Raw genomic sequence first — 57,671 nt, 5'->3', positions numbered from 1 at the left:
GTCACTACTTTTACAAATGAGGAAAATGGCGTAGCGAATGCAATTAGAAAATGGGCATTAAACAGCGAATACGCAGTGAAAAATTAAGGTTTGAAATAGGGTGGACATAGTATACAAACAGGAGTTATTCTACATGGAGGTTTCAGACAAAAACAGCATTCGCCCTTTGGAAATTAAATATCACTTAAAACGTAAAAACTAATTGAAACAAATAAAAAACCTGATATAATGAAAAATAATAAAGTGAACCTTTCCATCAGTGGGGGATTTCTTTCTCCCACTGATGGAAAGGTTCACAGGATGTGGATCACACAAACGTTGTCACAGGAAGTGGCGACCTTGATTCCTCAATATCTTGAGGTGGGGGTCTTACTGCCCGATAAGAGTGGGATAAAATAGTGTTGTAAGGTGAGAAGAAAGTATAATTGGCATTGATATCAGGATGCCTGACATAATAAAAATTATGGAACGTGGACAAAGGAATAGTATGCGGAAAGCTTACGTAAAAGAGAGTGAAGTTTATAAGCTGAAAGACTTCATAACGGAAAAGACGCAGAACCTGCCTTTTGAGTCCTATGTAAAGCATAGGCGTTATCTGGCGTTATCAGACAAAGTGGAATAATTATTTTAATTATTCAATGAAGGTGGTACCACGGAAAAAGCCCTTTTCGTCCTTTTTATAGGATGAAAAGGGTTTTTTTTATTGGTGAATCGCAACATGGTATTAAAGACAGATATCCGGGATTGTACAGCAATGTTCAAGGCGCCCTGCGCTTTTCTAATTAATAGGGGGATTTATTATGGAAAGTAAAAGAGTTGTTGTAAAAATAGGCAGCAGTTCGTTAACGAATACAAAAGGGGAAATTGATCAGCAAAAATTACATGATCATATTGCAAGTATTGCAGTACTTAAAAAAAATGGATATGAGGTCATTTTGGTTTCATCTGGTGCAGTGGCAGCTGGTTTTACCAAATTAGGCTATCCATCAAGACCTGTTACTTTAAAAGGAAAACAAGCAGCTGCAGCTGTTGGTCAAAGCTTATTAATACAAAGCTACATTGAGCTTTTTACACAACATCAAATTACACCTGCACAAATTTTATTAACTAGAAATGATTTTTCTAAACGTGAACGATATGGAAATGCTTATTCTACTCTTACGGAATTATTAGAACGAGGCATTCTTCCTATCATTAATGAAAATGATACAGTTTCCGTAGAGGAGTTGACATTTGGAGATAATGATATGTTGTCAGCACTTGTGAGCGGTCTTGTTCATGCAGAGCAATTAATTATATTAACAGATATAAATGGTTTGTATGACAGTAATCCAAAAGATAACCCAGATGCAAAAAGATACGATAAAATTACAGAAATAACAGAAGATTTAATGAAAGGTGCGGAAGGAGCGGGTTCAAAAGTTGGAACCGGCGGGATGAAATCAAAATTGGTTGCCGCTGAAACAGCTCTTTCATTAGGCGTGAAGGTGTTTATCGGAAATGGCAGTGGAGAAGAGAAACTTGTTTCTATAATGGAGGGCAATGGGGATGGTACGTATATTGGATCAGATGATTTAACAGCTCTTAACAATAATAGACAATGGATTGCATTGCATTCCACTGTTCAAGGCAGTTTGTATGTAGATAAAGGAGCAGAAAAAGCTTTAATGGAGAATGGAAGCAGTCTGCTTCCAGCAGGAGTTTATAAAATGGAAGGTAATTTTATAAAAGGCAATGTTGTCGAAGTAATTGGACAATATGGAGTAATCGGAAAAGGAGAAGTCCTTTATTCTTCAGAGGAGCTTCAACAAATTATCGGCAAAAAAAGTACGGAATATAAAGAAACGAATTTATTTTTAACAACAGAGGTTATCCATCGAAATAAATGGGTGAAAAATTAATAAAAAGGGGATTTAATCATGAGCGAAATACAAACAAAAGGAAAAGCTGCTAAGCAGGCAAGTCTACAAATGACAAGATTTTCTACACTAGAAAAAAATAAGGCTCTTCTGTTAATTAGTGAACAGCTAGTAATAGATCAAGATTATATAATAACTGAAAATAATCAAGATTTGAAAAGCGGGAAGGATATAGGACTTTCAGAATCTGTGTTGGATCGCATTATGCTGAATAAAAAAAGAATTAAGGATATGGCTCTAGCCATCAAGCAATTGATGAAATTAGACGATCCTGTAGGACATGTTTTAGAGGAAATCAACAAAGAAAACGGCTTGAAAATAGTGAAAAAAACTGTGCCAATCGGAGTAATGGGAATGATTTATGAAGCAAGGCCAAATGTAACGGTTGATGCTGCTACCTTATCCATTAAAACGGGAAATGCTGTTATTTTACGAGGAAGTTCTACTGCAGCTTATTCTAATCAAGCGATTGTGAAATCCATTCACAAAGCTTTAGAGAAATCTGAACTACCAATTGATGCTGTACAGCTGATTGAAGATACAAGCAGAGAAACAGCTAAGGAGCTGTTTCATTTAAAAGAATATTTAGATGTTCTGATCCCTCGCGGCGGAAAAAATTTAATAGATACAGTAGTAAAAGAAGCAACCGTTCCTGTAATTGAAACAGGTGCAGGCAACTGTCATATTTTCATCGATGAATCAGCAGCAGTTGAGATGAGTTTATCTATATGTATAAATGGAAAAACACAGCGTCCTTCTGTTTGCAATGCGATTGAAACGATTTTGATTCACGAAAAATGGTTCAAGCAATTTGGAAGCAAGCTTCTTGAAGCACTTTCCAATAAGGAAGTAGAGATTTATGGAGATGAGCAAGTTTGTTCTGTTTGGGAAAATGCTCAAATAGCAACAGAAGAAGATTGGTATACAGAATACTCTGCATTAAAAGTCAGTATAAAAGTCGTTAAGAATGTGGAAGAAGCAATCGTTCATATTAATAAGTATGGAACAAAACATTCCGAAGCTATTATTACAACAAAGGAAGAACATGCTGAATTGTTTTTGACACAAGTTGATGCAGCTGCTGTATACCATAATGCGAGCACTAGATTTACAGATGGCTTTGAATTTGGATATGGTGCAGAAATAGGCATCAGTACACAAAAATTGCATGCAAGAGGTCCAATGGGGCTAAAAGCTTTAACATCAAGCAAATATCTTATTTTTGGAAACGGTCAAGTGAGAAACTAACATACATTGTCGATCCTTGTTTGTTCCGAAGTTAATGCTCTTATTACATCGAAGATTGGAGTATAAAGATGGAATTTTTTGTTGTGTTATTGCCCATTTTTTTCATTTTTGGAGTTGGATTTGTTGGACAAAAGATTTTAACAATTGATACAAAGCCCATATCTACGATGAGTGTGTATTTAATGAGTCCGCTTTTAGCTTTTAGTGTGTTTGTGGAAACGGACTTTAATAATGCTTATTTAATGATGTCTATATTTGCACTCGTTCTAGTATTTGGGATTATTGCTATTATATACTTGGTTGGCTGGGCAAGAGGGTATACAAACAAAAAAATTTGCGGCATGGTCTTATCCTCTGCCTTTATGAATAATGGAAATTACGGAACGCCGCTTGTACTATTTGCATTTGGTGTTCCCGCTCTGCATTACGCTGTCATTTTAATGGTCATTCAGCAGATGATTATGGCAACAGTCGGCATTTATTTTGCAGCAAAAGGTTCTACCGAAGGCGGTTCCAGCAGAGGTACATTTAAAAAAGTAATTAGAGTACCTATAATGTATGGTGCATTGCTTGGAATAATATTTCGGTTTTTACATATTCCTATAAGTGGTACAATGTTGGATGCAATTAAACTTGTTGGAAATGCGGCTATTCCGACTGTCATGCTTGTGCTTGGTATGGAATTGGCCAAAATATCTTTAAAAAACATTCAAATACAACCACTTTCCTTTGCGCTCGTATTGCGATTGGTGATATCACCGCTTATTGCTTGGGGAATGACCATGGTGCTCCCAGTAGATGATTTAGTGAAACAATTAATGATTGTGTTGGCTGCGATGCCTTCTGCTGCCAATACAACAATGTATGCACTACAATATGGAACCGAGCCAGATTTTGTATCATCAGCTACTTTAGTTAGTACACTTGCTAGTTTAATCACATTGCCAATTGTTTTATCCCTCCTATAAGAAGAAGGAGCTGCAGTCCATTTAACAACGAGCTTTTCACCTGAGTAAAGCAAAGTTAAAGTGTGGCAGTTTTTTTATATTGGCAGTTTTCTAAAAGTTTGTTGTTTTTTAACATGATCAAAAACCTTTTAGAATGACGGAGCAGCCTGAATACACGTAGACTCTCAGCACGGATTAGCGAGACAGACGAGAAGAAAGCAGGAGTGAAACGACGAAGCGGCTCGAGGCTTGTCCGCGGAAAGCGAGTGAATTTCCTGACTATTCTAGATCAACACTGAAATTTAACAGAGCCATATGCTAAGAAATTTTTTTACTATGGAGATAAAAGTACGGATGATAAAATGCAATGGAAATATGTATCGCTCCATCATCAACATAAAAATAAACATCATTGGGAATATTGGGTTATTGATCCGAATAATAATCAAGCACTGCCAATGCCTAGAAAATATATCATGGAAATGATTTGTGATTGGCGTTCGTTTTCAAGGAAATGGGGAAGGAAAGTAAAAATTCTACTTTGGATCTTACAGATAGTTTAGTGTTACAACCTGAGGCTAAAAAAGAACTTTAGATTATCATGAGGAAAAAAGAAGTTCATACAAAAGAAATTAGCTGATTTTCTTTACAGAAATAAATTTACTGAAATGAAAATCCATTAAAATCAAAAAATCAGAACTTCCATGGAATGAAAGTTCTGATTAAAAGATTCCATCTTCCCGCTTCTTTAGATTTAAAGATATACATAATTAGTGGATGGCTGACTTGAATCTTCCACCATGAGCCTCTTGTGTATCCATTATCGTTATAAAGGCATTCGCATCGATTTCCTGGACAATGCTTTTAAATTTAGCTACTTCTAAGCGGGTAAAAACAACGTATAGAACCTCTTTGTCTTGATCCAAATAGCCGCCTTTTCCTTTTAATTTTGTTACACCTCTGCCTAAGCGGTCTGACAATGCTTCTGCGATTTCTTCATATTCATCTGAGATTACCATCGCAGCTTTTGTATCATCAAATCCTTGTATAACAGCATCAAGTGCTTTACTGGCAATATAATAAGTTAAAATCGAGTACATAGCTTGTTCCCATTGCAGAACAAACCCTGCCCATGCAAAAACAAAAACATTTAGAAACATAACGAATTCTCCAACAGAAAAAGGAATTTTTTTCGATAAAAGAATCCCTAATATTTCTGTTCCATCCAAAGCTCCAGAGTTGCGGATTACGAGCCCAACCCCAGCTCCTAATAATAATCCTCCAAATACTGTCGCAAGAAGCGGTTCAGTTGTTAATGCTTCAAAATGGTGAAGGCTTGACTCTACTATCCCAAGCACAATAATGGAGAAGAGGGAGGAAATACAGAAATTTTTCCCGATATACTTATATCCAGCAAATAAAAAAGGAAGATTGATAACCAATACTAAAATTCCGAAGCTAAAGTCTGTTATATAATTTATTATCAAAGAAATCCCGATGATTCCCCCATCAATAATGGTATTGGGCACCAAAAATAATTCAATGGCGACAGCAGCCAAGCTTGCTCCAACCATAAGCAGAATATACCGAATAATTAAATGTGTTTTTGATTCTTTTTTATGTACTTTTCCCATATGAAACACCTTTCCTTACTAAATTCAAGGAATAAAAAGTCAAAATATATGATTCATTTAGAATTCCTCGTATGAAAAAAAATATACAAAATAATAGCATATGGACAGAAAAGAATAATCACTTTAGTTAGAGTAAAATTGATATTAATGTAGAAAAGAGACTGAAATGATTAAAATGGGAGTGTGAAATGTAAGGTATAATTCGAGTATTCGAAGAATGTTTGAATAACCTAATTGATTTAATGCCCCTTGGTTTCTACGTATTTTAATAGGATGCTTTTATAAACAACTCCTCCTTCAGGCAGTACTTGTCCATAACATAAGTGTAACATAAAAGGTGAAAGCATTTCCTTTCTCAGGATTCGAGGTCCATATTTTTCTGTATACTCTTGCCATTTTAAAAGAAACAGAATACAATAAGTCTACAGTACATTAATATTCTAGGTAGGTGAGGAAATGTTTAATCGGGAGCTAGTAAAGGGCAGTACATCCTTAATTTTACTTCAATTATTAGCAGAAAAAGAAATGTATGGGTATGAGCTTGTGAAAGAAATGGAAAGCAGAAGTGATTATTCTTTACAAGTAAAAGAGGGCACACTATACCCAGCATTACATAAATTAGAAAAACAAGAATATGTGGAATCTTTTTGGCAGGAGTCAGGGAAGGGACCAGCGCGAAAATATTACCGCATCACGGAAACAGGCAAAGAAATTTTATTGCAGAAAACAAGTGAATGGAAAAATTTTGTGCAGACAATTGATAAAGTAATAGGGAGATAGGGAATATGATTGCTTCTAAGCAGGAGTATTTGCATTCGCTTCGAAAGAAGTTAAAAAATAATAAAGATCAGGATGAAATCGTATTAGAATATGATCATCATTTATCTGACCTTTTAGAAGAACTCTATTTGAAACATCAATTGGACGAAAAAGCAGCAATGATTCTTGTTTTGGATAGGTTTGGAACACCAGAAGAAATTGCACAATTATATACAGAGGAACTAGTAGTAACAGAAAACAAAACGAAATGGATTTTTTTCTTCGGAAATCTATTCTTTTTTACAGGGGGAATCTGTTTAACTATTTTTTATCATTTTCTTTCATTCCCTTCTATAAGAAGATTGTGGACTTTTCTAACAAGCATTCCATTTTATCTTATTTTATTGTATCTTTTCTTCTGGCTGCTTTTAGGTTACGAAGTTGGCAAGGAATTTGGTTTAGGTGGAAAAAAACTGCTGAAAAAAACCTTTTATATCTCTTTGGCGCCCAATCTTCTATTAATGATACTAGTTGTATTTCGAATTATTCCATTAACTGTATTTGATCCATTGTTAACGCCAAATTTTATACTATTATGTATTGGAGCTACCTTTTTCTTATATCCTATATCTATATTAGGATTTCGTTTTGGAACAATAAGATCTGTTTAAGTGGTTCTTGAGGTCTGCTAAGTAGAATTACTAAGTAGACTTGCGTTTTACTACCTAGAATAACTACTTATTTTTATCTATATAGAATTACTATGCAAAGGGGATAAAATAAAAAAATGAATAGAAAAAATTTAATGTATGTACTCATTTGTTTATTGTTGGCAGTTATTGCAGAAATTACATTGTTTAAAGGATCAATCGGAATCTCGCTTAGTATTTTTGTTGTATCCTTTTATGGTTTGTATTTTTATTATGTAAAAAAGAAAGAGCATACCCATAAGCTGTTAGGACTGTATTTATTTATCTGCATCTGGCTTTTGACCTTAAGTTATGTATTTATAGCAAATCCCGTTTTTTACGGTCTAAACTTTTTAATGATAGCAGCCTTGCTGATTGTTCATACATCATTGTTAACGAGTCCAGCATTTATTGATTGGAGCTCCAGTTTATTTATTGTATATTTAGGCAAAAAATTCACTCAATTTTTTCTATTCGGCAAAAAAATCGCTGCCTTTTTGCTGAAAAAATTAACAAAAAACGCTAAAAAGGGAACATACGCTAAAACAAAAAAAGTGGTGATTGGTTTAATTATTGCCGGGCCTATTTTAATCATCTTAATGATTTTACTCAGTGCATCCGATGAAAAGTTCGGCAATTTTATGATTAGAACGATTCAAAAGATGATGTCATTAAATACGAAGGAAATATGGATTTTCATACGAGTTGTATTTTTATTTGCTGTTTTTGTAATAGGAATAAAGACGGTTGGACGCAAGTCTGTCATCGTTCCAGTAAAAACTGGCAGTACAGGCGGAACCTGGGATCAGACCATAGTAATGACCATTATTGTGTCCATTAATGTATTATATGTCCTGTTTACGATTGTTCAATTCCGTTATTTTTTTAACGATGTCTTAATTAAGGACTATACGTTTGCTGCATATGCTAAAAAAGGCTTTTTTGAACTTATGTTTGTTACGGTCATTAACATTGTCATGATTATATGTGTAAATACATATACTGCTGTGAAAAAAAAGGTGTTAAAGATACTGCTTTCCATTATGGTTCTATTTAGTTTTGTTATGCTGCTGTCTTCCCACTTACGTTTGTCTTTATATGAAGAGGCGTATGGATATACGTATTTACGCTTATTTTCTCATTCGTTTTTACTATTATTGGCTATATTATTTTCGTTTTCGATCATAAAAATCTGGATGGAAAAGCTAAATCTAATCCGAATCTTTTTATTAACTTCCTTATTATATTATTGCAGTTTAAATGTGATAAATATAGATCAAGTGATTGTCAGGAAAAATATTCAACGATACGAAAAAACAGGTGATATTGATTTACAGTATATATCTTATTTATCTAATGCCTCTGTGCCGGAGTTAGTTGATTTGTATAAAAAAGAGAGCAATAATTTTCCTTTAAAGCAGCTGCTATTAGAAAAAAAAGAAAATCTACGGAAAAAACAAATATCTTGGCAGTCTTATAATATTGTAGAGGAAAAAGCAAAAAAGGCATTAGAAGAAGTGAAGGAATAAAGAAAACGAATGAGCTGAAAGCCTTGCTGACAGTTAAATGAATAAAAAATTACCTAATTATTTTTTGCCCGTATCTTTTTATGGAAGCAAAACGTTAAGATAATAGAAAGGAAAGGGAGGGATGATCATGAGCGTCCACCAATTTGCCAATGAAAATCAGGAAACAATGATTGCTATGAAGTATAAATTATTGCAAAAATATTGCAAATTTTTAGGGATGAATAAATGGGAAAGTGATGATATTGTTCAAGAAACATTTTTAAAAGCGTTGGAAAAGTATGATGAAAAAGCGATTACTAGTGCGCTTCTAAAAAGAATGGCTCATAATCAATGGATAGACACCATTCGAAAAAATAAAAAATGGGAACTTAATAATGAATTGGATAAGGAGATAAGCATTAAAAAAGAAATTGATAATTTAATGGTTCTTGCTGAACATCTTGCAATCCACCTTACGATTAAGCAAGGTATTGTTTATTTATTATCTGAGGGCTTTAATTACTCAATAAAGGAAGTAGCCGAAAGCTTGCATCTTACAGAAGGAGCGGTAAAATCCATTCTTTTTCGAGCAAGAAATAAAATAAAGCAATACGCTTTTCATCAAAATGAAATGGCGGATGAGGCAAAAAATGATATTTCCGCCCTGTTTTATCATGTATTAAAAAATGAAGATCCGAACCTTTTATGGAAGGCTATGAAGGCAAATCGTTTATGTTTGCAATCGTCCAATCTGGAAAAGAAACAGGCAAGTGTGCAAAGCTGGCATTCAGAATTTACAATGGCTGCATAAAGGGATTACAAAAGAAGGAGGAAGGAAAAATGAGTGCGATTCCTTATGTTATAGAGCAATCAAATGGCGGTGAACGCTCTTATGATATTTATTCAAGGCTATTAAAAGACCGGATTATTATGTTAGGGGATGAAATTAATGATCATGTCGCAAATAATATAGTGGCACAGTTATTATTTTTGGCGGCAGATGATCCGGATAAAGATATTTCGCTCTATATAAATAGTCCAGGTGGATCAACAACTGCTGGATTTGCGATATTCGATACAATGCAATATATTAAGCCGAATGTCCAAACGATATGCACAGGTTTGGCTGCTTCGTTTGGTGCATTGCTTTTGCTTGCAGGAGCAAAAGGAAAAAGATTTGCTTTGCCGAATAGCGAAATTATGATTCATCAGCCATTGGGAGGAGCTAGAGGCCAGGCAACAGAAATTGAAATAACAGCAAGGCGGATAATAAAACTGAAAGAACAAATAAACGGCATTATTGCAGAAAAAACCGGACAGAAAAAGGAAAAGGTAGTAGAAGATACAGAGCGTGATTTCTTTATGAGTGCAGAAGAAGCTAAAGAATATGGGATTATTGATGACATTATCCTGTCTAAATAACGAAGTAAAAACCCTCTTTTCCATATAAAAGAGGGTTTTTGACTATCTATATACACTTTGATTCTTGGTTGTTTGCATTAATCGAAATCACGAACATAAACTCCTCCAAAGGCTTTACGTCCTGAAATATAAACGTTTTCTGTTATTCTAGAGTAAAAAGTAGGAGGAATGTTAGAAAAATAGGTGGATGGTCTGTTATGATGTATAATAGAAAGGTGAAATTAGAGCATCATATAACAAAATAGTTATGTGAAAACAGAACGTAAATAGGTGACAAAATGAAATCAGTTGAAGTAATTGTACATTCCTTATATGAAAAAGGGATAAAAAATGGCAATCCACTATTGGATAAAGAAGCTCTTTTAAGTACATCAGGATTAGAAGAGGGTCAAATTATTGATGTGAAAAGCAAATCTAATCAATTTTTAGGCAGAGGATACTACGGAATACAAAATAAAGGAATAGGATGGATACTAACATCTGATCCTCATACAGAAATAAATGAACTGTTTTTCGAAAAGAAGTTGAAAGCAGCGATAAAAAGAAGAAGTGAGTTGGAGCAGCAGAACGAAACGACAGCTTATCGTCTATTTAATGGAGAGGGAGACGGAATAGGCGGATTTACAATCGATTGTTTTAATGATTACCTTCTTATTCAATGGTACAGCAAGGGAATATATACTTTTAAAGAAATGATCATACGAGCTCTTCAAAATTGTATATCTTTTGCAGCCATTTACGAAAAAAAGCGGTTTGATCAAAAAGGGAGCTATGTAGAAGATGACGATTTTGTTATCGGAAAAAGAGGCGACTTTCCGATTATTGTAAAAGAAAACGGAATAAATTATTCCGTTGACTTAAACGATGGAGCTATGGTCGGAATATTTTTGGATCAAAGAGATGTTCGTAAAGCGATTCGAGATAAATATGCTAAGGATAAGGATGTTCTTAATACTTTTTCTTATACTGGCGCTTTTTCCGTTGCTGCTGCAATGGGTGGAAGCAAATCTACAACAAGTGTAGATTTAGCCAATAGAAGCAGACCAAAAACAATAGAAAACTTTCAAATAAATGCGATTAATCTTGAGAACCAGCATATTATGGTGGAAGATGTTTTCCATTATTTTAAGTATGCGGTTAAGAAAAAGTTATTATTTGACATGGTTATATTAGATCCTCCAAGCTTTGCAAGGTCAAAAAAACATACCTTTCGTGCAGCAAAGGATTATTCAAATTTGTTAAAAGAAGCAATTAGCATAACAAAGAATAATGGAATCATCGTGGCATCAACCAACTGCAGTACGTTTGATATGAAAAAATTTAAAGGTTTCATTTTTGAAGCATTCGACAAAAAGGAAAATCGGTTTGAGATAGTAGAGGAATTCCAGCTACCGTTTGATTTTCGTTCGATTCAAAAGCTGAAAGAGAGCAATTATTTGAAAGTAGTTTTTCTAAAAAAACGAAATTAATCGGATATCATTATTTTATGCAAATAAAATTCATTGCTGCTGCAGGAATAAAGTTAATTCCAATAAAGACAAATAGCAGCTGCTACTAAATTGGTCTACAGTGATCTGGCAAGTAGGTATTTACTTCTCTAACATAACCTTGTAATCTAATATGTAAAGGACAAAATCTAACTACATAAGAGAATGGGGAAAATGATCATGGTTAAAGCAATATTTTTTGATTTAGATGATACATTATTATGGGACAAAAAAAGTGTAAAAGAAGCATTTGAGAAAACATGTCGCCTAGCAGAAGAGAAATATGGGATTCCTGTTTTTGATTTAGAAGAAGCGGTTCGAAAAGAAGCGCGTGCATTGTACGAGGGGTATGAAACGTATAGCTTTACGCAAATGATTGGAATTAATCCTTTCGAAGGGTTATGGGGAGAATTTTCAGATGATCATGATTCTTTTCGCAAAATGAAGGCGATTGTACCTTTTTATCGGAGAGACGCTTGGACAAAGGGACTAGCGGCAGTAGGCATTGACGATAAAGAATTTGGGGAAGAACTAGCAGAGGCATTTCCTAAGTTTAGAAAAGAGTCGCCATTTGTTTATGAAGAGACATTTGCTGTATTGGATAAATTGAAGGATCAATATAAACTTGTGTTAATCACAAATGGATCCCCTCATTTGCAAAATACAAAATTAACCATCACGCCTGAAATAGCTCCATATTTCGATGAAATCATTATTTCTGGAGGGTTTGGAAAAGGAAAACCTGATCCGTCTATTTTTGATTATGCATTATCTTTAGTTAATCTGGATAAAGAAGATGTCTTAATGGTGGGAGACAATTTAATGACAGATATCCTTGGGGCATCAAGGGCTGGGATTAAGTCAGTGTGGATTAATCGTGAAAACAGCACGCATTCTGATGTTGTGCCAACATATGAAATTACCAATCTTCACGAATTATTTGCCATTATCGATTCGAATCAAGCTGTTTCTAAATAAATATATCCCACTCTTAACGGGCAGTAAGACCCCCACTACAAGATGCCGAGAAATAAAGGAAGCGAGGTGGGGGATAACTGCCCGTAAAGGTCCGATAAGTGCAACTAACCATCAGTGGGGATGAGGACAAATCCCCACTGATGGAAGTTTACTTTATAATTCATTAGACAGGAAGAGATTATAATACATCTTTTTCCTGTCTTTTATATTTATCCCACTCTTAACGGGCAGTAAGGCCCCCACCTCAAGATGCCGAGAAATCGAGGAAGCAAGGTGGGGGATAACTGCCCGTAAAAGTCCGATAAGTGCAACTAACCATCAGTGGGGAGGAGAAAAAACCCCCACTGATGGAAGTTTACTTTATACAATTAATCGCTTAAGGATTCATCCTCAGCAGGCAATAAATGCCTATAGGGAACAGGAGATGCTAATATAACGGATGTATTAATTGTTCCAAATGGAATTAAACGATCAACAAGCTGCCTCATGCCATCAATCCCTGAAACAGCTGCTTTTATCGTATAGCTGATTGGTCCTGTAACGCGGTGGCATTCAATGATATCCGCTTCTGTTTTAATATATTCCTCGAAAAGCTGAGCTTCTTTTTTCAGCTCGCTTATTTGAATAAAAAGGAGTGTTCCTCTACCAAGCTTTGCAGGAGAAACTCGAGCGCTGAACTCTAAAATTATCCCTTTTTCCTGCAATCTTAATAATCTTTCAGAAACGCTTGGACGGCTTAATGCTAATTTCTTTGATAAGTCACTAACCGTAATTCTCCCATCTTCTTGTAATGTTTTTAATAATTGTATGTCTACCTTATCCATTTTAAGCTCCTTTGACAAAATGAAATAATAATAGCTGAATTTGATTCGAAAGTAAGGGGTAGTTGGGAAAACGCATGCTTTTTGCTAGGTAAAATCACTTCGATCTATTCTATCATTAATATAATAATAATACCACTTTATAATGGCTTTTACATCCTAATGCCCTCTATTATGCAAAAAACAAATTACATAGGTGGAAAATCAGCTCAGCAGCAGGAACGGAATGGCTACTTTTCAATAAAAGGAGATATTCATTATATATTGAAGAAAAAAGCATTGACACTGATAATCATTTTCATTTACAATAAAGAAAAATAACGATATAAATTTCTCGAAATAATATATTAACCTAACAAAAAGAAGAAGGTGTCAGAGGAAATGAAAAATAATTATGTTGTTACAACCTCATTTCAATATATGATTGAATGTACATGTCCGAGTCCAGATCATACATTTATTATTGATGTGCATAAAGGGGATATAATTACTGTAACAGAAGAGAAAAAATATGTAGATTCACTTGGCTGGCTGGCTTTAGTATTAATTAATGATTATCGGTTTTACATGTACATACAAGAACTGGAGGATTTCGTTTCAGAAGGGAAAATATTTTCTGTCATGGATTTAGATTTAAAAATAAATTATTTGCAATATAAAGTAAATGAAACTTTAGATAGTTTGGATAAAAACAATTTTTCTTTCTATGCAAAAGAACTTGCAAAATTAAAAGAAATACAAGAAAGTGCTGCTGTTTATTAAAATGTGGAATTTTCTGAATAGTTAGGAAAGAAATAAGGAACTGGGCTGAAACTATGCCTGGTTTTTTTATTGTATCGGAAAACGATCGATAATAGATTCGAATATTTGCAAACCCATTTATCGAGGAATACAATAAAGTATACCTTTCATCAGTTGGGGTTTTCTTCATCCCCAGCAGATGGAAAGCTTGCGTTCCACAGGATGTGGATCACACAAACGCTGCCAAAGGAAGTCGCGACTTAAGTTTGTGTACCTCTATCGGACCTTTACGGGCAAGTTATCCCCCACCTAGTCTCATTGATTTCTCAGCATCTTGATGTGTGGGGGGTTACTGCCCGTTAAGAGTGGGATAAATTCGTTAAGGAAAGAACAGCAGCAATTATTCAAGGGAGGACTTAATGATGAAGGTAAAGGTAAATAGACATGCTGAAAAAGTAATGAAGCAAATGCTAAGCAAGGCAAATGAAGGAGAAATGCTGCGTGTGTATATTACAGAACACCATGGAAAACATGCGCATTATGATTTAAAATTGGACAAGCAAACCGATCATGATGAAGTTGTTAAAACAGATAAAGAAGTAGATGTCTTGGTAGATACTCGTGATTCAGAATTTTTGGATGGGGTTTGGATTCAATATTTTCATGTTCCGCAGCCAGGTTTTGTTATTTATAATCCGCAAAAAGAATCTCATCATCATTAAAAAACCGTTCTGTTCTTTATAAATAAAGAACAGAACGGTTTGTAATTTTCCTTAAAATGGAATTTTAGATAAAATGTTATACATATATTACCTGATGAGAACGGTTTAATATGAAAATTAGATCAATAAAGTGAAACCTATCGCTACTATCTATTAATAAACAGGAATAATTGATGAATTTTTCTAAAAATAGTGATACGATAAAAAAGTATTAATAAGATTTGAAATAATATTTAGATTAAGGGATGGTAATCTAATGACAACAAGATTAAATGTAAATGAAAGCAGTCTTCCATTACGTAAAGATGTAAAACAGCTAGGATATATATTAGGTGAGGTTCTCGTTCACCATGGTGGACAAGAGCTATTAGAAAAAGTAGAAGCAATACGTAAAAAATCGATAGAGCTGCGCCAAAATTATAATGAAACAACATATAATGCACTAAAGGAAGAAATGGAAAAATTAGATAGACCAATGCGAAGACAAGTTATTCGCGCTTTTTCTAAATACTTTCATTTAGTGAATGTTGCAGAGCAAAATCATCGGATTAGACGTAGAAGAGATTATCAGCTACAAGACGAAATAGGCATACAGCCAGATTCCATTGAAAGTGCTATTCAAACATTTAAAAGTAAAAATTTATCAGAATCAGAAATCCAAAATGTACTGAACACCCTTTCTTTAGAATTAATTATTACGGCTCACCCAACTGAATCAACTAAACGATCTATATTAGAAATACAAAAACGAATTGCGCTTTTATTAAAGCAGCTGGATAATCCTTTATTAACAAAAAAGGAACATAAGAAAATCGAAGAAGATTTATTTAATGAAATTACGATTATGTGGCAAACGGATGAATTAAGGCTACATAAACCATCTGTAATGGATGAAGTGAGAAATGGTTTATATTATTTCGACCAAACTTTATTTGATGTGCTGCCAGAAATTCATCAAGAAGTGCAAGATGCCCTTCATGAAAATTATCCAAATTTTAATTGGGATGTACCAAACTTTTTATCCTTTGGATCATGGATTGGTGGAGATAGAGACGGAAATCCAAATGTTACGCCAGAAGTTACATGGCAAACACTTCATAAGCAAAATGAATTGGTAGTGAAAAAGTATACGGATGCAGTTGTGGAGCTAATGAAGCGTTTCAGTCATTCTACAAATAGAGTTACTGTTAGTCCAACATTAATGCAAACGATTGTAAAGGAAGAGCAACTATATTTATCAGAAGAGAAAAAATGGCCGGTAGATAAAGAAGTATACCGCAGAAAATTCGCTGTAATCATTGAAAGATTAAAACAAGTAGGAGTTTCGGAAAAAGGCTATCATACGGCAGATGAATTATTGCAGGATTTGCTTATTATTAAAGAGAGTGTAAAAAGCCATCAACCGAAAGATCATGAGCAAAAGCTGCTTCTGAAATTAATTCGTCAAGTTCAGCTGTTTGGATTCCATTTAGCAACATTAGATATACGCAACCATAGCGGTGAACATGAAAATGCTATTACCGAAATATTAAGAAAAGTTCGCATTGCTGATGATTACAGCAGCATGAATGAAGAAGATAAGATAAAAGTGCTGGAAGAGGTATTAAAAGATCCAAGACCAATTCTTTTATTAAATGAAGATTATTCAAAAGAAACACAAGAAATGATTAAAGTTTTTAACATGATTCGCGAAGCACATAAAAAATTCGGCAAACGTGCAATTACTGTTTATTTAATCAGTATGACTCAGTCACCGAGTGATATTTTAGAGGTTTTAGTGTTAGCAAAAGAAGCAGGCATTTATCGTTTGCATGCTGACGGGTCGGTAGAGAGCCATTTAAATGTTGCTCCACTGCTTGAAACAATTGACGATTTAGTTGCAGGTCCACAGATTATGGAAACATTATTTAATTTGCCTGTGTACAAAGATCATTTAAAACAGCATGGAAATCAACAGGAAATTATGTTGGGCTACTCGGATGGAAGCAAGGATGGAGGAACACTTACTGCCAACTGGAAGCTGTATAAAGCACAGCGCGAAATCCATGATATGGCAAGTGGCTATCACATTGGATTAAAGTTTTTCCATGGTCGAGGCGGTTCACTTGGTCGAGGCGGCGGTCCATTAAATAAAAGCATTTTATCCCAGCCACCGGAAACATTGGGAGACGGAGTGAAAATAACAGAGCAAGGAGAAGTATTATCTTCTAGATATTTATTGGAAGATATTGCTTTTAGAAGCCTTGAACAAGCCACTTCTACTCTATTAACAGCCTTTGCACATATTACGCAAAACGAAAATAAATATGATGATAAAAAAGCAAGATGGGAAACAACGATGGAAGAGATATCATCTATCGCACTGCAAAAATACCAATCTTTAGTTTTCCATGACCCGGATTTTTTGACATACTTTAAAGAAGCGACGCCATTAAATGAAATTGGCAATTTGAAAATTGGCTCTAGACCGATGGCAAGAAAAAATAAAACAAGCTTTGAAGACCTTCGAGCAATTCCATGGGTTTTTGCTTGGACGCAGAGCAGACAATTATTGCCTGCATGGTATGCAGCGGGAACAGGACTTTATGAATATGCTTCTGGTGGAGCAAAGAATGTAGAAGAACTTCAAGAAATGTATAAAAAATGGCCGTTTTTCCGATCAACAATTGATAATTTGCAAATGGCCCTAATGAAAGCAGATTTGCCTACAGCAAGAGAATACTCTTCTTTAGTAGAAGATGAAGCAATTGGTACAAGAATTTACGAAAACATTAAAGAAGAATATAACAAAACAAAAACAATCCTATTGCAAATTACAGAAGAAGAACAATTACTGGATCATACACCATCTATACAAGAATCAGTATATAGACGAAATCCATATGTAGATCCGTTGAACTTTTTCCAAGTAGAACTAATCAAGCAGCTTCGTGATCAAGAAAATCCTGATCCTGAATTAATGAATCAAGTGTTATTGACTATTAATGGAATTGCTGCAGGTTTACGCAATACAGGTTGATTTTCTGAAAATGAAAAGAAGAGAAAGGGGATTTAACCTTTCTCTTCTTTTGTATTTATTCAAAATAAACGCCATTATTTATAGTTTTGTAAAAATTCTTCCACTTGTTCAGGAGTCTTTGCATTCGCACTATGTAAATGACCTATTTTTTCGCCGTCTTTAAAAATTAATAAACTAGGAATCCCCATTACATCAAATTTTTCTGCGATGCTTGGAACCTCGTCTTTGTTTAAGCTATACCATTTTTTATCTGAATTCCCGGCGATAATTTCATCGATAAATAGATCCATTCTCGTACAGTCAGGACACCAAGTAGTAAAAAATTTAATAATATTCGTTTCTCCATTTTGAATAATTTGTTCGAATTCTTCAACTGTTTGTATTTCTTTCATTATGCATGCACCTCAAGAAAAAATTTATTTTATTGTTCTCTCCGCTGTTTGTAACAGAAAAGCTAACACGATTATTATACACAATGTAAACAGTTTTTTCTTGTTTTATGATTTTTTACATATTAACTGGCAGAAAGACTCTCACCTATAAGCTTTAGTGTACTAAGAAGCAAAGGTAGGTGATAGCTAACTGCGCATAAAAATCTGATAGTTCAACTAATCAACAAAAGGATTGAAAGAACCCCCCCCATAGTAGGAGTTTCATTTAATGTTAGCGTTAATATTGATATTTTGTTTGCTTTTATACTATGATATAAAAATGCTGTAAAAAATCTGCTTTGCAAATTTCGTTATATTAAACATTCCCTAGTCATATAATAAAAAGCAGTGACTGTAAGTAATGTGCAGTTAGAGGAGGATATAGATGAGCACAACAAAAATAAATATTTCGCCAGTAGAAAACAAGTACATAAAATTAATCCTTTCGATACAAGAAATGGATAAAAATAAACTTGAAGATTTAGGAGATTCATTTTTACTAAAAATAAATAAAAAAAGCAAAAGTGGAAATGAATTGAATTTCTCTATTTTTTTCAATAAAAAACTATTGAATAAACCTGTTAGAACATCTAATCCCATCGTTAGTTTAACGAAAAATAAAAATCTTGTCACAATGGAAATAAGCCTAATGTTGGAACTAAATGAGTTGAAACAAGAAGAAGATTTTTATTGGATAAAAAAGGAATATGCAACGACCCCACCTTTTGAACTATCGTATAAGATGAATGCTGCTTATTATGAAAAAAAGATAGGGCAGTTTCTTTCTGAAGTGAAAGCTGACAATCTGGATTGATGATCATGTCAATAGCAAAATAAAAACCCCTGGATGGGGTTTTTTCGTTATTACTTTATTAATCCTAATGATTTTAAACCATTATAGATACCCGAATCTGTTACAGATGATGTTTTATGTTTAGCATAGGAGAATAATTTTTCATTTGCATTTCCCATAGCAAATCCTTCGCCAACCGTACTTAACATTTCTTTATCATTTAAACCATCACCAAATGCAATTGCTTCTTCCTTTTTTATATGAAGTCGTTCTAAAATTTTAGAAACAGCCATTCCTTTATTTACTTTATCACTGATTACATCATATGCATCGCGGAACCCTTCAATATTCACTTGGGATAAATGAACATTTACAAAGTTTTCATATAATGCTATGTCTTCTTCTTTTAAATGGATAATGGTTATGCCTAAAATATTTTTGATATCATCTTCTGTAAAGGCTTTATTTTTTTGTAAATGAAATTTTTTTGCAAATCTTTCGGTAATGGGGCTGTCTGGATTTGATAATAAATTATGTGTACTTGTATATAATATTAATTCATTGTCTTTTCGTTGTGCTATTTCCAAAAATGTTTTTACAAGTTCTGGGCTCATTGGCTCTTTTAACACATCTTTTTCGTCATAAATAGCATAAGCACCATTATAGCCAATAAACGATTTGATTTGAAGTGCTTCGCCTATATCAGTTATTTCATGCAATGGCCTGCCAGTAGCCAAAAATATTTCTATTCCTTGTTCTTTCATTAATCGAACTGCTTCTTTTGTAGTTTCCTCAATGGTATCGTCGGGACGTAAAATCGTTCCATCTATATCAAGAAATAATATTTTATATGTACTCATTTTTTCCTCCATTTCCTTGATAAAAAGATAAAATCACTAATCATGATAATTTGGTGCACAACTATTGATTTTACCATAACAATACCAAATAAAAAAACGCTGGAGCGAAATCAACACGCCTGTTTTGAAAACAAATATGTTTATATCAATCCAGCTTTTTCCGTCATTGAGGAATAGCGATTCACATTTTCTTCTTACCAAAAATGCCACCACTGTTTTCTTTTTCCTGCATTTTCAGCAGAAGTTCGAAAACTTTGTACTAAATCTTGAAAAGATTGCTCTCGTTCACGAATATTTTGATGCAATTGTTCACGTTCCTGCTGCAATGTTTCCAATATATAATGGTTATTATGATGCAACTGTTCAACTGATTTATTTATTTCTTCATTGGATTTGGATAATTGCCCGATCATTGATTTTATTTCTGAAGAAGAAGAATGAGAAAAAGTCCACTGTTTAGAATAAGCTTTACGTTCTGCCTTTGAAAGTTTAGACAATCTGTAAATATTTGTACGAATATCCTCATAATTTGATTTATTCTGATCTGCATTTGTATGTAAGGTGTTGGTTAAATCCTCCAAATTTTCTTTTATTTTTTCATCGAGGCATTGAGTGATTGCGCTTGCAGTTTCAGCTTGGCTTGTTCTAATTTCCTTTTTAATATTTTCCATTACCTCATTACGGATGCCCTTTCGTATCTCTTCCTTCACATCTTCTAAAAATTCTTGCTTATACGATTCTAAAGAGGAAAGAAACACTTTCATATTATGTTCTGCAACTGCTTCCTTTTCTATTGGGTCTTTTGTTTTGGGCTGACTTTCAACTAGTTCCAAAAACTTCGATTCTACGCCTGCTTCTTTTTGATTTATTTCCTGCTTTGGCTGAAACATCATCGTAAGTCTTTCTTTAACAACTGTTTTAGGGATTTTATTTTTATATAAAGATTTTGCTTCTCCTAATAAATGTACTTCTTTTTCTGTATAATACCGTGCACCATTTTTTGTTCTTGGGATAAAAAGAACATCCTTCAAATCTTTTTCCCATTTTTTTATCGTATTGGGTGACGTAGTAAGTTTCTTCGATACTTCAAAAATGGAATAGCATTTCATATAAATCGCTCCTTTTTTATATAGTTGCCGTTGATTTCAACATTTTTCTAAGAAAAAAACCATTTTTAAAATGAAGGTATGTATATATATTACTTGCTTCATCCTTCTTTTCCTGCGACAAGACAAAAGCTATCAAAACTTCTAATGAGTAGACATAATTCCCCATTATTTACCATGCTGACTATTTTTTTATCATTAAATGGAAAGATAATTTCAGGGTAGATTCCTAAAAAATGCGGACAATAATGGTATTAAGAAGATTTTTGCATGTGACGGCTATTTTCCCAGTAAAGGAGGGGTTCATGATGAAAAAAAATATAATTATTCTCCTTTTAATGTCCCTTTTATTTCCGGTAGAACATGTTTGTGGGGAAGAAATGGAAAAATATCCCCAATTATCCTTGCGTATTCTAGAAACGACTGATTTACATTCACATATTCTTGATTTTGACTATGTTAACAAAAGAAGAACGATTGAATTTGGATTAAGCAGGACCGCTAGTCTAATTCAACAAGCAAGAAAAGATCAATTAAATACGTTATTATTCGATGTCGGGGATGTTATTAAAGGAAATGCACTAGCAGATTATGTTGCATCGAGCAATGTTCTTTATTACACCGATATTCATCCAGCATATAAAAGCATGAATCTGTTGAAGTACGACGCTGCAACGATCGGAAATCACGAATTTAACTACGGGATTGATTTTTTGCTAAAAAGTATTCAAGGTGCAGATTTTCCTTTTGTTAATGCAAATATTTATGTAGATGATCAAAATAATTATGATCAGGACGATATTCATTTTTTTTCTCCTTATATCATATTAAATAAAAATATAATGACGAATAATGGAAAAGAAATGCTCTTGAAGGTAGGAGTAATTGGATTAATTACACCTATTACGGCTCAATGGGATAAAGAGCATTTAGAAAATAAAGTCAAAATAAAAAATATGCAGGAAACAGCTGAAGAAATCGTTCCAAAAATGAAAAAAGAGGGTGCAGATATTATTATTGCGCTAGTGCATGCTGGACTGCATTCTGATAATGATTTAAAAGAAAAAAAAGGAAATAATGTGAAGGATGTCAGCAAGGTAAACGGAATAGATGTGATTCTTTATGGACATTCACACAGTTTATTTCCGAAAAAAGGAGAAAGAAGTTCGCTGCAGGTTCAGCATCATACCGGAAAAATTAATGGTAAACCGGCAGTACAGGCGGGGTTTTGGGGAAATCATTTAGGTATCATTGATTTAACACTAGAGAAAAAAGCAGGAAAATGGTCGATTTTGGAATCGAAGTCTACAGCAAAACCAATTATCCGTATTATAAAAGAAAAAAAAGTGCCGATTGTTTCACCATATCAGCCGATTGAGTACATGATGAGTCAATATCATCGTGATACGATAGATTTTTTGAAAAAGAATATAATGAAACAACCATAGATTGGGGAAATAAGTAAAATAGTTCGATATATTTGAAAAGCGAAGATATTCAATTATATAGTAAAGAAGAGGTAGAAATAGAAGGAGGACTAGAAATGGACAAAGCTTTACAAGAGATAAAATTTTCTGTCCTTGATTTGTCACCAATTACGGAAGGCAATACGGCAGCAGCAGCATTTAAAAATAGCTTAGATTTAGCACAGCATGCTGAAAAATGGGGGTATAAACGATATTGGGTTGCCGAACATCATAACATGCCTGGAATAGCCAGCAGTGCAACAGCTGTTTTAATTGGCTATATTGCCGGAGGAACAAATACAATTCGAGTAGGTTCTGGAGGAATTATGCTGCCAAACCATGCACCATTAATAATTGCAGAACAATTCGGTACACTCGAATCCATGTATCCAGGACGAATTGATTTAGGACTAGGACGGGCTCCTGGAAGTGATCAGATGACAGCATATGCACTTAGAAGAAGCAGCAAAAGGGATGGAAGTGATTTTCCGGAGCAGCTTGAAGAACTAAGAAATTATATACAGCCTTATGAACACACAATGCTTCCTGTAAGAGCAATACCTGGTGAAGGAATGGATATACCAATCTGGTTGTTGGGATCGAGCAGCTTTAGTGCTAGATTAGCTGGTGAATGTGGGCTTCCATTTGCCTTTGCCAGCCATTTCTCTCCAGATTATACATTGCCGGCATTAGAAGCATATAGAAATAATTTCCGTCCTTCAGTTGTTTTAGAAAAGCCATATATAATGGTGGGAGCCAATATAATTGTTGCGGAAACGGAAGAAAAGGCAACAATGTTGGCTACATCCTCTCAACAACAATTTTTAAGTTTAGTAAGGGGAAAACCGACAAAACTAAAAGCCCCTGTTTCAAATATGGATGAAATATGGAATGGGAATGAAAAGGCTATTGTCGAACAACAATTAAGAACATCTATTATTGGAACACCAAAAACAGTCGAAAAAAAATTAAGACAATTTATTGATGAAACAAATGCAGATGAAATAATTGTGAATTCTCAAATATTTCATCATTCTGAACGGCTGAAATCATATCAAATGTTAAGCGAACTCGTTAACAATTAATCGACAGTGCTATTTTTCTTATTTTCTTTTAACCTAATTTATATCTTAACGAAATAGTAAATAAAATAGTTTTGATCGTTAACTTACCTGAGAATATAATAGGAATAAATGGTAGATAGGTAGATTCAGTGAATACAGGGAGGCTATTATGCAAACAACTAAAAAGTTAATCAATGAAGTAGAAGTGGAAAACATATTAAGGAAAATGGTTAAAGATGCTTATGAACAAATAAAAGATGAACAGGTATTATTATGTATGGAATGCTGTGATGTAGATTTATTTGTAGCAGCAGACTCGCATCCTGAATTAGAAGAAGCGATTAAAAAGAATTTTGAGTTGGATATATACGGAGAAATAGCAGATCAAAAAAGCTATTCGGATTTATTAAAGGAATTAGATGAATATTTTGTACAACTCCATATAAAGTCAGGCTATTATGATTATTTTCCAGCAGGTTTCTATACTGTAAATGGGAGAGAGGAAGAATCAGAAACAGATATATTAGCACCAAAAGGGATTTTTTATGCTCCATTTGAAGATGCAGCCAAATAGTGTTGGAACAAAAGGGAAGTGAATGAACTTCCCTTTATTTATTGTTTAGGAAATTATAAACGAAATAGAGTGGTGGATAACTTAGCAGCTTGCTTGGTCCGCGTCGAGCTCCGACGTACAGGATGTACAAGTGCCGATGTTGCAACAGGCTCGCAGGATGCGGGTCAATCGACGTTGCAACAGGACGTTGCGTATTTAGTCGATTTTCCTCTTTTGCGTAGTTAATCGGCCAGTTTGTTCGGCGATGATCAAGGCGCTTGCGCTTTTGTTCTTGTATGTTCTAAGAGCAATACTCAAACAAACGTTTGATTCGGGCTGTCAACAAACACTCTATTTCTTCGCTGTTCGTCTTACTCGGATGCTCATTTGGGAGAGAGGATGAACGACTAAGTGCGCATGAAAGGAAAAAAGACTAAAACTGCCACATCCTCATGTCTCATCAATTCACTTGCATCTTTCAAGTTTGGAGAACTTCATTCTGAGCCGCTCTTTCAAAGCTTCATGCCTTGATTACAAACGTTTTCGATCAGTTTGAGAAGATAGTTGATTATCTTCCAAATTCGAAATTTGGGTCCATTTTAAAATGCCATCATCTTTATCAAACTCGATAATAACATCGGAAACTCCATTTTCTTCTAAAATTTGATCTTCGATGCGGTGGCGAATTTTATCCGCTTGTTCTACTGTTAATTTACTGTCTAATTCAATGCTCATTTCCACATGGAAATTTTCTCCTTCTTTATAAACGGTTAACTCTTGGATATCTCGAACATCAGGATCACTCATAGCAATCATGCCGATTTTTCCTTCCATTTCTGCATCCGCTTCCCCTATTGCACCAGCGGCGTTGTCTAAAAATACTCTGCCGACAACAATAAACATAAAAATACCAATAATGATGGAAGCAATTCCTTCTGCTTGATAAAATGGCGTGTAGTGGGCAATGACTACGGCAGCTATTGCGAGGAGACCGCCGCCTGTCGCCACAATATCTTCTAAAAAAACCAACTTGGTTGCAGGCTTTGCCCTTTTTAAATGAAGAAAGCTATTGGAAAAAATATTCCATCCCTTTATTTGCAATCCTTGTCCTTGAACGATTTCTTTCATGGCTTTAATTAGTACATAAAATTCTAGACAAACGGCAGCAGTTAAAACTAGTAAATTTAATAAGAATCCACTGCTTTCCGAAGGATGGAAAAGATGTTGAAATCCTTCACGTATTGTTTCGTAAGACATTATGCCAACAATCAGAACGGCTCCTAGAAGAACTAAGTTAACCAGTCTTCCAAAACCTCCGGGAAATCTTTTAGTCGGTTGTTTTTTACTCAGCGCGGAACCGATAAAAACAAAAAACTGATTAGCAGCGTCTCCTAAAGAATGCATCGTTTCGGCGAACATAGCAACATTACCTGTCACCATATAAGCAGCGCCTTTAATAATAGCAATCAATGTATTGATGATAGTAGCCAAAAGTGCAGATTTATTTCCATTTCGCAATAGTATAAAAAAATCTTTCATATTTGGACCTCGTTCCTAAATGATTTATCTATTATGTAGACTTACTTTATTGGCTATTATTTTATAGTTGCCTATACAATAAAATAATAAACATCCTTTAGGAAAGAAAAATGAAAAAAATAAAACCCATAGAGAAAAACTTTTTTCTATGGGTCCTTTATTCTTTTTTGTTTTTGTAAGTCTTGGAAGTATGTACTGAAATAAATATACGAGATTACGCTAAATCACTTTTTGAAATGGCGCTGTTCCAGTCAGGAAAATAATGTAAAGCATGTCTCATTAAATCAGGATGGCTTTGCTTCACTTTCTTTTTTGTCAAATTTTCTCCTTGTGATTTAAGTTGCTGAATGGCATTCATCACTTCATTTGCAGTCATATTCACTTCCATTGCCTTACCTCCTTGCTAATTTGTATCATTTTTGCCGGGAATGAAAAACAATATACATAGAATAATAAAATTTTATCTAATTTATTATTTAGTAAAGCGAAATAATTTAACTAATGTGTATTCGTATTGGTCATGTTTTTGCTGAAAAGCAATTCGAATATTTTACCGTTTGAAAGCATTGCTATATAATAATGCAAGGTGTTTAACTTGAACAATTTTTTCTCCTTCACATTAGAAGGGATGAATAATAAAATAAATGTGAAAGGATGAATAAAGTGGGAATTAAAAAAAACAAATTTTTGGCTGCCATGCTTTTTATTTTGATTAGCATGTTCCTTTTTCAAGGGAATGCATCCGCACATGCATACATAATTAAATCAAATCCTTCAGAGAGTGAAAGTTTAGATTCTGCGCCAACTGCAGTGACAATTGAATTTAATGAAAAAATCCAAACAGGATTTACGAATATAACCGTTCTTGATTCTTCAGGGAAACGAGTAGATAAAAAAAAGGCAGTAGTGGACAAAAAAACAGGAAAGATTGTTTCGGCAGCGTTGCAAAATGATCTGCCAGATGGAGTATACAGTATTGAGTGGAGGGTATTGTCAGCAGATGGACATTCGGTTTCCGGCATCATTCCATTTTGCATCGGTGAACTTCCTAAAGGGACTACACTTTCTAATAAACAATATACGATAGATAAAAGCACTACAATAGTAGTAGCTCTCAATAAAGTTCTTTTATATACAGGTTTTTGTTTATACATGGGAATTTTGCTTTTTTATACGATGTGGTTCCAAAATAAGCAATATGCTGATAAATTACGAGCTAGAACACAAAAAATAACCCTATTTGCTTTAGTATGCCTGATTTTGAGCATCGTTTCCTTTCTAATAATTCAAACCGAAACAAATGCAGGAATTTCTTTTTTCGAAAGCTTAAGGCCGATTTATTGGCTGGAAACATTAAAAAATACAAAAGAAGGTGCAATTTGGATTATACAGCTGCTCCTTTTGATTATTTTACTGTCAGCACAGCATATTATACATCATAAAGATTTATATAGGAAAAAGCGCTTTTGGCTTATTCCTGCTTTTGCATTTGCTGGCATTATGATAAGTAAAGCATTTATTGGCCATCCATCCAGTTCCCCATATAACATAATAGCCATTATGATGGACTTTTTGCATATGCTGGGAGCATCGATATGGTTGGGAGGGATAATGGCGATTGTCTTGCTCCTTCCTGATGGAGTATTTGCAAAACAAGGGGAAAAACATGATATGTATTGGAGGACGGTCCAAAATTTCTCTCATTGGGCTCTATTTTCTGTTGCAGCAGCTGCACTATCAGGAGCCATTAATGCATCTTTATTAATTCCTGATTTTCATTCATTGGTTGCAACAAGCTATGGGATTGTTTTATTAATTAAAATAGCGCTTGTCCTATTGATGATATGTTTTGGATCCTATCATTTAATCAGCAGAACATTATTATCCAGAGTAGACTACTTTAAAAAATCGATAAAAATCGAAATGAGTATTGGAGTGCTGGTTTTAGTATTAACAGGTTTTTTTACACAGCTGCAAACACCTATTCTTCTGATTGATAAAGCATTTTATGGAGAAGCAGAAGTAGTTTATAACGTCAATATGAGTCTTTCCATAACTCCAAAGAAAACAGATGTACAAAATGAATTTGAAGTGCTTGTATTTGATAATAACCATAAACCGGTTAATAAAATAGAGCAGATTACGATTAACTTAAAGCAAGAAGATCAAAATCATTCATTTTCATTAACAAAAACAAAAGATGGAAAATACACAGCAGAAAATCTTCAGTTGAATCAGCCTGGAAAATGGAAGGCTGTCGTGCATCTGTTGACGGAAGATTTAAACAGCTATGATATTCCGTTTTCTTTTCAAGTAAGATAGGATAATTGATTAAATCAATAACAGCCTTCCATAGAGACAGAAAGGAGCCTATGGAAGGAAATTTTTATTAGATTCACGTGAAATGCCTGCTTATTCTATGCTATAGTAACAAGAGGAAATAGCGGAAAAGGAATAAATATTTCTCGGGAAAGCGCAGATTTAGACATTTTAATCGTATATCCGTCGTTAATTGTCTGAATTAATAAAAAATAGTCGAAAATTTCAAATTATAACTGAATTAATAGATGAAAAAGGTGAAATGATCAGAGATAGCTTTCAATTTTACCTTTTTTCATGGGGAAATATAGATTGGCTGTGCCTGATAAAGAAAATACATATTTTTAGCGTAAATGCTTAAAATACAAAGGTAAACGAAAGGAGATGGGCGGGATGAACATACAAAAAGTCTCTCTTATTAGCATTATTCTTTTAAGTTTTTGCCTTTTATCAAGCTCCATACCAGCTTCTGCAACAAACAGCGGTTTCCCTTCCTATGTAAAATGGGGGAAAATTGCCATGACAAAAACGAAAGAAAAATATCCTGATAGTGAAATTATCGATTATCTGCATATAGGAAAAGAACAAAAAAACAATACTTCCATTGAGAAATTTAAATTAATCGTAAAAAATGAAAACAAAGAAATAGGGGTATTGGTCGATTTAACATTTGATACAAGAACAGAGCGTTTATTATCTGTCAATATGACGGAGGCTAAACCATAAGCAGGTCGTATAAATCGCTAACAGTTTGCGATTTTGTTTTAAAGGTAAAGATGCTCAAAGGAAATAAGCTCAATCAGAGAAAAGCTGTCGATTATTTTCGGCAGTTTTTTTTCATTTTTTCACAAGATAGTGGATGGATTGGCATTTAATGTTAAAATAATAGCAGGAAATAAGCTTGGTATGATTACTTACTATAGAACAATGAGGTGTAAAGAATTGAAAATAGGTGAAATTAAAAAGCTCGTGAGACATCCAGTCAAATCATTTGCAGGAGAGAGTGTATCTTCTTCGCAAATATTGAATTATGGATTATACGGAGATAGAAGCCATGGATTCATAGATAAAAGCAAAAATAAATATTTGACCATTACACAATACCCTAATATGGTTACATACCGCGCCAGATTTCTCGGAGAGGATAATTTGCAGGAATATCCACCTGTTGAGGTGATGAATGATAAAGGAGAAATATTTCAATGGGGGGATTTACAGCTGCTGCATGAGTTGGAAGAGCATACTAAAAGAGAGCTGGAAACAAAACAGCATACACCTGATAATGTGCCTGTACCTGCAATTGAGGTCGACCACATTTTATTGATAACAGAAAATTCCCTGCAGTCATTGGAAGAAATATGGGGAGAACCAATTGATGAACGAAGATTTAGAGGAAATATTGTCTTTGCGATACCTGATAACGCTCCTATTACTGAAGAAATGCTTATCGGCCAAACTATAAAAATAGGAAATGAAGTCGTGCTGCATGTAAATGATTTTTGTGAAAGATGCATGATTGTTACCGTAGATCCAAATACAGGGGAAAAACAGCCTTCCCTGTTAAAAAAAATCGTAAAAGAACGGAATAATCATTTTGGTCTTTATGCATCTGTTGTAAAGACGGGAAAAATCCATGTGGGGGATTCGATCGTTTTAGAAAATAATAGACAGCGATTCTAAAGATGGGAAGAGGAGAGATAGCATGTTTCCTAGTTTAGAGACTGATAGACTTGTATTAAGAGAAATAACGAATGAGGATGCAGAAAGTATTTTTGCTAGTTTTTCAAACAAACAAGTTATGAAATATTACGGACAAAATGCTATAGAAACAATTGAACAAGCAGAAAGCTTTGTTGAATTTTTTTCAAACAACTATATGGAAAAAAGAGGTATCCGTTGGGGAATAGAAAGAAAAGGCATTACAGGATTGATAGGAACAATTGGGTTTCATGCATGGGTGCCAAAACATCAACGAGCGGAAATAGGCTATGAACTGCATCCGGACTATTGGAGAAAAGGGTATGCCTTGGAAGCAGCAGCCAAAGTGATTTCCTTTGGTTTTGAAGCGATGGATATAAGCCGTATCGGTGCAGTAGTATTTTTAGAAAACGCAGCGTCCAATAATCTGCTGACAAAGATGGGGTTTCAACAGGAAGGTATTTTAAGAGATTACATGTATCAAAATGGTGTATCCCATGATACATATGTATATTCTATTCTTAAGAATAGAAGGTAAAATCAAACTGTATGATAACAGGATATATGATTAATATCGCTTCTATTCTGATGATGGGATTAAGTCCATTAATTTCAAAGTTTGGTTTGATTTCTATGACAGCTCCTTTTGTTAGCTTTGATTAATGCTTCTACGATCATTATAGCTAGTATTATGGGGATTGATGCGGGAAAAAAAGCTGCACATTATTTTAAAAAGAAGCTGCCATCCTGGCGATATGCAATTCTTGAGGTGTCATTCTTGTATAATAGTCTCGATCAAATCTCACCAGTTCAAATTGGCAAGGGGGGAAGTTATCAAAAATAGCGGAATAACAGCATTCAACTCAAAGAAGTGTTTAAATAATTTATGGTAATACGAGGAGATTAAAGCATGTCAAAAAAAGGACAATTAGAAGTTATTAATTTATTAGATTTAATAAAAGAGCAAAAGGAGTATACAAATTTTATCGTTAGTGAAATAAATAATCATGCATTACGCATTGCTGTAATAGATGGTGAATTTCACTGGCATAAGCATGAAGACTGTGATGAATTATTTTATGTGCTGGAAGGGGAGCTCTTTATCGACTTGGAAGGGGAAACAACCGTCTCTTTAAAACCAGGGGAAGTATTTACTGTTCCAGCAAATACGATGCATCGGACTCGTTCAAATGAAAGAACGGTAAATATATGTTTTGAAAAATCGACTAATGATATAAAAGGAAGCTAATTCTTAAAATATAGGAATTTACATACAGTGGTGGTATAAATGAAAAAAAGTCCCAATAAAATACATATTATTGGTTCAGTTAGAAGCGGGAAAACAACATTACGAAAAAACTTTCTTCCATGTTCCATATTCCACTACGAATTGGATAATGTGGTTTGGAAAAGGCATCCGTCAGGTGATATTAGAAGAACAGAGGAAGAGATGGAAAAGTATCTAAATACAATTATTTATGCGGATACATGGATAATAGAAGGGATTCATAATCAAGACTGGGTTTCTAATAGTTTTTATCAAGCAGAACTCATTGTCTTCTTAGATACAAAATATTCTGTAAGAATTTATCGTATAATCAAACGCTTTGTTTTACAAAAATTAGGGTTAGAAAAATCAAACTATAAACCTACGATTCCTATTTTTTTGAAGATGTTTATTTGGAATAAAAAGATAGGGAAACAAAATTTTTTTGAAAAATACGGAAAGTTTGAAAATAAAATAGTCATTGTTAAAAATAAGCGAGAAATAAAAAGGTTGTTTGATTGTTTTTTAAGAACATACCTTACAAGGGGGAAAGAGTATGCTAATATCACTAATCTTTGATATGGATGGTACTTTATTTCAAACAAATAAAATCCTAGAAGCTTCTTTGCAAGAAACATTTGACCATTTAAGAGAATTAAACAAATGGGAAAAAGAAACACCTATTGAAAAATACCAAGAAATTATGGGTGTACCTTTACCTGTAGTGTGGGAAACGTTATTGCCAAATCATGGTGAAAAGGTTCGACGAGAAGCAAATGAATGGTTTCATGAAAGTTTAATTGCAAATATTCGAGCAGGCAAGGGGGATCTTTATCCACATGTCATAGAAGTGTTTAGTTATTTGAAAAACAACAACTTTTCCATTTATATTGCAAGCAATGGACAAAAAGAATATTTACAGGAAATCGTAAACTATTATCAGTTGGATCATTGGGTTACGGAAACATTCAGCATTCAACAAATTCCCTCTCAAAATAAAGCTGATTTAGTTCAGGCCATATTAACAAAGTATTCGATTAAAAAGGGAGCGGTGATTGGCGACCGAATATCTGATATTAACGCAGCAAAAAGCAATGGACTGCTTTCCATCGGCTGCAATTTTGATTTTGCTCAGCAAGAGGAGCTTTCTCAAGCAAATATCATGATCAATAGCTTTCTTGAATTAAAGACAATTTTTGCTAACCTTAATAGGGATTACTTAGAAGTTAAGAACTAAGTTATGATTTTTATCCATAAAAATAGGATTTCCAGTGGAATTCCAATCTTCCGAAAAATGTAAAAATAGGAGGAATGTTTTGTGGATACATTTATTTTGTGCTTAAAGATCCGGATGGGAACTTTTTAATGATTTGTAAAGATTTATCCCACACTTAACGGGCAATAAGCCCCCACCTCGGGGATGCTGAGAAATCAAGGAAGCTAGGTGTTGAAACTCGCCCGTAAAGGTCCGATAAAGAGGTACACAAACTAAGGTCGCCACGTCCTGTCGTCCTGTGGCAACGTTTGTGTGACCCACATCCTGTGGACCGCAAGCTTTCCCATCAGTGGGGGATGAAGAAAACCCCCACTGATGGAAAGGTTCACTTTATCGTAGCAAAGAGTTATGAAACGTTGGTAAGCCTTGCTTCTATTAAAGTAGGAAGCAAGGTATTTTTTCTTCCTATAAAAGTGGAGAAATTAATTAACGATAGATTAATTAAAGAGTTGTTAGAGGTGGATAAAATGAGAAAAAAATTAGGCTGCTTACATGCCCATTATTCGAATATAGATTATTTGGAAAATGCACTTTCTTCCTATGATATTGAATTAGTTCATTTTGTTGATCCAGCGTTAATGTATCGCGTTGCATCGGATGAAAACTTCAAAGAGGAAGATGCTCAAAATAAAGTGAAGGAGCAACTAGAATGGATTGCTAAATGCAATGTTGATGCTATTCTTATTACTTGTACAAACTATATTGCTCTCTTACCAGAAGATCAGCTGTCATTATCCGTTCCCATTATAAAAATAGACGAACCTTACTTTGAACAGATTTGTAATATACAACAGCCCCAGAAAATCTTATTTACAAATCCTGCAACTGTTGAGGGGACAATAAAACGTCTTCATCAGTATGCTGAAAATCACAAAAAAACCTTAGATGTAGAGGTTAATGTGATTCCTAATACATTCCAGTTGATAATGAAAGGGCTTAAAAAAGAATACAATCATGAAGTTTCCAAATGCTTACATAAACTTTTGAAGGATGAACAGAAAGTTATTTCCGTTGCTCAACTATCAATGGTTGATGCATCCCAACAAGTTGAAAATAAAACGGCAAAAACGATCATAAATCCATTAAATCCATTAATAACGATCATTTTAAAGCAATTTGAATTAGAGAAAAAGCATCTTTGTTAATTGATAAGGGATTCTTGCATAACGAAGATCCTCTAGATTCTTTTCATGTTACAATGGAAAATATCCACCATAAAGTATGGTGGATATCTAAAGTATTATGCAGCGGCACAGATAGAAGTAAATGTTTCGATTTAACCAGCACAAGTTTTTAATCAAATTTCACGCATAGAACCTAATACGATATTATATCCATCAGGATCTTTTATACATGTGTTTTTAAATTCCCAATTGCCGTGTGTGCCAGTAAATGGCTCGACTGCAATATAACCGCCATTTCCACGCACTTCTTCCACGAGAGAGTCCAAGTCATGCCAACTAACATGTATATAAGTATCCCATCCAAAGTCTGGACCTTCCCAATTGGTTGGATAATCTGGACGCTTTTTCGATAAGGCATTTGGCTGTACTTCGTCTGGGGAGTTCGCCTGCTGCAGGAGAATAGTCATCCCGTCCCGTTCTGCATGTCCCCAATTATCCACCTTACATCCAAGGATATCACGGTAGTATGCCTGTGATTTTTTTAAGTCGGAGACTAATCGAACTTGAATGGTTAAACCAAATTTCCCTCTTGTTTCTGTAGTAACTTTCGCTTTGTATTCGCTCAATTTTTGTTTCTCCTTTCGGTTTCAGGATGAATTGAAAAGGCATTCATCATTAAGTTCTACAAGTCATCGCCATTTTCCTGTAATAATATAAGTTACTTTTTTATATGTATTTTTTAGATTGCAGGATATTCTATAATAAATGAAATGTTTTGAAATAAAAAATGTGAAAGTATACACTTAAAGAGTATGCCGCATTTCGATAGATACTTAGTTAGAAGGGGGTTTTTGAATATTGGTCTAAAAATGAAGAAAAGGGTGGAATAATGTGACAATAAAAGGATTAAATCATTTGTTATTCTCCGTTTCAGATTTAGAGAATTCTATTTCTTTTTACCAAAATGTGCTTGATGCAAAATTGATCGTCAAAGGCAGGAACACAGCCTATTTTGATTTAAACGGAATATGGCTGGCACTAAATGTGGAAAAGAATATTCCTCGAAATGAAATAAACGAATCATACACTCATATTGCTTTCTCCATTGAGGAAAAAGACTTTGATCTTATGAATGAGAAATTAAAAAAAATGAATGTTTCGATCCTTCCAGGACGTGATAGAGATGAAAAAGATAAAAAATCCATTTACTTTACAGATCCAGATGGACATAAATTTGAATTGCATACAGGTACATTAGAAGACCGATTAGAATATTATAAAGAGGAAAAAAATCATCTGCAGTTTTTTGATAAGTGAATCTGCAGTTTTTTACAAGTAGGAAAAATTAATTTTTATCGAAATAGCAGGAGTCCGACTGAAGGTGGTTTTGTGTGACAGGGAGAAATTTTCCCTGTTTTTGTTGTATCAAGGTCTCATAGCCTTATAAGAGGACAAAATTCATCTGGTGTCAATTAGATTTTCTATTAAATTTTACGCATCCAAATCAAAGTATGTGTCATAACTTTGATGAATTATGACAAAAAAATCTATTGAAAATACAAACCATGTGAGAGGAAATCTTTTGAAATTCTACAGTATGATTAATTATGCAGAAATCAATATTTAGCGAATAAATACAAGTTTTTCCTCGAAGACAAAGAGCAGGACTGTTAAAAAATCCTGCTTTTGGTCTTATATTTGCTTGTATTTTTTCTAAAGAGAAAGGAATAAAAAACGTAAAAACAGTAGCCTGTTCCTCCACCTATGCTATTAAGAATCGTATCATTTATATCACATACTCCAATTGAAAAAATCAACTGCAGGAATTCTATGATACAAGATATTAGAAAGGAAAGCATAAGCATATTAATAAATGATAGCTGCTTATTTAACAATAGAGGGATAAAAAATCCCATTGGCATAAAAGCGAGGATATTTCCAATTAGATTATCAGTCAACAGACTTAGATGGAAGGAATCAATTGTATTCCATTCATCGATTATTTCTTTAAAAGGGATAAAATTATACGAAAGATCCCCATGAACAGCCTGCCTGTAAGAAGAAAAGAATAATAAATAAATTAAGAGTAATAGGTACATTATGAATAATATAGAGAATAAAGATTTTTTAAGCATATAATGAATTCCACTCCAAATCATGATTAACAATCTTGTAATTATAGATAAAGTGAACCTTTCCATCAGTGGGGGTTTTCTTCCTCCCTCACTGATGGTTAGTTGAACTTATCGGACCTTTACGGGCGAGTTTCAACACCTAGCTTCTTCGATTCCTCAGCATCCCCGAGGTGGGGGTCTTACTGCCCGTTAAGAGTGGGATAAATAGTTTCTATCAACATAGTATATATTTTTAGGCCCAAAATGAAAAAAGGATGGCGAAAACTTCCATCCTTTTTTTCTCTCACTATTTAGCTTTTGCTACTTTTTTGTCCGTTTTTTTGCTAGTATTTCCTGCTTTATCTTTCGCATAAATGGAGAGCAGTGTTTTTTCTTTTTGTTTTTTGATCTTTATAGAAAAAGAGCCTTTTTTGTCTGCTTTTCCTGATGCAATTGTCTTTCCTTTTACTTTTATTGTGATCGCTGCATACGCTTCTGTGCTTCCTTTTACTGCAGTTGTTTTTGTTGTTATGGAATTAACTTTCGGAGCAGAAGGAGCTGTTTTATCTAAAACAGTCACTTCTTTTACCTTACTAGTATTCCTAGATTTATCAGTAGATGTAATTTCTAGTTTTGTGCCAGCTTTTTGTTTTTTTACTTTTAGTGTATAAGCACCTTTGCTGTTGCTGGTGCCGCTTGCGATCACTTTTTTTCCATTATTAATGGATACTGTAGAACCTGCTTCTGTTTTTCCTGATATTTTTGTAGTTTGATCACTGATCGATCCAGAAACAGAAGGAGCAGAAGGAGCCGTTTTGTCTAAAACCGAAATAGTAGTTGTTTTACTTGTATTTTTTGCATTATCAGTTGCTGTTACGGATAATTTAACTCCAGCCTTTTGTTTTGGAATAGAGACAGAAAAGTCGCCATCGATCGTTGATGTTTCCTTTCCAATCGTCTTGCCATTTGCTTTTACAGTAACAGAAGCAAATTCTTCTGTTTTGCCTGTTACTTTGGTATCTTTATCCGATACAGCATATACTTTTGGTGCAGTTGGAGCTGTAGTATCTTTTTTTACGGTAATACGAATGGCTGTTTTCGCTTCTGCTCCATTTACTGTATTTTTAAGGGATGCATAGAAAATGCTGTCTGTTTTTTGCAATGGAATTTCTATTTTATAGTTTCCTTTTATATCTGCAATGCCTTTGTATTCCTTATCTCCAATGACAATAGAAACCTCTGTGCCGCTAAGTGCACTTCCCTTAATTAATTTTGAACTATTATAGACAGTGTTTATGTTTGCATGTAATTGCAAGGCGCTTACTGCACCAAATGCATCTAATCTTCCCCAACCAGATACAAGATCATAGCCAGGCTCTAATTTTATTTCTGGAATTGCAGGATCTTCAAGAATATCTTCACTTAGTTGATTAGTATAATCTTGCGGAACCGTATTGTCTGTTTCTGTAAATGCAATATCTTTTGTTGTTTCTGCCAATAGGTTTTCAACATCAGATGGTTTTAAGGATGGATCAATGGATAATAATAAACCGGCAACTGCAGATACATGAGGTGCTGCCATGGATGTCCCGCTCATATACATTACATTGCCATTCGGTACTAAACTTGGAATATTTGTGCCAGGAGCTACTAAATCAAGACCTTCTCCATAATTGGAATAATCCGATACTAAATCCAAATCATTGGAAGCACCAACAGAAGTCGTATATTTAGAAGAAGCTGGATAAGAAAGGATGCCAGAACCATCATTACCGCTTGCTGCTATTACCGTAACATTTTTGCTTCGTGCATACTGAAGCATATATTCCAATGTTCTGCTGTATGGACCGCCAAGACTTAAATTAATTACTCTTGCACCTTGGTCGACAGCATATTTGATGCCTTTTGCAATTTGTTCTGTATCTCCAGAACCTGTTGCATCTAATACTTTTACAGGTAGAATTTTTGCTGTGGAATCAATACCTGCAATGGAGTAATTATTATCGACGCCTGCTGCAATAATCCCGCTGACATGTGTTCCGTGACCGTTGTCATCACTTGCATCTGTTGAATTAGCAATATAGTTTTTCCCAAGATCTGCTCTTACATTCTCTTTTAAGTCTGCAAGGCTGTTGTCTACCCCTGTATCTACAACGGCAATTAATGTTTCGGCAGGCTTATTTGCCTGCATTAATTTATGCAGATTTGCAAATTGGATATCTGCTCCAACTGTTCCTTCTGACTGTCCTGAATTGTTTAAAGACCATTGATAAGGATTGGAAACATCTTTTGTAATATTTAATGCCTTGTATTCTTGTATTTGTTCGACAAATTCTACATCGGATGCATGTTGAATCGATGTTAATACACTGCTTTTTTGTTTAGTTGAGAACGTATTGACATCATTATTAAGATCGACAATAAACAAGTTGTCTGCGATTTTATCTGTATGATCTAAATCCTCAATTCCTTGAATATTTAATAATTTTGTGTTCTTTTTAAAGCTTGATAAGGTTCTAGAGGATTTTAGTTTGACGATATATTTGTTTTCATCGTTTTTATTGGTAACAGCAGAAGTGGATGCACCTAACTTTGTAAATACAGATGAAAGTGTTTTGTCTTCTAAGTTCGTTATATTAACTTTCGCTTCTTTTTCTTTAATCTGTTCTTTTAGAAATGTTGGTGCTGCATCTATGGTATAGCCATATAATTCATTAATGGCTTCAACATCTGCATTGGTAAAAGTATACGTACTGCTTGTACCGTTGGTTGTAAGTTCTTTGAAAATTGGCTTCAACTGTCTTAAATCTTTTAAAACATTGTCTCTTAATTCCTTGTTCCAAACCATCTTTGCACTTAAAAATGGCGCTGCTTTGTAATAAAGGGAAGATAGTTCCTTGCCATTTTCTGTTTGTGACAAGATGGAGTCACGAATTGTACGCAGATCATTTAAAATGGATTGACCATCTTTTTTATCTTCCGTACTTAGTTCAACAGGGCATTCTTCCGCTGTTTCTGTTGAAGGAGCTAATACTACACCTGCTGATTCTAATGAATAGGATGTGTCAATCGCTTCTCCACCAGCTTCTTCCCCAGTAATTTTTGTTGTGGGTTCTTCCACCGTTTCTTCAATTGGATAGTATTCTACTTTTATGTAATACGTATTATTCCATGCCAATGGAAAGTTGATAACGGCAGGTGCATCCTCATAACTGTATCGATAGTATGGATCAAATGTTGATCCAGATTCAGCATTTTCCAAACTGGAATAGATGGATACATCCATTTCTTGATGTGAGCGTAATGTCATTTGCAAATGGGTAAAATTCTCAAAATCGGTAATGGATGGTGTTATCTTATACCAATGTATATTTTCTCCATCAGCAAAATGTTCGTTTATCACTTGTCCATTTGTTAGTTCAGCTTTTGTTTCGATTGTATTGACTTCTGCAGAAGCTTTGATCATTGTCATATTGCTGATTATTAAAACAATAGCTAGTACAGCAGCAATAAACGCATTTCTTTTTCTTATTTTCATATATTGCCCCCTGATTTTCATAGTAGAATACAAATCTATTAAAACATAATATTACAATAAGTGTTAATATTTTCATGCATAAATTTGGAAAATTCTTCTTAAGAACTATTTTAATATGAAGTTATTAGGTAAATAGTATTAGGAGAAAGGAATGGATGTTAGCAGATCGAAATAAAGTGAACCTTCCATCAGTGGGGTTTTGTTTATCCCCCACTGATGGAAAGCTTGAGTTCCACAGGATGTGGGTCACACAAACGTTGCCACAGAACGTGGCGACCTTAGTTTGTGTACCTTTTATCGGATCTTTACGGGCAGTTATCCCCACCTAGCTTCCTCGATTTCTCTGTATCATGAGGTGGGGGTATTACTGCCCGTTAAGTGTGGAAAGAGATAAAATTACAAAAAATCCTTTTTTTTCTAAAAAAGATCGACTATAATATTAACTGTATTACGAATAATAGTACACTTAATACAGATTGGAGGCTACCGATGTTTGAACTTGATTTAAGAAGCAGAACCCCTATCTATGAACAGTTGGTGGAAAAATTAATTCAATTAATTGTTTCAGGGGTGCTGCAAGCCGATGAACAGCTTCCATCTGTTCGAACATTAGCTGCTCAATTAACGATTAATCCGAATACAATACAAAAAGCATATAGAGAATTAGAAAGTCAGGGCTATATTTATTCGGTAAAAGGAAAGGGCAGTTTTGTGAATAGCTCAACAAATATCGTCAACGAAAACAAAAAATTAGATGCCTTTCAAAAACTAGAGAAGCTAATGAAAGAAGCACTTTATTTAGGGGTCACTACAAATGAGATCATGATCATGTTGCACAAGCTAAATGATCAGAAAGGGGGAATGATATAAATGATCAAGCTTCATCATGTAAATAAAAAAATCGAAAATGCAACCATTCTTGATCATGTATGCATCACTGTAAATAAAGGTTCCATATATGGATTGCTTGGATCCAATGGTGCTGGGAAAACCACCATTTTAAAACTTTTGGCAGGCATCTTAAAACAGGACAGTGGAGAAATAGCCATAGATGGGGAAGCCGTTTATGAAAATAATAACAGAAAAAAGAGGTTGTTTTTTCTTCCTGATTATCCAACCTTTTTTCCTCAATATAGCATCAAACAAATGGCTGATTTTTATAAAAGCATCTATCCTAGTTGGAGCGATTCCGACTATGAAAGAATGGCTGAAATCTTTACTTTGGATACAAACAAAAAAATACATACGTATTCAAAAGGACTTCAAAGGCAGGCTGCGTTTTGGCTGGCGTTTGCTGCACGTCCCGAATTGTTAATACTGGACGAACCTTTTGATGGACTGGATCCTGTAATACGGACAAAAGTAAAAAATTTACTTGTTCAAGAAGTGGCTGTTAGGGAAATGACGGTCATTATTTCTTCCCATAATTTAAGAGAAGTAGAAGATTTATGCGACCATGTAAGTATCATTCATCATGGGAAATGCTTATTGGAAAAGGATATTGATGATTTAAAGTCGGATATTCATAAAATCCAAATTGCCTTTAAAAAAGGATCGGAAGGAATTGCATTCAATAAGCTTGATATATTATCTACTGAGCAGCGAGGGAGTGTACAAACACTGATTGTAAAGGGGAACAAAGAACAAATAATTGCTGTATTAGAAGAACATCATCCCATTCTTATGGATATACTTCCACTTACATTAGAAGAAATATTTATTTATGAAATGGAGGATCAAAATTATGCGATTGAATCGATTCTTTTATCATAAGCAATTATCCCTTCTTATATTTAGAAGTGTAGGCTGGGTCAGTATTTTATCCTTTTTGGTTGTCTTCTTTTCTGTTCCCCTGCAGCTTATGTTAATGAATAAACATATAGAAGAAAATACATATTATTTTGACATGTATCAGCATTTATTTAAAATTAATATTTCTTTTCAAATGGCAGTAATTATTTTATTGCCAATACTGTTGGCTATTTTTTTATTTCGATTTACCCAGCATAAGGCATATAGTGATTTAATGCATAGTCTTCCTTTAAGCAGGAAGTTTTTATTTCATTATTATTGTATCAGTGGTTTAGTATTACTCGTTTTGCCGATTGTATTAAATGGAATCATATTGCGGATCATGTATCCATTCTTTCACTTAGAAAGATTTTTTGCGGTAAATGAAATCTACTATTGGACAGCCGTTTTCTGTATTTTTAGCATCCTGCTGTTTGTATCATGCGTTTTTATCGGTATGTTAACAGGGTTATCAATCATACAAGGAGTATTTACCTGCTTATTTCTATTGTTTCCAACCTGTATTTTCTTTTTAATTTGCTATAACTTTAATGTTTGGATATACGGATTCCCTTTCAATGATTTGCTGACAGACAAAGCAGCGCTGTTATCGCCAATATTGGTGCCTGTAATAATAGAAAATACGGAAGTTTCGCGAAGTCATTATGTTATTTATTTTGTATGTGCGATCTGTTTCTATTTTTTCGCATTTATTCTTTATCAAAAAAGAAAAGCAGAAGCAATATCACAAGCATTAGCTTTTTCCAAGTTGAAAGGATTATTTAAGTACACATTTACAGTTTCTTGTTTATTGATTGGCAGTCTATATGGCGATGTAGCTGACATCGGGAAATCTGCAGGCATAATTGGAAGCATTTTAGGTGCTGTTATCGGTTACTTAGTTGCAGAAATGATCTTGAGAAAAACGTGGAGAGTATTTTTCACTTTAAAGAAGTTACCTATCTTTATAGCAAGTATTTCTCTGCTTATAGTTATTATGATTCCAATTGTAAAAGTATATGAGAAATATACTCCAAGTATTGATTCCATTCAAAGTGTTTCACTTTCTGACTACTATATTGCAGAAAATGAGGAGAAAGATAGAATGATGGATTCACAAGTTAATATTAACCATGTTTTAACCTTGCATAAGGAATTGATTGCTCGCAAAAACCAGCAGCCAAATAAAAAAGGTGCCTCTATCATTCGCATTAAATATAAATTAAAGAACGGAAGAAATATTTATCGAAATTATAAGGTCAATAGAGAGGATTATGAAAACAAGCTTAAACCAATATATGAATCACAAGAGTTCAAAGCGCTGAATACTAAAATATTCTCCATAAGAAGTGATGAAGTCAATGATATATTGCTTAGATCCGGCTACAAAAATGACTTTGTCCGGCTTGCAAATATTCAAGAAATAAAAGAATTCATTTCAGCATTGCAAAAGGATAGGCTGGCTGAAACATATGAAAGCATGACATCGTCTTTTGCTAATGCTACTACCATTGAGATTACATTAAAAGGACAAAAAGAAGAACCTTATGCCATCCAGTTAAGTCCAACTTATTCAGAAAGCAGAAAGTGGTTAAAGGATAAAGGGCTGCTCCAAAAAAGCATCTTAACCTATGACGATATAAAAGAAATAAAAATAGCAAAAACAAGTGCTCTTAAAATAGCGGATAGATATGATTATAATTTAAATGATATAGAAAAGACCATGCAGGAATTAGATGATACTGTATTGGTGAACGATAAACAGATGCAGCAAAATATATTGGACCTTTCAGTTCATGATTGGAAAAAATATGCTGTGGTGATCTCCTATAAATATGTTCAACAAGTTGATATTTCGTTTATTTCGGAACATGATTTACCAGAAAGCTTAAAAACGAAGTTAGATAAGAACTAAAGATATTTTGGAAAGGTGGATGTGCAGTGACAAAAATACAACGTTACAATCAAATAGTGGCTTGTTACACACAAAAGCTTTTCCAAATTTCTTTCTGTATTCTGAAAGATAGAGAATTAGCACAAATAGTAGCCGAAAAATCATTGGTTACTGCATATAAAACCTTTGAGACAATTGATTTTTCGCAATGGGAACATTACTTGTTGAAACTGACAGCTAAATCGGCACTATTGTGTAAAAAATCAACAATAGAAGAGAAAAAAAGACTGCTGGAAAAAAGAAGACAAAAAGCAAATGAACCAGACCTTGTTTCAACAGAATCAGATATCGAGGAAAAAAATGATCCCTTTACTAGAATAGAAAAGATTATTTAGAGGGGGAGTAGATTATGAGATTAGGATTAAAGAGAGACAAAGTTAGGTTGGCATATAGTTAATAATTAAGCAACAGTTGTTTTAATTGTTAAGCTTATCCCATTCTGGAGGTTGTTCAATGAAATTTCGTTCGTTCACTTTAGATGATTTTGATTCCGTTATTAATCTTTGGAAAAAAGCAGGAATAACTCTTTCTCGATCTGATACTTATCAGGGAATGAAGGAAAAATTAAAAAGGGACAAAGAGTTGTTTTTTTTAATGGAGGATGACAATCGAATTATAGGAGTTGTAATGGGCACCTATGATGGAAGAAGAGGATGGGTCAATCATTTAGCTGTAGACCCTGCGTTTCAAGGGCAAAATATCGGCCAAAAAATAATCGCAGAGCTTGAAAATCGTTTTAAACAATTAGGATGTGAAAAGGTTAATTTATTAATTGAAATGGAAAATGCAAATGTACAAAAATTTTATGAAAAACAGGGTTTTAAAAAAGATGAATTACTATTTATGGAAAAGTGGATATGATTTTAACACTTCAGCCCTTTGGATGGAAATGCCCTCATAGTTAGAATTACTTAAAAAAGTTCTACTTCGTACCCTTTATTTCCTGCCAATGAGACGGACGAATAAGGGAAGAGGACAGTTTCGTTTTTTTATCTCCATTTGCTGCGTTCAACTGTTCCTGTGTAAGAAAGATGCTTCCTGTCAGATCTGCTCCGCTGAGATTTGCATCTCTAAAATCAGCTCCAATAAGATCAGCTGCACGCAAGTCTGCTTTTGTAACATCTGCTGCTATTAGGAGGCATCCTCTTAAGTCAGCGCCCCTTAAATCAGCTCCACGAAGGTTGGCACCAATTAGATCTATTCTTTTGCCAAAATTCTTCTGACCTTTGTTTGATTGTTTTCGCCCTATCAGTGATGGAGAGCGAACTAGTTTACTAGCATGCAAAAGTAATACGTTTATTTTTGCTCTTTGTTCAGATACATCCAGTTGAAGAAGAGCATCTGGACTTAAATAGGTAAGATTATTTATCTCATTGAAGGCTTGAATAAGCTCTTCATGGATAGAGCCAGCAGCTTTAAAGGCAAGTGCTTCGTTTAAATACCAGCATGAAGATTTTCTTGTGTTTTATTTCGTTGTTTGCTCATTCTGTACACCTTCCTGTATTCTGAATGCTACTATATTAAAACGTTTAATAAAGGTTATTAAAAAATAGTTTATTTATTCTAATATTAGACATTAATCATAATAGCATAGAGTATATTTTTTCGTCTATTATACAGTTGGATAAATTTTCCTCTAATATAATAAACGTGCTATATAGGAATTTTAACGAGGAAAACAATCATTTAGACATTATAGAATAATTTTTCACTATATGAAAATACTTACAATTTTTAAAAAAATTATGGTAAAATGGTAGTATCTAGTAGTAAAAGGAGTCTACCAATATATGAGTAAACAGCCTATTTTTTTTGATCCAATTTTTCAAGAAAAAATTTGGGGAGGAACTGAGCTTCGAAATTTCGGCTATGCCATTCCATCGAATACAACAGGAGAATGCTGGGCTTTTGCTGCACATCCACATGGTCAAAGTGTGGTGAAAAATGGAGAATTTAAAGGGAAAACTTTAGGTGATTTATGGGAAAATAACCGCGAGTTATTTGCCAATATAGAAGGGGACAAGTTCCCGCTTTTAACGAAAATTTTAGATGCAAATCAAGATTTATCTGTCCAAGTACATCCTAATGATGAATATGCAAAAGAACATGCAAATGGGGAATTAGGAAAAACAGAATGCTGGTATATTGTAGATTGTAAAGAGGGAGCAGAAATTATTTTTGGGCATCATGCTAAGTCACAAGAAGCGTTAAAAACGATGATCGCTGAAAATCGCTGGAATGATTTATTACGTAAGGTTCAGGTGAGAAAAGGGGATTTCTTTTTTGTGCCAAGTGGTACCATCCATGCAATTGGGGAAGGAATTATCATTTTAGAAACACAGCAAAATTCGGATACAACTTATCGAGTATACGATTATGACAGAGTAGATGATTCAGGGAATAAAAGACAATTACATATAGAGCAGTCCATAAATGTAACAACCGTTCCGCACCAAGCAGAACAGCAAGAAATAAATGTAGAACAAAAACCAGGGATTACGATTACTAATTTTGTAGAGTGTGAATATTTTTCGGTGGAAAAATGGGAATTGAATGGAGAAAGCAGTAATAAACAATCCAAGCCGTTTCTTTTATGCAGTGTCTTGGAAGGACAAGGTAAACTAAAAACAGTTACAGAGGATTATGCGTTTCAAAAAGGAGACCACTTTTTACTTCCGAGTTCGATTTCTGACTTTATTTTAGAGGGAGAAAGTGAACTGATCGTTTCGTATTTGCCGTAGAAGAATAATTAGCAAGGATGTGCAAATGATTCGATCATTTGCACATCCTTTTTATATGAATTTTAAAGCCTGTGGATTTCTTTTTTCATATGTATACAAATGGGTGAATCCGCATTCTTTTGCCAATAATACAGCATCTTCAAAGTGTGAGCCAACTGTTTCGACAAAGTGGGAATCGGAGCCAATTGTTAACAGCTCGCCTCCTAATTGGCGATATAAGGATAAAGTATCTTTGGAAGGCAGGCTCTCTTGTAATTCGGTTCGAAGGCCAGAAGTATTAATTTCCAAGCCAATGCCTCTTTTAATGGCTGTCTTTAATATCTCTGTAATGATTGACTTATATTTTTCAAATGAATAAAATCCAACCGTTTTATAAGCGTATCTTTTCATTAAATCAAAATGAGCAATAACATCAATATCTGCTAATTGAATCATGTCATATAATTCCAGAAAATATAGTTCGTATATATCTTTTTCGGGAAATGCATTCATATATTTCCGCAATGTACTTTCTTCGATATTGTGGACAGACCCAAGTATAAAATCTAATGGAATATCAGTTAGGACCTGTTTATATTCTTCTTGCATTAAATGCGGCTCACAAAGTTCAATGCCAATTTTAATTTTCAGCTGAGCATTAAATTTATTTTGACAATTCTTAATGGCAGATAAGTATTTTTCCCAATTCATGTATCCAAAGGTAGGTACTTTCGGATTTACGGAAAAATGTTCGGTGAAACATATTTCTTTCACTCCTAGTTTGATTGCGTTTTCGCATATTTCTTCCATATCAGCTTTGGAATCGAAAGAATGATTGGAGTGATGATGGTAGTCGATATAATACATCTATTTCATCCTTTTCTTTTTCTTTTTATTATTTCATATTTGAAAAGAGAAGTCAGCAGAAAGACAAACTTTGCTTTGACAATCAAATAAAATGTACACTATAATAATATTATGATAATAAGGTGGAAGGTTTATGGTTTTAAAACAAAGTAAACAGGTAGGAATAGTTTATTATAGTTCGTTTTGTTTTAACCGCTTGGGACTAGGAGGTAATAGATAAATGTTTACGTATATAAATTGGCAGTCAGAACAGCTTGCTTTATCCGTTGATTATCCAAAAAATTTTAATGAAAAGAAAAAGTATGAGGCAATTATTATTTGCCACGGCTTGATTGGCAGCAGAATAGGCGTGGATCGATTATTTGTGAAAGCTGGTCATCATTTAACAGAGGAAGATTATATTGTCTACCGTTTCGATTATAGTGGATGTGGGGAAAGTACAGGAATTTACGGCAACTACAGCATGCCAGAATTATTGGAACAAACAAAAGCAATAGTGGATTATGTGTCTTCTTTATATTTTGTTAGCAATCTTACTTTAATCGGACATAGTCTCGGCGGCGCAGTTTCAGCTTTAACAGCTGCATCTGATAAAAGAATCCATAAATTAATTCAATGGGCTGCTGTGGGAGAACCCTATGGTGATCTTTTGAAGATTTTTGGAGAAAACAAGGTTGCTTCATTAAAATCTCGTCCATTCATTGATTATCATGGCTACTCTTTTACCGATTATTACTTTCAAAACATGAGAAATTTTCATCCTCTAATAGAATGTGCCCATTTTTCAGGTGATGTATTGCTCTTACATGGAACAGCAGATGCTGATATCCCATATGAATATATTTACGAGTATGAGAAAAATTATTTGCGCAGAAAAAATGGAAATGTTGAAACATACACGATAAACAATGGAGATCATACATTTTCTGCAGAAGTTTATTTTACCGAATTAATAAGCCGAACGTTAGACTGGTTGTTAAAGCAGAAAAAGGATGTTTCCGTTTCTTAATAAAATTCCCCAATACTTAATAGCTTTTCTTTTAGAGAAAAGCTATTAAGTATTTTTTTGTCAAAAATTAAGTGAAATTAATTATTTTACTTAATAAAACTTATTTTGTGTGGCGTTTTTACATCTAATAACTTATAATAACTTATGAAAATAATAAAAAAGGAGCAGCATATGTCTCAAGAAGAAAGATTACTGCTTATTTTGCAATATTTAACCGATCATAACCGAATAACGGTGGAGGATATTTGTACTTATTATGATGTTTCTCGAGATACAGCACGAAGAGACCTTGTAAAGCTTGAAGAACAGCAAAAAATCATTCGAACAAGAGGAGGAGCAATTCTTCCAAGTAATCATAAACGAGTTCATAATTATCACCACCGATTGCAATATGTATCGGAAGAGAAAAAAAAGATTGGCAAATTGGCAGCAACATTAATTCAAGATAATGATCATATTATTTTAGATACTTCCACAACAGTGCAGGCAATGGGAGAATATATTGACCTAGAATGTACAGTCATTACTAATTCCATTCATGTGGCGGAAATATTGTCTGATAAGACCAATCCGAACATACACTTGCTTGGGGGCATTCTTCACAAAGAACATCGTTATCTTTATGGACACTCTGTGCTAGAAAAATTAGATTATTTCACCGTTGATAAAGTATTTATAGGGATAGTTGGGATATCGGAAAATGGTCTGACTATTGTGGATGAAGAGGATGGTGCTGTAAAAAGAAAAATGATGCAGCGGGCAAAACAAGTAATTGTTCTAGCGGATCATAGCAAAATAGGCATTACAGAATTTTTTCAATTTGCCAAGTTAGAAGAAATTGATTTAGTTATTACCGATGAAGAACCGAATCAAGCGTTTATTCAACTATTAACAGAAAACAATGTAGAACTGTTAGTAGCAAATTCCAATAAGGTGGGTCAATAAATGATAAAATGTATCGCATTAGACTTAGATGGAACACTTTTGAATCATAAAAGCAGAATAAGCGAAGAAAACCAGCAAGTGATAAAAGAGGCGCAAAATAATGGCATAGAAGTAGTTGTTGCAACCGGAAGAAACTATCTAGATGTAGTGGAGCTATTTAAAGAAACAGGTGTAAAAACTTGGATTATAGGTGCAAATGGGGCAACGATTCATTCTCCAGAAGGACAATTATTTCATCATGTTCCAATGGATAGGGACAAGGGAATTGATATACTAGAATGGCTGGAAACAAATGACTATTATTATGAAGTATTCAGTGACGATTATATTTATACACCTCAAAGAGGAAAGGAATTAATAGCAATTGAATTGGACCGATTATGTACAGCCAACCCTGATTTGGATCGAGAGGAATTGGAGAAATATGCAAAAGTGCAATACGGGCAAACCGGATTTTATTATATTTCTTCCTATAAAGAGTTAGCTGCCATGCCAATAAATATGTATAATATTTTAGCTTTTTCGTTTGATCAGGAAAAATTAGATACAGGATGGGAAATGTTTAAAGACGATCTTACTGTTACGTTAGTTACGTCCGGTAGATTTAATTTCGAATTTGAGCATTTGCTTGCATCAAAAGGACATTCTTTATCAATATTAACCGAGCATTTAGGCATTTCCTTGAATGAAACCATGGCAATGGGCGACAGCATGAATGATCTATCCATGCTAAGCAAAGTTGGATATCCTGTAGCAATGGGGAATGCAAGAGAAGATGTAAAAAGCATCTGCAAGGAAACAACTGACACAAATGACAACAATGGAGTGGCAAAAGCGATTAAACGTTTATTACATCCGCTGCAATCAACGAAATAAGCGATTGTAGCAGGAAAACAGCAAGCAGGCATGATGTCCTTGCTGTTTTTGTTTGCTTAAAAATAAGTTTCACCATTGATTAATTAGGCTTTCCTTTTATCATATACTTCTCTCTACTCATTTTAGTGTATATGGTATATAATATAGGAAAGAAAAAATATAGTATCTAGTACTAATAGTAGATGTTATACTACATAATAGAAGGTTCAATGGGATAATTAGAAATTAATGATGATACATATAAAGGAGATTTTATATAATGTATACTTTTACAGCAAATTTGGCCAATGTGGTGTTGAGAATATTTGGCAGGACAAAAATAATTAATAAGGAAAAGCTTCCAGAGGGTAAAGGGTATATTGTTTCCTGTTCGCATATTGGCTGGGTGGATGTGTTAGCTCTTGGAACATCGCTATTGCCAAAGAAAATTCATTTTATGGCAAAAAAAGAACTGTTTGAAAAACCAAAAACGGCACGTTTTTTAACAAGCATTAATGCATTTCCGGTAGATAGGGAAAACCCTGGTCCAAGCAGTATTAAAACCCCTGTGAAATTATTAAAAGAAGATAAGATAGTAGGCATTTTTCCAAGTGGAACAAGAAGCTCTGAAGACGTACCATTAAAGAGAGGAGCGGCAACTATCGCTAATTTGGCGAAAGTTCCAATTGTACCTGCTGCATTCAGCGGACCGACAGATCTAAAGGGGTTATTAAGCGGGAAAAAGATTAAGGTTATTTTTGGAGATCCAATAGAAATAAAAACGGAAGACGGCACAAAAAAAGATGTGGCAACTATTACAACAGAGCTAAGTGAAGTAATGGCAGAACTTCAAAAAAAGCTGGAGCAATAGAGAGGGAATAACATGATTAATTTGCCTAAAATAAAAGAAATTTTAAATCGATATCCATTGCCATTAGTAGATGAAATAGTGGAATTAAAAGAGGGGATCATGGCTGTAGGAATAAAACAAATTAGCAAAGAAGATACTTTTGCATTTGGCCAAAATCCCCAAAGTCCACTTATGCCCGGCGTTTTAATCATTGAAGCGATTGCACAAGTAACGGCGGTTGCTATTCATAGTGATGAAAAGCATGATAACAAGCAAGCACTTTTAGCTAGAATAAATGGATGCAGAATTCGCAAGCAAGTATTCCCTGGCGATGAGCTTTGTTTAGAAGTTTTTGTAACAAAACTAAAAAACACGATTGCAAAGGCAAAAGGCAGGGCAACCGTAAGAGGAGAACTAATCTGCGAAACAGAATTGCTTTTTGCATTTAAGTAAGACTAATCAATTAATAGGCCATTAGCTAAAGAAGAAGGTAGAACAAGTTGTGAGTTCATACTCATTACTTGTTCTTTTTTTATCCAGTTACAGAGTGTTATAAATTTTACGCATCCAAAATAATATTAATACAAAAAATAATAGAATTAAAACAAAAGGATCGAAAAGCGATGAAACATCCAACGGGCTTTCAAAACCGGTATGCAAAGCCATCCACTACAGACTATACTGGGTGTATATTGCTCTACAAAGGTTTAAAAATATCCAGGATACCAAATAAAGAAGGAGTTCTACAACATCTAGTTTTATTTTTACAATTAGGTATATAAGTTCGCATTGTATTTTCTCAAATCATACTAATAAAAGAATACAAGCAATCATATATAGTAGTATAAGATAATCTTCGAAAATAATTTTACGCATCCAATTTTATTAGATTAAATTAACATTCTAAAAAAGCAATTAATAACATATATCTGTATTAGAAAGGAGACGACCTATGCAAACATCTAAATTACGCTACTATTTTCAATACATTCACTCTACTATTTTAGGAGTCATCCTTGTCTTTTTATTGACTGCAGGCATTACGACCTCTGTTTTCTCCATGAAGCTTTCTTCTGAGCATGTTAGTGATTTTCTTAAAAATGTAGATTCAACCAATATATACTACCAATTGTTTAGGGGAGAAAACCACTTTTATCCTAAGTCAGAAAATGGAGAACTATCGATTTCAAGGCTGCTATTTCAAGCAGCTACTAATATTAAATTAGATGATACGAGGACCTTGTTAGGCAGAGAACTTCCATTATTAACGTTTTATCATACGGATATTGTAGTGGCGGAGAAAGGAACGACAATTGCTAATCTACCATTTGAATCCATGCCATCAAAAGATGTATTAGAAAATCCAAAACAAGCGGATGAAAGTAAAATATCGAACGAAGAAGATCCAAAATCAACAGAAGGAAACAAGGGATCGGCAATAAACAAAGATCCGAAAACAAAAAATGTGTTTATCTATCAAACACATAATTTAGAATCCTATTTGCCGCTGCTTAAAAACGCATCGACTTCAGATGATGCCATCAGCTCGGATACACGTGTTAATGTTGTAGCACTAGGCAGCAAATTAACAAAGCGATTGCAGAACAATGGGATTGGTGTTCAGCATGATACTACCAATACTAATCAGAAGCTTTTACAAAGAAAATGGAGCTATAGTGCATCCTATAGTGTATCCAAAGAAGTGGTGGCATCGGCAGTTAATCAAAATCAAGACTTAAAATATTTAATTGATATACACCGTGATTCTGCACGAAAAGCAAGTACAACAGCATCAATTAACGGGAAAAGCTATGCCAAACTTGTCTTTGTAATCGGAAGAGCCAACAGCAATTACGAAAAAAATGAAGAGTTTTCAAAAAAATTGCATAAAGCATTGAACAAAAAATATCCTGGCATTAGTAAAGGAGTGTTCGCAAAAAGCAGAGATATGGGGAATGGTATATATAATCAAAACTTTTCTGATAAAGCGATACTATTGGAAGTTGGCGGAGTTGACAATAATGAAGGTGAGCTAAATCGAACAATCGATGCTTTTGCTGATGTATTTTCAGATATTTATTGGGAAGAAAATAATGCAAGCAAGGAATAAACGTTTATAAAGTGAACCTTCCATCAGTGGAGGTTTTACTGCCCGTTAAGAGTGGGATAAAAATAAAGAGATCGCTCTACTAGAAGGGCGATCTTTCCCTTTTATGAAACAACTACAATATTTCTTACTCCTTTGGTGCTTTTTCTGCGTATTGCTTATAACGCCTTAATGCCGCTTCACTTGTAAGAGCAAATCGTTCCATTAATTGATCATCAGCATTCCCTGATTGGAGCGCTTCTAGGATGGCGGTATTCCGTAATGTAACAGCAGAAATTTTTCGCAGATTTGCTTTTCGAACTTCATCCTTAATCATTTCTTGTATAGCACGTACTGATAAGCCTTTTGGCTGTTGTCTATCATAGTCATACTGGAAGGATAAAGAAATATTATTGAAAGCAACAAACAGCGGGTCTTTTGTATGATATTTTGGCCTGAATAGAGAAGGAATCGAAAAAAAATAACTCCTTAAATATTTCGATATTTTTTCATTTAACTGAAATGTTCTTTGATGTGCATCTGTTTGCAGCATAAATTCATTTTGGGCAAAATTGACTTTTTCCATCGTAAGGGTGTATATTTCTGTCGGAGTTAGACCGTATGTTCGTATGATGGATACAATCGCTATATTTCTTTCTAATAAGTAATTTCTCGCTGATTTTTTTTGATACTCGCTGTCTTTCGTTTTTATTACTTGAAGCAGCTTCTGATACTCTTCTTTTTTTATAAAATCATTATCAGTTAAAGCTCGTAGTGGGGCTGTATCGGAAAGTTTGTGAATTTCTTCTGCAGCGATGCATTGATGAAACTTCATCAACCGGCTAAGCACTGATGCTAAACGGCGAATGGTTGCCTGCGATAATTTTAATTCATGTAAATATTGAAAATAGGATCGAATATCCTCAGCACGCAATGCTTTAAATGTCTCAAATTCGATACTTTTTTTATGTAAATGCAGCCACTTAAAAAATTTTTTTAAATCTGAGTCATATTGCTTTAAAGTCAGCTTTGACCGGCCGGCAGTTTGTAAATCTTCCATAAATGCTTGGACATAATCAGGAAATTGGATGATCATTACTGCATCTCCTTTACGTATTGTCGATAGGAAAAAGGAATTTATAATTAACCTCTTTCTTATTTTATCATACGTTATTATGTAAAGGAGAAAGGGGATTTTCAGTTTGATCAGAGCAAAAGTTGGTGAATCCATATACTTTTTCAATAGTCCACTTGAAGCGTATTTTAAGCCAATAAAAGATAATATTATTGGCAATGATTTTACTTTTTCCACCGCAAATGGTATGCAGTCGCTTTTATATGCGGACTGGACTGCCAGCGGTCGATTATTTCATAAAATTGAAGAAAAAATGGTTGCAGAATTAGGGCCATATGTTGCAAATACCCATACAGAATCCAATATAACGGGAACTTACATGACAAAAGCATATAATGAAGCGAAACAAATAATAAAAAAACATGTACATGCAAACGAAGAGGATGCTATTTTTTTTGCTGGCTTTGGAATGACAGCTGTTGTGAATAAGCTGCAGAGAATGCTAGGATTAAAAAAGCAATATGATAAACCGATACCAGAAGAACAAAAGCCAATTGTGTTTGTCACGCATATGGAGCATCATTCTAATTATTTATCTTGGGTCGAAACAATAGCAGATGTGGCAGTGATTCGTCCAACATTAAAAGGAGATGTAGATACTGCACATTTGCAAGAAATACTGGAAGCGAATAAACATCGGAAGATAAAAATTGGAGCTTTTACGGCATGCTCCAACGTAACTGGCCGAAAAACGGATTTTTATCTATTAGCAGCAATCATGCATCAATACAATGGCGTTTGTTTCGTTGATTTTTCAGCATCGGCTCCGTACGTAGACATGAATATGCATCCAAAAAACCCGCAGGAAAAACTAGATGCTATTTATTTTTCTCCACATAAATTTTTAGGCGGACCAGGAACAAGCGGTGTTCTTATCGTCAATAAACAATTATTAACCTCTGAAACACCGGATTCTCCGGGTGGTGGAACGGTGGATTTTACGAATCAATGGGGAGATATCATATATAAAAAAGATGTGGAAGAAAGGGAAGATGGAGGAACACCTGGTTTTTTACAAGCGATAAAAACAGCTCTCTCCATTCAATTAAAAGAAAAGATGGGAATAGAGAAGATAGAGCAAAGGGAAAAAGAACTTGTTTGCTTAGCGTTAACTGAGCTTGGAAAAATAGATGGTATAACCATTTTAGATGGAGAAAACAAGGAACGGCTCGGTATTATTTCTTTTACCTGCAAAGACTTGCATTATGATTTAATGGTGAGACTCTTAAATGACCGTTTTGGCATCCAAGTTCGAGGCGGCTGTTCCTGTGCAGGTCCTTATGGGCATTATCTACTAAATCTAGATATAAAGCAGTCCAAAAAAATCAGCAAAGAAGTAGAAAATGGAGTATTTATCCATAAACCTGGATGGATCCGTTTATCTCTCCATCCAACAATGTCAAATGAGGAGATTTATCAGATCATAGCAGCCATTAAGAAAATTATGCTTTTCAAAGAGGAATGGAAGAAGGATTATGTTTTAGATGACGTTCGAAATGAATTTGAATATAAAGGAAAACAAAACGTACAGATCGAATCGTTATTTGAGATAGGATGAGAACAGGAAAATTGAAAGCCCTCGCTTAAAATAGCAAAGGCTTCTTTTTTGTAAACTTTTTTTTATTAAATAGTAGATAATGCCGCTTGAAAGCAACCAATATAATTCATTGTTAAGATACATTCTTTTCTCCTGCTTTATAGCAAATTCTCAACTAATGTATCCGATGATATATTTATTCTTATTGAATGGGCTAATCGCAAAATATCCTCATAATTTTCTTCAATGACTTTTGTATTTATTTGTCCACGTAAAATAGCTTCAAGTTTTGGATACTCACTCGCTTTATCTATTGTAAATAATTTTGAGTCCGATAGATCCCTTATTCTTGGAGCAAATTTAAATCCTAATAAATGGGTCAATCCGAAAATTTGGTCTGTATAACCAGCTGTGTCTGTATAATGTTCTTCTATGTTTAGATCCGTCTCATGGTGTAATAAACCATCCAATACATGAATGGCATCCCTTGAATTAGTATGAATAATCTTTGTGTAGTAAGAAGAGAATTGATCACTCGTAAATCGATAGATAGTGGCTCCTTTTCCGGTTCCGTAATGTGGGTTTGCATCTGCATGTAGAGATGAAACCCCTAACTGCATTCTCATTCCATCTGACGAAGATGTTGTGCCGTCTCCCCAATAGGAAGACAATTGTAATTTGTGATGAAAATTTACTAATACAGCTTGGGCTTTATTCATTGCGTCTTCATACATGCGCCATTGAGACACATTGGCTAGTTGCTTATATGTCAGTCCGGGTGTTGCTTCAGCCATCTTACTCAATCCAATATTCAGTCCCATTCCTAAAAGGGCAGCCATGATAATGGTCGTTTCTTCTTTATCTGGCTTTCGATTATTGGAAGCATGAGTGAATTGCTCATGAAATCCTGTTAAATAAGCAATATCCATGAGTAAATCGGTTAATTTTATTCTTGGGAGCATCTGATAAAGACTTGCACTAAATTTCTTTGCTTCTTCTGGAACATCTTTTTCTAAGCGTGAAATTGATAACTTTCCTTTTTCAAGAGAAACTCCATCTAATTTGTTGGAATTTGCAGATAACCACTTTAATCTTTCATTAAGGCTGCTGTTTCTCTCTGTCATATATTCTTCGAATGATAAACTAACTGATAACCTCGTATTTCCCTTCGTTTGATTCCATGTATCCTCTGAAAACAAATATTCCTCAAAATCTCTATATTGTCTACTGCCCACAATGGATACATCACCAGCCCGAACATGTTCCCTTAGTTCTGTTAAGACGGCCATTTCATAATAATGACGATTGATTGTACCGTCATCCTCATATAAGTGTTTTTTCCAACGCTTTGAGATAAAGTCCACAGGTGAGTCGTCAGGTACTTTTCGCTTTCCAGATTCGTTCATTTCTCGGATAATCTCTACAGCTTGTATAAGTGATTCATTTGCCTTTGTAGAATGAAAGTCCAATACCCTTAATAGCGTTGGCGTATATTTTCTAAGTGAATAAAATCGTTTTTGCTGTAAGTCTAAATAATCATAGTCGGCAGGACGTGCAAGCTCCTGAGCTTCTTCCACCGAAGAGACAAAAGAATTCCATTCAATAAGGGATTCTAAAACCTCAAATATGTCTAATTTTTCCTCTTTTGCTTTGATTAAAGCTTGTCCGATGTTCGTAAAGTGTATAACCTTTTCATTCAGCTTTTTACCGTTTTGTTTCTGAATTTCTTCTTGAGCCTTACGGCCTTTTGATAACAGACTGAGTATTTGTCTGTCATGAATTTCAAAAGCTTTATCCGTTAACTCCTGAGTAAGATGTAATAAATAGACGGTTAATATCGAATATCGTTTATTTTCTTGAAAGTCACGAAATGCATAAGGCTCATATCTTGAACCTAAGCGAGATAGCTGTAACAGACGATTGCGATGCAAATGACTAATTTGTACTGTTTCTAATTCCATATCTCGTATGTATTCGAGTCGTTCTATTACTTTTAGAAATGTTTCGGGTGAAGGATGACCCGGTGGTCCTTTTAACCAACCTAATATCGTTTTATTAGATTCGGATGGATGCTGCGAATTAATGATTTCTTCAAGCTTTTCTTTTTGCTCATTTGTCAGAGATTGACTAACCGTATTAAATAGCTTCTTTTCAGCCATTGCCCTTGCCTCCCACACCATTCTCTCAAGTGTAGTGATAGCAGGCATTATGATTTTGTTTATTCTTAGAAAATTTATGCATTCATGTAGTAGATGAATGGCATCACCATTTTCCAAAGCTAATTGATGAAGATGCTTAAATATCATTCGATATTCTTTTAGAGTAAAAGTTACAAAGTCGTATTCACTTCGAATTTCTTTCAAATGATCCCAAAGTGTATTTTCTCTTTGAGGATAAAGACTAAGCGAAGATGGACTGGAACCGATTTGTTTCGATATATAATGTATGAATGAATCCGGGATGCTTTTGATATGAGTGTATGGCCAACCGGGATACCGAAGAACGGCTAATTGAACGGCGAACCCTAAACGGTTTTCTTCTCTCCTTCGTTTATTTATAATTTCTAAATCTCGTTTGGAAAAAGTGTAGTAGGTTCCTAGCACCCACTCATCTTCAGGAATTTGCATAAGGGCCTGCCGCTATTCTGGTGTAAGCAATTCTCTACCTCTCGCAATTTTCATACAGTATCATCTCATTTCTGTAATTATTCAGTTAATTAGTTCAATTATATATCAATAGAGTGTACTCTATTGATACAAGTGTAGGAGACTGATAAAATCATAGTTAAGAGCGTCTCATAAGACTTGTCTCAAAAATGAGGTGACATTTTGCGAAAAATCGGTTATATACGTGTCAGTTCAACTAGCCAGAATCCTTCAA

55 protein-coding genes, 1 pseudogene and 1 other annotated feature (1 of these 57 running past the window's edge) are annotated in these 57,671 nt (G+C 34.3%); of the genes and pseudogenes, 42 read left to right on the top strand and 14 right to left on the bottom strand.

What is annotated here, in order from left to right; genetic code table 11:
- The 5 genes from ACTYBU_RS14975 to ACTYBU_RS14955 form a co-directional block, all read left to right on the top strand.
- Nucleotides 1-87, top strand: partial view of a Cof-type HAD-IIB family hydrolase gene (locus ACTYBU_RS14975; RefSeq protein ID WP_445490970.1) — the final stretch only. Its footprint begins 687 nt before the window's first position; the window shows 87 of its 774 coding nt (coding positions 688-774); the start codon falls outside the window, past its left edge; it ends in the stop codon at nucleotides 85-87.
- Nucleotides 88-462: 375 nt separating this feature from the next.
- Nucleotides 463-679: a binding site (T-box leader), on the top strand.
- 121 nt (nucleotides 680-800) lie between these two features.
- Entirely contained in the window at nucleotides 801-1,901 is a 1,101-nt protein-coding gene (proB, locus tag ACTYBU_RS14970) for a glutamate 5-kinase (protein WP_445490968.1), read from the top strand.
- Between the two features lie 18 nt (nucleotides 1,902-1,919).
- Nucleotides 1,920-3,167, top strand: coding sequence for a glutamate-5-semialdehyde dehydrogenase (locus ACTYBU_RS14965; protein ID WP_445490966.1), 1,248 nt, complete (start codon nucleotides 1,920-1,922; stop codon nucleotides 3,165-3,167).
- A gap of 68 nt (nucleotides 3,168-3,235) precedes the next feature.
- On the top strand, nucleotides 3,236-4,135 hold the full coding sequence (locus ACTYBU_RS14960; protein WP_445490964.1) for an AEC family transporter: 900 nt from the start codon (nucleotides 3,236-3,238) through the stop codon (nucleotides 4,133-4,135).
- A 341-nt stretch (nucleotides 4,136-4,476) separates the two neighbouring features.
- Entirely contained in the window at nucleotides 4,477-4,677 is a 201-nt protein-coding gene (locus tag ACTYBU_RS14955) for a DUF5662 family protein (RefSeq protein ID WP_445490962.1), read from the top strand.
- Nucleotides 4,678-4,884: 207 nt separating this feature from the next.
- On the opposite strand, the gene ACTYBU_RS14950 is transcribed toward ACTYBU_RS14955, so the two are convergent.
- Nucleotides 4,885-5,748 (bottom strand): YitT family protein, encoded by an 864-nt coding sequence (locus ACTYBU_RS14950; protein ID WP_445490960.1) that lies wholly within the window; start codon nucleotides 5,746-5,748, stop codon nucleotides 4,885-4,887.
- Between the two features lie 456 nt (nucleotides 5,749-6,204).
- On the opposite strand from ACTYBU_RS14950, the gene ACTYBU_RS14945 reads away from it, so the two are divergent.
- The 7 genes from ACTYBU_RS14945 to ACTYBU_RS14915 all read left to right on the top strand — a co-directional run bounded on the left by ACTYBU_RS14945 (nucleotide 6,205) and on the right by ACTYBU_RS14915 (nucleotide 12,591).
- Nucleotides 6,205-6,528, top strand: a complete 324-nt coding sequence (locus ACTYBU_RS14945; protein ID WP_445490959.1) for a PadR family transcriptional regulator — start codon at nucleotides 6,205-6,207, stop codon at nucleotides 6,526-6,528.
- 5 nt (nucleotides 6,529-6,533) lie between these two features.
- On the top strand, nucleotides 6,534-7,178 hold the full coding sequence (locus ACTYBU_RS14940) for an HAAS signaling domain-containing protein (RefSeq protein WP_445490957.1): 645 nt from the start codon (nucleotides 6,534-6,536) through the stop codon (nucleotides 7,176-7,178).
- Between the two features lie 116 nt (nucleotides 7,179-7,294).
- Complete coding sequence (locus ACTYBU_RS14935) at nucleotides 7,295-8,725, top strand: DUF4153 domain-containing protein (RefSeq protein ID WP_445490955.1); 1,431 nt, start codon at nucleotides 7,295-7,297, stop codon at nucleotides 8,723-8,725.
- Between the two features lie 127 nt (nucleotides 8,726-8,852).
- The gene (locus ACTYBU_RS14930) at nucleotides 8,853-9,515 is read left to right on the top strand and encodes a sigma-70 family RNA polymerase sigma factor (protein ID WP_445490953.1); all 663 of its coding nucleotides are present in this window, start codon (nucleotides 8,853-8,855) and stop codon (nucleotides 9,513-9,515) included.
- On the top strand, nucleotides 9,410-10,126 hold the full coding sequence (gene clpP, locus ACTYBU_RS14925) for an ATP-dependent Clp endopeptidase proteolytic subunit ClpP (RefSeq protein WP_445490952.1): 717 nt from the start codon (nucleotides 9,410-9,412) through the stop codon (nucleotides 10,124-10,126). Before ACTYBU_RS14930 ends, clpP begins: the two co-directional genes overlap by 106 nt.
- Nucleotides 10,127-10,404: 278 nt before the next feature.
- Entirely contained in the window at nucleotides 10,405-11,595 is a 1,191-nt protein-coding gene (locus tag ACTYBU_RS14920; protein ID WP_445490950.1) for a class I SAM-dependent rRNA methyltransferase, read from the top strand.
- A 198-nt stretch (nucleotides 11,596-11,793) separates the two neighbouring features.
- Nucleotides 11,794-12,591, top strand: coding sequence for an HAD family hydrolase (locus tag ACTYBU_RS14915; RefSeq protein WP_445490948.1), 798 nt, complete (start codon nucleotides 11,794-11,796; stop codon nucleotides 12,589-12,591).
- Nucleotides 12,592-12,959: 368 nt separating this feature from the next.
- Here the strand turns inward: ACTYBU_RS14915 and ACTYBU_RS14910 are convergent, their stop codons facing one another.
- The gene (locus ACTYBU_RS14910) at nucleotides 12,960-13,415 is read right to left on the bottom strand and encodes an Lrp/AsnC family transcriptional regulator (RefSeq protein WP_445490946.1); all 456 of its coding nucleotides are present in this window, start codon (nucleotides 13,413-13,415) and stop codon (nucleotides 12,960-12,962) included.
- Between the two features lie 171 nt (nucleotides 13,416-13,586).
- Here ACTYBU_RS14910 and ACTYBU_RS14905 point away from each other — a divergent pair, with 171 nt between their 5' ends.
- From ACTYBU_RS14905 to ppc, 4 genes are all read left to right on the top strand, one after another.
- Nucleotides 13,587-13,733 (top strand): hypothetical protein, encoded by a 147-nt coding sequence (locus ACTYBU_RS14905; protein WP_445490944.1) that lies wholly within the window; start codon nucleotides 13,587-13,589, stop codon nucleotides 13,731-13,733.
- Between the two features lie 60 nt (nucleotides 13,734-13,793).
- Nucleotides 13,794-14,174, top strand: coding sequence for a hypothetical protein (locus ACTYBU_RS14900; protein WP_445490942.1), 381 nt, complete (start codon nucleotides 13,794-13,796; stop codon nucleotides 14,172-14,174).
- Between the two features lie 401 nt (nucleotides 14,175-14,575).
- Nucleotides 14,576-14,875, top strand: coding sequence for an iron-sulfur cluster assembly accessory protein (locus ACTYBU_RS14895; RefSeq protein WP_445491183.1), 300 nt, complete (start codon nucleotides 14,576-14,578; stop codon nucleotides 14,873-14,875).
- Nucleotides 14,876-15,131: 256 nt separating this feature from the next.
- Entirely contained in the window at nucleotides 15,132-17,894 is a 2,763-nt protein-coding gene (ppc, locus tag ACTYBU_RS14890) for a phosphoenolpyruvate carboxylase (RefSeq protein WP_445490940.1), read from the top strand.
- 74 nt (nucleotides 17,895-17,968) lie between these two features.
- On the opposite strand, the gene ACTYBU_RS14885 is transcribed toward ppc, so the two are convergent.
- Nucleotides 17,969-18,286, bottom strand: a complete 318-nt coding sequence (locus ACTYBU_RS14885; RefSeq protein WP_445490939.1) for a thioredoxin family protein — start codon at nucleotides 18,284-18,286, stop codon at nucleotides 17,969-17,971.
- A 424-nt stretch (nucleotides 18,287-18,710) separates the two neighbouring features.
- Here ACTYBU_RS14885 and ACTYBU_RS14880 point away from each other — a divergent pair, with 424 nt between their 5' ends.
- Entirely contained in the window at nucleotides 18,711-19,139 is a 429-nt protein-coding gene (locus ACTYBU_RS14880) for a hypothetical protein (RefSeq protein WP_445490937.1), read from the top strand.
- 50 nt (nucleotides 19,140-19,189) lie between these two features.
- Here the strand turns inward: ACTYBU_RS14880 and ACTYBU_RS14875 are convergent, their stop codons facing one another.
- Entirely contained in the window at nucleotides 19,190-19,978 is a 789-nt protein-coding gene (locus ACTYBU_RS14875; RefSeq protein WP_445490936.1) for an HAD family hydrolase, read from the bottom strand.
- A gap of 194 nt (nucleotides 19,979-20,172) precedes the next feature.
- The gene (locus ACTYBU_RS14870) at nucleotides 20,173-21,087 is read right to left on the bottom strand and encodes a MerR family transcriptional regulator (protein ID WP_445490934.1); all 915 of its coding nucleotides are present in this window, start codon (nucleotides 21,085-21,087) and stop codon (nucleotides 20,173-20,175) included.
- Nucleotides 21,088-21,392: 305 nt separating this feature from the next.
- On the opposite strand from ACTYBU_RS14870, the gene ACTYBU_RS14865 reads away from it, so the two are divergent.
- From ACTYBU_RS14865 to ACTYBU_RS14855, 3 genes are all read left to right on the top strand, one after another.
- Nucleotides 21,393-22,532 carry a metallophosphoesterase gene (locus ACTYBU_RS14865; RefSeq protein WP_445490932.1) on the top strand — a complete coding sequence of 380 codons (1,140 nt, stop codon included), beginning with the start codon at nucleotides 21,393-21,395 and terminating at the stop codon, nucleotides 22,530-22,532.
- A 95-nt stretch (nucleotides 22,533-22,627) separates the two neighbouring features.
- A complete protein-coding gene (locus tag ACTYBU_RS14860; protein ID WP_445490930.1) occupies nucleotides 22,628-23,635 on the top strand; it encodes an LLM class flavin-dependent oxidoreductase in 1,008 nt (335 codons plus the stop codon).
- A 148-nt stretch (nucleotides 23,636-23,783) separates the two neighbouring features.
- A complete protein-coding gene (locus tag ACTYBU_RS14855) occupies nucleotides 23,784-24,188 on the top strand; it encodes a hypothetical protein (protein WP_445490929.1) in 405 nt (134 codons plus the stop codon).
- Nucleotides 24,189-24,698: 510 nt separating this feature from the next.
- Here ACTYBU_RS14855 and ACTYBU_RS14850 read toward each other — a convergent pair.
- Nucleotides 24,699-25,706, bottom strand: a complete 1,008-nt coding sequence (locus tag ACTYBU_RS14850; protein WP_445490927.1) for a cation diffusion facilitator family transporter — start codon at nucleotides 25,704-25,706, stop codon at nucleotides 24,699-24,701.
- A gap of 214 nt (nucleotides 25,707-25,920) precedes the next feature.
- Entirely contained in the window at nucleotides 25,921-26,094 is a 174-nt protein-coding gene (locus ACTYBU_RS14845; RefSeq protein ID WP_445490926.1) for a hypothetical protein, read from the bottom strand.
- A gap of 266 nt (nucleotides 26,095-26,360) precedes the next feature.
- Here ACTYBU_RS14845 and ACTYBU_RS14840 point away from each other — a divergent pair, with 266 nt between their 5' ends.
- From ACTYBU_RS14840 to ACTYBU_RS14805, 8 genes are all read left to right on the top strand, one after another.
- Nucleotides 26,361-28,028 (top strand): copper resistance CopC/CopD family protein, encoded by a 1,668-nt coding sequence (locus ACTYBU_RS14840; RefSeq protein WP_445490924.1) that lies wholly within the window; start codon nucleotides 26,361-26,363, stop codon nucleotides 28,026-28,028.
- A gap of 390 nt (nucleotides 28,029-28,418) precedes the next feature.
- Nucleotides 28,419-28,751 (top strand): DUF3889 domain-containing protein, encoded by a 333-nt coding sequence (locus tag ACTYBU_RS14835; RefSeq protein WP_445490923.1) that lies wholly within the window; start codon nucleotides 28,419-28,421, stop codon nucleotides 28,749-28,751.
- A 216-nt stretch (nucleotides 28,752-28,967) separates the two neighbouring features.
- A complete protein-coding gene (locus ACTYBU_RS14830; RefSeq protein WP_445490921.1) occupies nucleotides 28,968-29,705 on the top strand; it encodes an MOSC domain-containing protein in 738 nt (245 codons plus the stop codon).
- Nucleotides 29,706-29,727: 22 nt separating this feature from the next.
- A complete protein-coding gene (locus tag ACTYBU_RS14825) occupies nucleotides 29,728-30,261 on the top strand; it encodes a GNAT family N-acetyltransferase (RefSeq protein WP_445490919.1) in 534 nt (177 codons plus the stop codon).
- Between the two features lie 372 nt (nucleotides 30,262-30,633).
- A complete protein-coding gene (locus ACTYBU_RS14820; RefSeq protein ID WP_445490917.1) occupies nucleotides 30,634-30,972 on the top strand; it encodes a cupin domain-containing protein in 339 nt (112 codons plus the stop codon).
- 150 nt (nucleotides 30,973-31,122) lie between these two features.
- Nucleotides 31,123-31,569: a DNA topology modulation protein FlaR gene (locus ACTYBU_RS14815; RefSeq protein ID WP_445491181.1), complete on the top strand. Its 447-nt coding sequence runs from the start codon at nucleotides 31,123-31,125 to the stop codon at nucleotides 31,567-31,569.
- Nucleotides 31,547-32,227 carry an HAD hydrolase-like protein gene (locus ACTYBU_RS14810; protein ID WP_445490915.1) on the top strand — a complete coding sequence of 227 codons (681 nt, stop codon included), beginning with the start codon at nucleotides 31,547-31,549 and terminating at the stop codon, nucleotides 32,225-32,227. Before ACTYBU_RS14815 ends, ACTYBU_RS14810 begins: the two co-directional genes overlap by 23 nt.
- 506 nt (nucleotides 32,228-32,733) lie before the next feature.
- Nucleotides 32,734-33,411, top strand: a complete 678-nt coding sequence (locus tag ACTYBU_RS14805; RefSeq protein ID WP_445491179.1) for a hypothetical protein — start codon at nucleotides 32,734-32,736, stop codon at nucleotides 33,409-33,411.
- Between the two features lie 152 nt (nucleotides 33,412-33,563).
- Here ACTYBU_RS14805 and ACTYBU_RS14800 read toward each other — a convergent pair whose 3' ends face one another.
- Nucleotides 33,564-34,016: a VOC family protein gene (locus tag ACTYBU_RS14800; RefSeq protein ID WP_445490914.1), complete on the bottom strand. Its 453-nt coding sequence runs from the start codon at nucleotides 34,014-34,016 to the stop codon at nucleotides 33,564-33,566.
- Between the two features lie 265 nt (nucleotides 34,017-34,281).
- Between ACTYBU_RS14800 and fosM the strand changes: the two genes are divergently transcribed.
- Complete coding sequence (gene fosM, locus ACTYBU_RS14795; RefSeq protein ID WP_445490913.1) at nucleotides 34,282-34,707, top strand: FosM family fosfomycin resistance protein; 426 nt, start codon at nucleotides 34,282-34,284, stop codon at nucleotides 34,705-34,707.
- A 353-nt stretch (nucleotides 34,708-35,060) separates the two neighbouring features.
- On the opposite strand, the gene ACTYBU_RS14790 is transcribed toward fosM, so the two are convergent.
- Together ACTYBU_RS14790 and ACTYBU_RS14785 are read right to left on the bottom strand one after the other, a co-directional pair.
- On the bottom strand, nucleotides 35,061-35,489 hold the full coding sequence (locus ACTYBU_RS14790; protein WP_445491178.1) for a VanZ family protein: 429 nt from the start codon (nucleotides 35,487-35,489) through the stop codon (nucleotides 35,061-35,063).
- 322 nt (nucleotides 35,490-35,811) lie between these two features.
- Nucleotides 35,812-39,042, bottom strand: coding sequence for a S8 family serine peptidase (locus ACTYBU_RS14785; RefSeq protein ID WP_445490911.1), 3,231 nt, complete (start codon nucleotides 39,040-39,042; stop codon nucleotides 35,812-35,814).
- Between the two features lie 489 nt (nucleotides 39,043-39,531).
- Here ACTYBU_RS14785 and ACTYBU_RS14780 point away from each other — a divergent pair, with 489 nt between their 5' ends.
- The 5 genes from ACTYBU_RS14780 (at nucleotide 39,532) to ACTYBU_RS14760 (ending at nucleotide 43,648) form a co-directional block, all read left to right on the top strand.
- Entirely contained in the window at nucleotides 39,532-39,912 is a 381-nt protein-coding gene (locus ACTYBU_RS14780) for a GntR family transcriptional regulator (RefSeq protein WP_445490909.1), read from the top strand.
- Nucleotides 39,913-40,815 carry an ABC transporter ATP-binding protein gene (locus tag ACTYBU_RS14775; protein WP_445490908.1) on the top strand — a complete coding sequence of 301 codons (903 nt, stop codon included), beginning with the start codon at nucleotides 39,913-39,915 and terminating at the stop codon, nucleotides 40,813-40,815.
- Nucleotides 40,787-42,748 (top strand): DUF6449 domain-containing protein, encoded by a 1,962-nt coding sequence (locus tag ACTYBU_RS14770; RefSeq protein WP_445490906.1) that lies wholly within the window; start codon nucleotides 40,787-40,789, stop codon nucleotides 42,746-42,748. The genes ACTYBU_RS14775 and ACTYBU_RS14770 overlap by 29 nt, the downstream gene beginning before the upstream one ends.
- 26 nt (nucleotides 42,749-42,774) lie before the next feature.
- Complete coding sequence (locus ACTYBU_RS14765) at nucleotides 42,775-43,122, top strand: hypothetical protein (RefSeq protein ID WP_445490905.1); 348 nt, start codon at nucleotides 42,775-42,777, stop codon at nucleotides 43,120-43,122.
- Nucleotides 43,123-43,240: 118 nt separating this feature from the next.
- Nucleotides 43,241-43,648 (top strand): GNAT family acetyltransferase, encoded by a 408-nt coding sequence (locus ACTYBU_RS14760; protein WP_445490903.1) that lies wholly within the window; start codon nucleotides 43,241-43,243, stop codon nucleotides 43,646-43,648.
- A gap of 61 nt (nucleotides 43,649-43,709) precedes the next feature.
- On the opposite strand, the gene ACTYBU_RS14755 is transcribed toward ACTYBU_RS14760, so the two are convergent.
- Entirely contained in the window at nucleotides 43,710-44,072 is a 363-nt protein-coding gene (locus ACTYBU_RS14755; RefSeq protein ID WP_445490902.1) for a pentapeptide repeat-containing protein, read from the bottom strand.
- A 505-nt stretch (nucleotides 44,073-44,577) separates the two neighbouring features.
- Between ACTYBU_RS14755 and manA the strand changes: the two genes are divergently transcribed.
- Entirely contained in the window at nucleotides 44,578-45,528 is a 951-nt protein-coding gene (gene manA, locus ACTYBU_RS14750) for a mannose-6-phosphate isomerase, class I (protein WP_445490900.1), read from the top strand.
- A gap of 51 nt (nucleotides 45,529-45,579) precedes the next feature.
- On the opposite strand, the gene ACTYBU_RS14745 is transcribed toward manA, so the two are convergent.
- Nucleotides 45,580-46,374 (bottom strand): histidinol-phosphatase HisJ family protein, encoded by a 795-nt coding sequence (locus tag ACTYBU_RS14745; protein WP_445490899.1) that lies wholly within the window; start codon nucleotides 46,372-46,374, stop codon nucleotides 45,580-45,582.
- 220 nt (nucleotides 46,375-46,594) lie between these two features.
- Here ACTYBU_RS14745 and ACTYBU_RS14740 point away from each other — a divergent pair, with 220 nt between their 5' ends.
- The 6 genes from ACTYBU_RS14740 (at nucleotide 46,595) to spoIIP (ending at nucleotide 52,143) form a co-directional block, all read left to right on the top strand.
- On the top strand, nucleotides 46,595-47,383 hold the full coding sequence (locus ACTYBU_RS14740) for an alpha/beta hydrolase (protein WP_445490897.1): 789 nt from the start codon (nucleotides 46,595-46,597) through the stop codon (nucleotides 47,381-47,383).
- Between the two features lie 171 nt (nucleotides 47,384-47,554).
- Entirely contained in the window at nucleotides 47,555-48,328 is a 774-nt protein-coding gene (locus ACTYBU_RS14735; RefSeq protein ID WP_445490896.1) for a DeoR/GlpR family DNA-binding transcription regulator, read from the top strand.
- A 3-nt stretch (nucleotides 48,329-48,331) separates the two neighbouring features.
- On the top strand, nucleotides 48,332-49,204 hold the full coding sequence (locus tag ACTYBU_RS14730) for a Cof-type HAD-IIB family hydrolase (protein ID WP_445491176.1): 873 nt from the start codon (nucleotides 48,332-48,334) through the stop codon (nucleotides 49,202-49,204).
- 259 nt (nucleotides 49,205-49,463) lie between these two features.
- Nucleotides 49,464-50,054: a lysophospholipid acyltransferase family protein gene (locus ACTYBU_RS14725; RefSeq protein WP_445490894.1), complete on the top strand. Its 591-nt coding sequence runs from the start codon at nucleotides 49,464-49,466 to the stop codon at nucleotides 50,052-50,054.
- A 12-nt stretch (nucleotides 50,055-50,066) separates the two neighbouring features.
- Nucleotides 50,067-50,486 (top strand): 3-hydroxyacyl-ACP dehydratase FabZ, encoded by a 420-nt coding sequence (gene fabZ, locus ACTYBU_RS14720; protein WP_445490892.1) that lies wholly within the window; start codon nucleotides 50,067-50,069, stop codon nucleotides 50,484-50,486.
- Between the two features lie 499 nt (nucleotides 50,487-50,985).
- Complete coding sequence (spoIIP, locus tag ACTYBU_RS14715) at nucleotides 50,986-52,143, top strand: stage II sporulation protein P (RefSeq protein WP_445490890.1); 1,158 nt, start codon at nucleotides 50,986-50,988, stop codon at nucleotides 52,141-52,143.
- A 124-nt stretch (nucleotides 52,144-52,267) separates the two neighbouring features.
- Here spoIIP and ACTYBU_RS14710 read toward each other — a convergent pair whose 3' ends face one another.
- On the bottom strand, nucleotides 52,268-53,215 hold the full coding sequence (locus tag ACTYBU_RS14710; protein WP_445490889.1) for a tyrosine-type recombinase/integrase: 948 nt from the start codon (nucleotides 53,213-53,215) through the stop codon (nucleotides 52,268-52,270).
- A gap of 106 nt (nucleotides 53,216-53,321) precedes the next feature.
- On the opposite strand from ACTYBU_RS14710, the gene ACTYBU_RS14705 reads away from it, so the two are divergent.
- Nucleotides 53,322-54,812 (top strand): aminotransferase class V-fold PLP-dependent enzyme, encoded by a 1,491-nt coding sequence (locus ACTYBU_RS14705; RefSeq protein ID WP_445490887.1) that lies wholly within the window; start codon nucleotides 53,322-53,324, stop codon nucleotides 54,810-54,812.
- A 152-nt stretch (nucleotides 54,813-54,964) separates the two neighbouring features.
- Here ACTYBU_RS14705 and ACTYBU_RS14700 read toward each other — a convergent pair.
- Nucleotides 54,965-57,418, bottom strand: a pseudogene (locus ACTYBU_RS14700) (Tn3 family transposase); the annotation flags it as partial.
- Between the last annotated feature and the right edge of the window lie 253 nt (nucleotides 57,419-57,671).

The sequence above is a fragment of the Niallia sp. 03133 genome (assembly GCF_052663225.1).
This window is presented reverse-complemented; position numbering and strand designations above follow the sequence as displayed.

What these genes read in the sequence shown, in the direction of transcription:
- proB (WP_445490968.1), top strand. Translation starts at nt 801, where the DNA reads ATGGAAAGTAAAAGAGTTGTTGTAAAAATAGGCAGCAGTTCGTTAACG.
- ACTYBU_RS14965 (WP_445490966.1), top strand. Translation starts at nt 1,920, where the DNA reads ATGAGCGAAATACAAACAAAAGGAAAAGCTGCTAAGCAGGCAAGTCTA.
- ACTYBU_RS14960 (WP_445490964.1), top strand. Translation starts at nt 3,236, where the DNA reads ATGGAATTTTTTGTTGTGTTATTGCCCATTTTTTTCATTTTTGGAGTT.
- ACTYBU_RS14955 (WP_445490962.1), top strand. Translation starts at nt 4,477, where the DNA reads ATGCAATGGAAATATGTATCGCTCCATCATCAACATAAAAATAAACAT.
- ACTYBU_RS14950 (WP_445490960.1), bottom strand. Translation starts at nt 5,748, where the DNA reads ATGGGAAAAGTACATAAAAAAGAATCAAAAACACATTTAATTATTCGG.
- ACTYBU_RS14945 (WP_445490959.1), top strand. Translation starts at nt 6,205, where the DNA reads ATGTTTAATCGGGAGCTAGTAAAGGGCAGTACATCCTTAATTTTACTT.
- ACTYBU_RS14940 (WP_445490957.1), top strand. Translation starts at nt 6,534, where the DNA reads ATGATTGCTTCTAAGCAGGAGTATTTGCATTCGCTTCGAAAGAAGTTA.
- ACTYBU_RS14935 (WP_445490955.1), top strand. Translation starts at nt 7,295, where the DNA reads ATGAATAGAAAAAATTTAATGTATGTACTCATTTGTTTATTGTTGGCA.
- ACTYBU_RS14930 (WP_445490953.1), top strand. Translation starts at nt 8,853, where the DNA reads ATGAGCGTCCACCAATTTGCCAATGAAAATCAGGAAACAATGATTGCT.
- clpP (WP_445490952.1), top strand. Translation starts at nt 9,410, where the DNA reads ATGGAAGGCTATGAAGGCAAATCGTTTATGTTTGCAATCGTCCAATCT.
- ACTYBU_RS14920 (WP_445490950.1), top strand. Translation starts at nt 10,405, where the DNA reads ATGAAATCAGTTGAAGTAATTGTACATTCCTTATATGAAAAAGGGATA.
- ACTYBU_RS14915 (WP_445490948.1), top strand. Translation starts at nt 11,794, where the DNA reads ATGGTTAAAGCAATATTTTTTGATTTAGATGATACATTATTATGGGAC.
- ACTYBU_RS14910 (WP_445490946.1), bottom strand. Translation starts at nt 13,415, where the DNA reads ATGGATAAGGTAGACATACAATTATTAAAAACATTACAAGAAGATGGG.
- ACTYBU_RS14905 (WP_445490944.1), top strand. Translation starts at nt 13,587, where the DNA reads ATGCAAAAAACAAATTACATAGGTGGAAAATCAGCTCAGCAGCAGGAA.
- ACTYBU_RS14900 (WP_445490942.1), top strand. Translation starts at nt 13,794, where the DNA reads ATGAAAAATAATTATGTTGTTACAACCTCATTTCAATATATGATTGAA.
- ACTYBU_RS14895 (WP_445491183.1), top strand. Translation starts at nt 14,576, where the DNA reads ATGAAGGTAAAGGTAAATAGACATGCTGAAAAAGTAATGAAGCAAATG.
- ppc (WP_445490940.1), top strand. Translation starts at nt 15,132, where the DNA reads ATGACAACAAGATTAAATGTAAATGAAAGCAGTCTTCCATTACGTAAA.
- ACTYBU_RS14885 (WP_445490939.1), bottom strand. Translation starts at nt 18,286, where the DNA reads ATGAAAGAAATACAAACAGTTGAAGAATTCGAACAAATTATTCAAAAT.
- ACTYBU_RS14880 (WP_445490937.1), top strand. Translation starts at nt 18,711, where the DNA reads ATGAGCACAACAAAAATAAATATTTCGCCAGTAGAAAACAAGTACATA.
- ACTYBU_RS14875 (WP_445490936.1), bottom strand. Translation starts at nt 19,978, where the DNA reads ATGAGTACATATAAAATATTATTTCTTGATATAGATGGAACGATTTTA.
- ACTYBU_RS14870 (WP_445490934.1), bottom strand. Translation starts at nt 21,087, where the DNA reads ATGAAATGCTATTCCATTTTTGAAGTATCGAAGAAACTTACTACGTCA.
- ACTYBU_RS14865 (WP_445490932.1), top strand. Translation starts at nt 21,393, where the DNA reads ATGAAAAAAAATATAATTATTCTCCTTTTAATGTCCCTTTTATTTCCG.
- ACTYBU_RS14860 (WP_445490930.1), top strand. Translation starts at nt 22,628, where the DNA reads ATGGACAAAGCTTTACAAGAGATAAAATTTTCTGTCCTTGATTTGTCA.
- ACTYBU_RS14855 (WP_445490929.1), top strand. Translation starts at nt 23,784, where the DNA reads ATGCAAACAACTAAAAAGTTAATCAATGAAGTAGAAGTGGAAAACATA.
- ACTYBU_RS14850 (WP_445490927.1), bottom strand. Translation starts at nt 25,706, where the DNA reads ATGAAAGATTTTTTTATACTATTGCGAAATGGAAATAAATCTGCACTT.
- ACTYBU_RS14845 (WP_445490926.1), bottom strand. Translation starts at nt 26,094, where the DNA reads ATGGAAGTGAATATGACTGCAAATGAAGTGATGAATGCCATTCAGCAA.
- ACTYBU_RS14840 (WP_445490924.1), top strand. Translation starts at nt 26,361, where the DNA reads ATGAATAAAGTGGGAATTAAAAAAAACAAATTTTTGGCTGCCATGCTT.
- ACTYBU_RS14835 (WP_445490923.1), top strand. Translation starts at nt 28,419, where the DNA reads ATGAACATACAAAAAGTCTCTCTTATTAGCATTATTCTTTTAAGTTTT.
- ACTYBU_RS14825 (WP_445490919.1), top strand. Translation starts at nt 29,728, where the DNA reads ATGTTTCCTAGTTTAGAGACTGATAGACTTGTATTAAGAGAAATAACG.
- ACTYBU_RS14820 (WP_445490917.1), top strand. Translation starts at nt 30,634, where the DNA reads ATGTCAAAAAAAGGACAATTAGAAGTTATTAATTTATTAGATTTAATA.
- ACTYBU_RS14810 (WP_445490915.1), top strand. Translation starts at nt 31,547, where the DNA reads ATGCTAATATCACTAATCTTTGATATGGATGGTACTTTATTTCAAACA.
- ACTYBU_RS14805 (WP_445491179.1), top strand. Translation starts at nt 32,734, where the DNA reads ATGAGAAAAAAATTAGGCTGCTTACATGCCCATTATTCGAATATAGAT.
- ACTYBU_RS14790 (WP_445491178.1), bottom strand. Translation starts at nt 35,489, where the DNA reads ATGTACCTATTACTCTTAATTTATTTATTATTCTTTTCTTCTTACAGG.
- ACTYBU_RS14785 (WP_445490911.1), bottom strand. Translation starts at nt 39,042, where the DNA reads ATGAAAATAAGAAAAAGAAATGCGTTTATTGCTGCTGTACTAGCTATT.
- ACTYBU_RS14780 (WP_445490909.1), top strand. Translation starts at nt 39,532, where the DNA reads ATGTTTGAACTTGATTTAAGAAGCAGAACCCCTATCTATGAACAGTTG.
- ACTYBU_RS14775 (WP_445490908.1), top strand. Translation starts at nt 39,913, where the DNA reads ATGATCAAGCTTCATCATGTAAATAAAAAAATCGAAAATGCAACCATT.
- ACTYBU_RS14770 (WP_445490906.1), top strand. Translation starts at nt 40,787, where the DNA reads ATGCGATTGAATCGATTCTTTTATCATAAGCAATTATCCCTTCTTATA.
- ACTYBU_RS14760 (WP_445490903.1), top strand. Translation starts at nt 43,241, where the DNA reads ATGAAATTTCGTTCGTTCACTTTAGATGATTTTGATTCCGTTATTAAT.
- manA (WP_445490900.1), top strand. Translation starts at nt 44,578, where the DNA reads ATGAGTAAACAGCCTATTTTTTTTGATCCAATTTTTCAAGAAAAAATT.
- ACTYBU_RS14745 (WP_445490899.1), bottom strand. Translation starts at nt 46,374, where the DNA reads ATGTATTATATCGACTACCATCATCACTCCAATCATTCTTTCGATTCC.
- ACTYBU_RS14740 (WP_445490897.1), top strand. Translation starts at nt 46,595, where the DNA reads ATGTTTACGTATATAAATTGGCAGTCAGAACAGCTTGCTTTATCCGTT.
- ACTYBU_RS14735 (WP_445490896.1), top strand. Translation starts at nt 47,555, where the DNA reads ATGTCTCAAGAAGAAAGATTACTGCTTATTTTGCAATATTTAACCGAT.
- ACTYBU_RS14725 (WP_445490894.1), top strand. Translation starts at nt 49,464, where the DNA reads ATGTATACTTTTACAGCAAATTTGGCCAATGTGGTGTTGAGAATATTT.
- fabZ (WP_445490892.1), top strand. Translation starts at nt 50,067, where the DNA reads ATGATTAATTTGCCTAAAATAAAAGAAATTTTAAATCGATATCCATTG.
- spoIIP (WP_445490890.1), top strand. Translation starts at nt 50,986, where the DNA reads ATGCAAACATCTAAATTACGCTACTATTTTCAATACATTCACTCTACT.
- ACTYBU_RS14710 (WP_445490889.1), bottom strand. Translation starts at nt 53,215, where the DNA reads ATGATCATCCAATTTCCTGATTATGTCCAAGCATTTATGGAAGATTTA.